This is a genomic window from Legionella massiliensis (assembly GCF_000756815.1).
Lineage (GTDB): Bacteria > Pseudomonadota > Gammaproteobacteria > Legionellales > Legionellaceae > Tatlockia > Tatlockia massiliensis.
The window spans coordinates 173,015-230,685 of record NZ_CCVW01000001.1; the positions used below are offsets into that span (position 1 = coordinate 173,015).

Below are 57,671 nucleotides of genomic sequence, written 5' to 3' on the forward strand. Positions count from 1 at the left end.
TTGTTTTGCCATAGGTCCCATAGATTTTTTTCACTAGCCACAACTCCGATCGTAATTGATTAACAAATTTAAGCGATGGGGAATCAGGCTCGCTTTTTTGGAGGTCACTCTTCAATTTTTTAAGATCGTCTAAGGGGAGATTAGCTTGCCTTAGTAAGGTAAAAAGTTGAATCTTTTGTTGCTTTAGAGGCAAATCGGCACTTCTTATTTTATCTGCAGCAGCCTCAAACTGCTTTAGTGTTGTGATTTCTTGCGGATTTATATAAGCCCTTTTTGCTTCGCGAAGTTCTGCCAAATTTTCTGTATAGTCCTCTTCATTGCCTGATTTTTTGATCAGATCGATTGCAACACAGGCGGCAGCATAGCTTCGTGCATCAACAGGTTCTTTGTGCTGCTTAAAATGATCAAGGGCGCTTCCAACATCATCAGGGCTTGGTTTATTTCTCGATGAGAAATTGTAGTTACCTAACAAAATTGATTGTTGTATTGCAGATATTTGTTGATCTTCAGTGGGTAAGTGTTTATCCCTAGCACAGAAAAGCATTACGTTAAAATTATCGTCCAATTCTGCTAGCAATGACTCTTGTTCTGCTGGAGTTAGACCAGCAGCTTGAACATAACCTTTGATCTCTTCTCTTATCTCAGCGAATGCTTTATTGCCATGCTCAGCGAGGTAAACTCTGAATTGTTCAGATTCTAATAATTTGTTTTTAAGCGCACCCAAACGAGTCCACATTGAATTTCTGATCATGCTAGATTTATCGATTTCACTCTCATCTAGATGTCTAGTTAGCGATTTTTCAATCAGATCAACAGGCATAACAGCCGACTTTAAAAAGTACTTCCATTTAGCATTCCTAAAGGCTAGATCATTTTTTAAATTGGCAAAAGCCTCTACTTCTGATGCGCTATTGTAAGCCTTATCGCCAGTGGCAATAAATCGTTTCTGAGTAGGCCAATAGTGATTACCGGAATCCTGCAAATCAGGGAAATCATCTAAATCACGCGTACTAATCTTAAAAGAGTCTTTGTCATAAAATATGTTGGCAATTCGCATATCTTTTTGGGACATAATGCTGTCAATAAACATTAAGTCATGGTCAATTTTGAAAAAATTAAATTTCTTTTTTTCATTACCAGCCTCATCTATAACCTTAGTAACATAGAATCCAATATTGCCTTTATGCAAATCATCTTCTTCTAATACATAGGATGCCGTAAGGATTGAAGCAAGCGACTCCATATCCACAACAACCTCACCCTTGTTATGCTTTTTCATCAAATCAGCAAAAAAGCCTTGCGGCTTGTCACTTAAAAAATTAATAGCCTTCTTTGTTTCTTCCAGCTGGAGTCTGGCTGTAATTGCGCCATCGGATACTTGGTCCGGATCAACTCTTCCTGCTAATTCTTGACGTTGCCTATTAATGGCTTCCTGATCGGGCGCTGCAACTCGGGGCACCTCCGTATAGGTCCAATTAGAGGCATCAAATGAGTAACAGGTTTCGCCCTGATCCATTTGCCTTTTGATTTGCACATTAAAGTTTTCGGAAGCAACCCCAGCGACGACTTCTTGATTATCAACAACAATCTCGGCTGGAGGAGTTAAACCTGGTTTTATAAACAATAAGGCGGCTTCACTAAAAGCGACCTCTAGCACAGAGGCCTCTTGACCCTTTACTCCTTTGTGCTTATTTAATTTGGTAATCCAAGGTGTATAAGCATCGCCATCATGAGTAAAGGTTCCAAAATCCACCTCATGCCCCGTAGTTTTAGGGTCAAGAGCTGCCTTCATATGAAGGTTTTCTTTCTTAATGGCTCGCGGTCTAGGCATTAAAGCAACACAGCAAATATTGGGCTACATGGTGAAATTATAGACTATTCTGATTTGAATAATTTGGCTTTTTGAATGATGCAAGGTGGTTTGTTAGACCACCTATGATGGGATCAGTTCGGGATAAGAATTCAATTGTCTTTAAAGCGAATAGCTTCTTCCGAGCCCTTCGTTGCATTTCCTGCGATATAAGAATGAGCCCCAGTTCCTGCCAATTTCCCTTTATCAACAATAAGATAAACATCACGAATAGGCCGTTTCTCAAGCCAACACTCAAGAATTTCCCTTGTTCCAGCGGCATAACGAGCCTGGGCTGAGAGTGAAGTTCCAGAAATATGCGGAGTCATTCCGTGGTGAGGCATTGTTCGCCAAGGATGATCTTTGGGAGCCGGTTGAGGAAACCAAACATCGCCAGCATAACCAGCTAACTGGCCTGATTCACAAGCCTTTACTATTGCTTCTCGATTACAGATTTTACCGCGTGCTGTATTTATGAGGTAAGCACCCCGCTTCATTTTGCTTATTAAATGCTCATCAAACATATTTTCCGTTTCTGGTGTCAGAGGACAATGTATAGATATGATATCGGCAACCTGAACCAGGGAATCAACTGTCTCATGAAAAACCAGGCCAAGCTCTTCTTCGACTTGTTTTGGCAAACGATGGCGATCCGTATAATGCAATTTGACATCAAAGGGCTTTAAACGTTTCAACACAGCCAAGGCAATCCGCCCGCCAGCTACAGTACCAACATTCATTCCCTCAATATCGTAGGAACGAGTTACACAATCCGCGATATTCCACCCCTTATCAATAACCCATTGATAAGAGGGGAGATAGTTACGTACCAAAGATAAGACCATCATCACCACATGCTCAGCAACACTGATGGAGTTGGAATAAGTAACTTCAGCGACAGTAATGTTTTTATCGATTGCCGCTTGCAAATCAACGTGATCAGAACCTATTCCGGCAGTAATCACCAACTTTAAATTTTTTGCCTTGGCAAGACGCTCAGCGGTTAAATAAGCGGGCCAGAAAGGCTGAGAAATGACAACATCTGCATCAACAAGCTCTTTTTCAAAACGTGAATCAGATCCATCTTTATCGGAGGTCACAATAAGCTGATGGCCCTGAGCTTCAAGAAACTTACGTAAGCCAAGTTCGCCTGACACACTACCCAACAATGCCCCTGGTATAAAATCAATGTGTTTAGGGGTTGGGAGAGTTTGTCCGTCAGGGTAGTGTTCAATCTTGGGTAGGTCATCACGCGCATAGGATTGTGGATAGCCATCCACTGGGTCATCGTAAAGAACACAAAGTATTTTAGCCATAATCATCCTTAAAAAATTAAATCCTTGAAATAAAGTAACGCCTTAATAAATCTCTGTAGTTCTATCTTAGCGCACTAATAGGCCACCCCCGTCACCCTAGCATAGCCCGTCATCCTGAGCGCAGCGAAGGATCTCCTGAATGAAGCACCGTGCTAATCCCGGAGATCCTTCGCTGCGCTCAGGATGACGGAATGTAGGAGTAGCCAAACCTATTACTATTTTTCTGCACAACTCTTCTCTATCTGGCAAGGCTTGAGACACTGAACATGGCGACAGGACCAACCCCCGCCCAAAGCTTTAATTAATTGCACGCTTGCAAGTTGGCGTCGTGTTCTAATATCAACCAGCGTTAGTTCTGATTGTAATGCTGTATTTTCATTAACTACAACATCGAGATAATTGACAATACCACCTACATAGCGATTTTTTGACTGCTGTAATGCACGTAGCGCTGCCGCTGTTGCGGCAGTTTGACTGCGATTCTCCTGATCAAGCCAACGTAATGCCGCCAAACTATCTTCCACTTCTTGGAAAGCAGTTAGTACTGTTTGCCGATAAGTTGCAACCGTCTCATGGTAGCTGGCTTTTGCTGCATTTAATAAACCTCTTAATCGTCCCCCGTCAAAGATCACTAGATTGGCTAAGGGTTGGGTAAGGCTTAAGGCATTGATTTGCCCCAATGACCAAAAATTACTAGGCGCACTAATCAAATTAGCTAGCTTCTGACTTTCAAACCCAGATACTGAGACTAAATCAATACTAGGGAAAAATGCTGCACAGGCAACCCCTATTTCGGCGTTTGCTGCTTTTACCCTTTCCTCTGCAGCAATAATATCGGGTCGCCGCTCTAAAAGTGTTGACGGTAATTGCGGGGCGAGGGCGACTAGTTTCAACTTTGCCCTGGTTTTGGGCATTATAAAGTTTGCTGGGATTTCTCCAACCAAGACCGCAATAGCATGCTCAAGTTGTGCTCGCTGCAGGCGCATGTCAGCTGCTAATGAACGAGCATTCTCCAGTTGTGTCTCTGCCTGATCAACATCAGCTATTGGGGCAGCGCCTCCTTTATAGCGTTGCCTTGTCAAATCAAGAGCCTTCTTATAAGCACTCACAGTACTATCGAGTACACGCTGTGCTTCCTCGTCACCGCGTAAGGCAAAATAGTCGGTTGCAAGCTCAGCATGTAAACTGAGGGCGACCGCGGCAAGATCTGCGGCACTGGCATTGGCAGAACTCTCACTTGAGGCAACGGAATTACGTATACGCCCCCAAAGATCAACCTGATAGACTAGATTATCACCAATAAGATAATCGCTATACCTTGTCTTTGTACTCACATTAGCAGTATGTCTTGAGACCTGTTGCCTATTGGCATTAGCAATACCAAGCAAGGTTGGATAATAAGCCGAGCGCTCCACCTGCACTGCAGCACGAGCCTCCTGATAGCGCGCATAGGCAACCTTTAAATTTTGGTTGGCAACAGTCACTCTCTGCTCAAGCTCATCGAGCACAGGGTCGTTATAAAGCTGCCACCAGAAATCAACCTTGTTCAACAGGCCTGCTGACTGCGCAGGTTTCCACTGATCTGTCTCTTTATAGTGTATCGGTAAGGGCATAAGTGGGCGTTGATATTTAGGCGCAAAGGAACAGGCCGCTAATAAACTACTTAATAAAAAACATAATCCGACCCGCTTCACTACAACCTTCCTCATTTTTGTGCAGATTCCTGCTGCTCTGTCTCTTTTTGCAAGCGTACTTTCTCACCATTAGCAAGAGAGTCTGGGGGGTTTAAGACAATTCGCTCCCCAGCAACCAGTCCAGTGTTCACTTCTACCTCATTACCAAAATCACGGCTGATAGTGATTTTCTTTAGGGACACTTTATTATCACTGTCTATGACACCAACTTGCAGACCTTCTGAGCGGAATAACAGGGTATTAACTGGGATCCGAACTAATTTATCTGAAAGGGGCATTTTAAAATGAACTTCCGTATAGCCTCCTGCCAAAAGCTCACCCTTGGGATTTGCTGCCGTAAACTGAGCTAGCAAAGTGAGACTTTTGGGGTCAATTGCATTGGCTGTTTGATATAATTTTGCAGGATAAGTTTTGCCGGGATGTTCGGTAAAATGCAAACTGACTTCCATTTCTGGGGTCAGTCTCGTAGCATAGGTTTGCGGGATCTGAACATAAACACGAATTGGGTCAGACTGCACTATGTGAAAGAGCGGTACATCCGAAGTACCGCTTCCCGCATTAATCAGTGAGCCGATATCTGTTGTACGCGAAGAAATAACACCGTCAAAGGGAGCGATAACCTTCTCAAAACTAACTAACTCCTTCAACCTGTCGCGATTTGCCTTAGCTGCATTGACTGTTGCAATCATTGCCTTTGCTGTACTTACCTTTTCATCAGTTTCTTGTTTTGACACAGAATCCGTTTTTAATAATCCTACCCAGCGTATTGCTGTAGATTTTGCCAAACCCTCATTAGCAATAGCTGTTCTTAAATCAGCCTCAGCCTGGTGCAATTGAGCATCTACTTCTGGTGATTCAATGTCTGCGAGCAAATCACCGGTTTTCACCTTAGATCCAATATCAACATACCATTTTCTAATATAACCGTTTGTTCGCGCGTAAATCGTTGCCTCATGCCAAGCCTGTACATTACCCGGTAGAATGATTTCTTCTGTTGCAGGTCCTGGCTTAACGATAAGACTAGCAACAACTGGGACTGCTTCTTTCAAGGTTTCTGCGCTTAATTTATTTTCAGCGCGAATACGCAGATAAACCAAAGCTAAAAAAACAACAAAGAGAAAGCAGAAGAACTGGATGGCCCGCCTCCATATATCTGATTTTATTCGCCGTTGACTATCCTCAGGCATGTTCATTCTCCTGGTTTGCCTTTCGTCTACGCCCGTGGAGCATGCAAAAAACGGTAGGTACAAAAAATAGGGTTGCAACAGTGGCAAAAGACAAGCCCCCTATCACAGCACGCCCTAAAGGTGCATTCTGCTCACCCCCATCACCTAGACCAAGCGCCATAGGGCACATACCAATGATCATCGCTAAAGCAGTCATCAATACCGGCCGCATACGGGTTTTCCCTGCTTCAAGTGCGGAGGTAAAGGGATCATGCCCTTCTTTCATATGCTGACGTGCGAAACTCACAACAAGAATACCGTTAGCCGTTGCTACCCCCATACACATAATTGCCCCAGTCAATGCAGGAACACTCAAGGTGGTATGAGTTACAAAAAGCATCCATATAATACCCGCCAAGGCAGCAGGTAAAGCTGTAATGATGATAAAAGGATCCAACCAGGATTGGAAGTTAATAACGATTAATAAATAAACCAATAAAATGGAGAAAATAAGTCCAGCATATAATCCACTAAAGGCCTGCTGCTGTGTCTGGATTTGACCTCTTACAGCAACAGAAGAGCCTTTAGGAACATCCTTCTTAGTATCATCAATAAGCTGGTTAATGTCCTTAGCAATAGCCCCAAGATCGCGCCCATAGATAGAAGCAAAAATATCAATGACCGGTTGGACGTTATAATGAGATTCATCAGCATCTACCACAGTCCGATTAACATCTGCTACAGCTCCCAAAATTTGTAAGGGAGCCTGTCCAGTGAGCTGGACAATCGGTATGTTGCGCAAAGCTTGTAAGGAATCAAGAACATACTGTGGCGTTTGGGTTACTAGGGGATAAGATACTCCATTTACAGGACTTAACCAGAAGGTTGGTGCGGTTTGGAAGCTTCCTGACAGTGAAATTAACAGGTTAGAAGCAACATCATACTGACTGAAACCCAATTCCCGTGCACGGCTTCGATTCACATCAACAGCCAAAGTGGGGTAATCAAACGCTTGTTTAATGCGCGCATCAGCAATCCCTGGTATTTTCTTCAAGCGCTCCAAAAACATATTGGCATAGCGCTTATTTTCAATTTTCTTTAAACCAATAATTTGAATATCGATCGGTGAAGGTAGGCCAAAATTAAGGATTTGGTTTACGATATCCGCTGGTAGAAAAGCAAAAACCACCCCAGGGAAGGCGTCCTGTAATACCTTTCTTAATTTATGAATATACTCTTCTGTAGGCCGATGCCCTTCTTTCAGTGAGATAAGCGTATCGGAATCGCCCGGGCCAATAGGGGCTGAGTTGGTATAAGATAAATTAATACCGCTCGTTGGCAAACCAATATTATCGACAATACTATCTATCTCATTCGCAGGAATAACTTTACGTATTACAGTATCGACATTATCAGCAAGACGGGCTGTTTCCTCAATCCTTGTCCCTGTAGGCGCTCGCAGATGCAACTTAATCTGGCCGGCATCAACAGTTGGAAAGAAGTTTGAACCTAACCAAGGCCAGAGCAACAGAATTGACAGAACAATAAATGCGAGGAAGCTAGTTACAAAAATCGTCTTATTCTCTAAAGCCTTCTTTAATAGATTCAAATAATTTTGGCGAAAAAGCTCAAATTTCCTTTCAAAGGCACTATGGAAACGGACAAAAGGATTAGTTGATTCTTCTCGCTCATGTTCCGGCACATGCTTCTTCAATAAATACTTTGCCAGCGTAGCGACTAGGGTTCGCGATAGAATATAAGACGCCAACATAGCAAAGATAACGGCCTCTGCTAAGGGAGCAAACAAATATTGGGCAACCCCGCCCAAGAAAAACATTGGCACAAAAACGATACAAATACATAGGGTTGAAACAAGGGCAGGTATTGCAATTTGCTGTGCGCCATCAAGGATGGCCTTCTCAACTTCTTTACCCTGTTCTAAGTTCCAGTTGATATTTTCGATAGCAACCGTCGCATCATCCACCAGAATACCAACTGCGAGTGCCAAGCCACCCAAGGTCATGATATTAATAGTTTCACCAAGAGCTGACAGAATAGCCAATGATGCCAAAATCGATAGAGGAATTGACAAAGTAATAATAAAAGTACTGCGCCAACTACCAAGGACAATCAAAATCATCAAGCCCGTTAAGAGCGCAGCAATCACCCCTTCTTTGATCACTCCCTTGATTGCAGCTAATACGAAAACTGACTGATCACTAAAGGTCGATATATTAAGTGCCGGAGGCATCATCTCTTTGATTTTAGGCATTATCGCCTTGATTTTAGAGACAATATCCAAAGTTGATGCTTCTCCTGTTTTTTGTACAGACATCATTACCGCACGTTTACCATTAACGCGGACAATGTTTGTTTGCGGGGCAAAACCATCCCGGACATGAGCAACATCGCGGATATAAAGTACACCTCCATCAGGCAGCGCCTTAACAGGCATATCATTTAACTCTTCGACTTTTAGAGGACTCGCATTAAGTTTGATTTGATATTCATACATACCGATCTTTTCGGTACCAGCAGGAATAATAAGATTTTGGACGCCTATTGTTGCATTAATATCCTGGGGAGATACATGGTAGGTTTGCATCGCCTTAGGATGTAAATCAACCATAATTTGCCGAAGTTTTCCTCCATAGGGAAAGGGCAAGGCAGCGCCCTGAACCGTAGCAAGCTGTGTACGTATAAAGTTATTACCGAGATCGTTTAGAGCCTGCTCTGGTAAGGTCGAACTTGATAAAACCAGCTGAATAACCGGAATTGTTGAGGCATTGTAACTAAGAACTAGGGGAGGCGTCGTACCGGGCGGTAACTGTTTTAACATCGTTTGCGCAATAGCAGTCACCTGACTTAAGGCAACATCAATATTAACCCCTTGATGGAAAAACAATTTGGTAACGCTGACACCCAGCAAGGATTCAGACTCAATATGCTCAATGTCATTAACTGTAGTGGTAACTGCCCGCTCAAAAATACTAGTAATCCGATCCGCCATCTCTTCGGGAGGCAAATTGGTATAACTCCAAACAACAGAAACAACAGGAATGTTGATATTAGGAAAAATATCTGTAGGTGTCCGCAGAATTGCTAGGGGACCAATGATCAATAAAACCAGCGCCAATACGATAAAAGTGTAAGGTCTTGATAAAGCAACCCATACTAACCACATAGGAGTCCATGCCCAAAATACGAGTTTAGCAGTATACCTAGAGATACCTAAGTTGCAAACCCTTTGTGGTAGGGTGTTCTATGACTCTTGCTTTCTATTTATGACGGTCGAATCCCCGCGGCATCGACCCATAGGGGGGCTACACAAGTGTCTGTGATAGATGAGCCCTGTCCCCCCTAAGCCACGTCATCCAGAGCGCAGCGAAGGATCTCCTGAATGTGGCACCGTGCTAATCCCGGAGATCCTTCGCTGCGCTCTGGATGACGTAGTGTTGAAACAAGGAGGGACGTGACCTTATTACAGGCACTTGTGTAGATACCTATGGGCATCGACCGCGGGGTCTAACAACAGTAGATCCCGTGGTCAAGCCACGGGAATTCGGGATTTCCTTCGAGAGGAGAGCAACTACCATCCTTTCAAGGCAGATGCTACAAAAACATTGGTAAATTCTGTTCATGACGCCAGGGATGGCGCTTCAGATAATCTGCGGCCTGCATTTCCTGCAAACGACTCAGTGTCCGTTTAAATTCATTAACCATTTCGCCTTCCAAGTAAAGCTGCTCCAGAGGGACGGCTGCAGAAATAATTAATTTGATACCCCGGTCATAAAGCACATCTACTAAATGGACAAGCATAATCGCAAAAATGGTATCCTTCGAACTAAGGGCTGGTATGTTAGAGATAAACACTGTGTCAAATCGGTCAGCAATTTCCAGATAGTCCAATTGGCTACGCGGTAAATTACAAATCACTTTGAAGTCAAACCAAACCACCTGCTCACCGCATTTGATAAAGGGAATCTCGCGATTCTGCACCAATAAAGTCCCCTGCTCATATACCTCCTGAGTTAGGCTAGCAAACTGCCCAGCCAGGGTTTTATCAGTCTTTTCATCCAAAGGGTATAAATAGGTCTGTATTAAAAGCTCACGCCCAAGTCGATAATCCTTTTGATGAGTTAGATTAATCACTTCACAGCGCGTATTGATGAGATTAATAACTGGTAAAAATCGTTTGCGATGAACACCGTTAAGGTATAAATCATCCGGACGTGTATTTGACGTTGCCACCAAAACGATGCCATTCGCAAATAAAGCTTGCAACAATTCAGAAAGAATCATGGCATAAGCCACATCATGAACTAAAAACTCATCAAAACAGAGTAAGCGAATACTTTTACCCAAATCTGTAGCAATCTTGCGCAAGGGGTCCTTCTGCCCCTGGCGTTGGCGCAGTTGGGCATCGATTTGTTGCATGAAATGATGGAAATGGAAGCGTGCTTTTTTGGGTTCATCGGCGTGCTGATAAAATAAATCCATCAAATAGGTTTTACCAACGCCGACAGGCCCGTACAGGTAAATGCCTGTCACCTGAGGTTTGCGTAGCCAGGACAGCCAGGAGGACTGGGGCTGCTTTAACTCACTCATCAACCTGTGCATAGAGGTCAGCACGTTTCGTTGCGTACTGTCGTCACGAATATCCCCCTTCGCGATGGCATCCTCATAGGCTTCAACAAGTGTCATAGTGTAGAAACCTGGCTTTTTACAGCATCGACTAGTCCAGCTTTAAGCTCAAGCAATTTGCCATGGAAAAAATGACCTGTATCTGCAAAGCGGATCAAGGGCAAAACAGGAGAAAAACCTTCTGCGAACTGATGAACCAGCTCTAAGGGGGACACATCATCCTCATCACCTTGGAAAATTATCCAAGGCTTTGGTGGAGTGAACTCAAGATAGTCGTAATGATGTACCGGTGGAGCAATAGTAATTAGCAAAGCAGGCTCCCGTTGAGCAGCAGCTCTATAGGCAACATAAGAACCAAAAGAGAAACCGGCAAAAATGAAACTGACGGCAGGAATTTCTTGCTGGCAAAGATGCATCAACGCCAACATATCCTCACTTTCGCCAATGCCCGCATCATAACTGCCTTCTGATTGACCTACACCACGAAAATTAAAGCGAATACTAGGAATGGCTAATTCTTTAAAGGCGCGTGCCATAGTCGTCACGACCTTGTTGTTCATTGTGCCTCCCTGCAACGAGTGAGGATGGCCTAATAATGCAATAAAACGCTTATTCGCCTCAGGCGGTACTGTTAATACAGCTTCTAGTTGCCCAGCAAGTCCAGCAAAAAAGAAAAAATGCTCACCTACTGTTGCCAATTTATCGCTTGGAAACATAGAGAACCTATTGAGTAAAAATGCCGATCATAACTCATATTGCATTTTCATGCGCGTCATTTATGATATCCCCGTGGTCGTTACTTTTATACGTAACAAAAATGTGTAATCCCAGAAAAAGTTCGAATAAGAGGATTCCTATTTTTTGTCCCGTACAAAGGGTCGCTACAAAAATCAGCACCGACTTAGCTTCAAGTTAAGCGGTGACCCTTAAATTTGTTGTTATTTTGGAGGACTTGATCCATGAGACAGGTACCTGAGTTGTGTTGTTGCTTTTCATCTGTCAGCGCTAATGAAAGGAGGACAGCATGAAAATTTATGATTTTAAACGAAAAAAAGAGCTGCAATCGAAAATAAGCATGCTCACCTGCTACGACTACCCCTCTGCACGTATTATCGCTGATTCAAATATCGACTGTGTATTGGTTGGTGATTCTGTTGCAATGGCAGTGCATGGCTATGATACAACTATCATGGCAACCATAGAGATGATGGTCATGCATACCCAAGCAGTCGCTCGCGGTCTAAAACAGCAATTCCTGATCGCAGACCTTCCCTTTTTATGCCACCGCGTCTCTTTAGCTGATACTGTCACTAATGTCAGGCAGCTGCTCCAGGCTGGTGCTCAAGCAGTAAAAATTGAAGGCGCGGGGGCTGATACTTGTAAAACAATTGCCTACTTGGTTGCCTCAGGCGTTCCAGTAATTGGGCACATTGGACTTACCCCCCAATCAGTCCATCAACTTGGTGGTTTCAAGGTACAAGGCAGGGAACAGGAGCAAGCTGCGCAGTTGATGCAGCAGGCAGCGGAGCTCGAAGCTGCAGGTTGTTTTGCCCTAGTCATTGAATGCGTCCCCCAACTCTTGGCTAAAGCAATTACTCAAGCCCTGACTATCCCCACGATAGGTATAGGTGCTGGTGTTGATACTGACGGTCAGGTTCTTGTTTGGCATGATCTGTTAGGTCTGCAAACTGACTTTAAACCTAAATTCTTAAAACAATATGCCCAAAGCAAAGAAATGATGCTCGCAGCTGTGAATGCTTATGCTCAACAGGTGAAAAAAGCAGAGTTTCCTAGCGAGGAACATGCGTTTTAAGTGAGTAAAGGTGTATCGAATCGTTGTCGTTCCCGCGAAGGCGGGAACCTATTTCTAATCGGTTTAACGCCAATTTAGGAATAGATTCGTCGGATTCGCAGGAATGACAAAAAAGAGAATCCAATATCTTGGAGTTATTTTATGCAGATTTTTCATGATTTGAACGATTGGCTAAGCGTTCGAAATAAACTGGCCCCAGAACTATCACTCGGATTTGTGCCAACAATGGGTAATCTACATGCGGGTCATGTCTCCTTATATAACAAAGCTAAAGAGGAAAATGACTGTATTATTGCCAGTATCTTTGTTAACCCAACTCAATTTAATCGTGCTGACGATTTCAGCAATTATCCTCGCACACTTGCAACCGATCTCAACTTACTTGAGCAAGCAGGTGTTGATTATTGTTTACTTCCAACTGAGCAAGCAATTTATGCCGATGGATACCGCTATCAGCTCCTGGAAACCGAGCTTTGCCAATTAATGGAAGGCAAACACAGGCCAGGGCATTTTACGGGCGTACTCACTATTGTGATGAAATTACTTAATCTTGTCAGAGCACAGCGCGCCTATTTTGGTGAAAAGGATTACCAGCAATACCTGCTTATCCGTGACATGGCCACGGCGTTTTTTATGAATGTGGAAATTAAAGCCTGCCCAACCATTCGCGAGACAAGTGGCTTAGCCTATAGCTCACGTAATAACCGTCTGAGTGCTAGTCAGCGTCTGGAAGCTGAAAAATTCGCTCGAATCTTTCATCAGGATAAAACCTGTGAACAATTGATCAAAGAGCTAGAACACCAGGGAATCACTGTCGAATACATTGAAGAATTTGCCAAACGGCGTTTTGCCGCTGTAATGATCGGTGATATTCGTTTAATCGATAATTATGCTTTAGATCTTTAGCTATACTTAATTGAGGGAATAGGCCAACAGATATTTTCCGCCAGGAGGCTGGTATTTTAATGGAACTAAATAGTCTGAAACACTCAGCCATCCTAAGTCGGGAGCATATCGATAAAGCCCCCCTTCGCAGCAAGATATTTGATGAATTGGTTGATATGATTTATCGACACAATTTGTTCGCCATTACCACTCAATTAGTTGCTTCGCTAGGCCTGGTTATTGGTTTATGGCAAATTAATTCTCATCAGCTAATTATTACCTGGTTCATTTATATGTTAGCTGTCTATAGCTCCTGGTGTGCTATCACGCTTTATTATCGCCGCCAAAGTACCGCTTTCAGACAACATAACTGGCTAATATTATTGTCAATTTTTATTTTCCTTGCGGGAACTGGTTGGGGGTTTGCAGGCTCTGTTTTAATCCCCATAAATAATCTTATCCATCAAACCTTTGTAATAATTCTTATCGTTGCAATAACCTCGGGTTCTATTGCCTTTTTTTCACCAATGATTTTTATTTATGCACTATTCCTTTTTCCAGCCTTAATCCCCTTTGATATTTGGCTCTTTGCGCAGGGTGATATCTATATTCTTTTAGGCATATGCGGCCTGATTTATATGTTGATTATTTTCTCAAGCTGCTACTATCTAAATCGATTTTTGGTAGATACGCTAAAGCTACGCTATAAGAATATGAGTCTTGATACACTCAACCAATTATTAGAAACAAGAATAAATAATCGCACTGATGAATTAGAAAAATCGCTCGCACTGACCAAATCAACGCTGGAATCTACTGCCGATGGAATTCTAGTCCTGGATCTCAACGGAAATGTCGAATATTACAATCAGAAATTTTTAGATATGTGGCAGGTATCAGACTTATTCATCACCAGTCCTACGCTACAAACACTCATCGATGAACTCGTCATTAAAATTAAACAACCTGAAGAGTTTCGCGCAACCCTGGAAGAAATTAACAATAATCCTGCCCATGAGAACTTTAATGAGATTGTTGTCAGCGATAATAAGGTTTTTGAATGGTATTCCAAACCTCATTGGGTACGAAACTTAATTGCAGGACATGCCTGGAGTTTTCGTGATATCACTATCAGAAAACAGATGGAGCGCCAATTAGTCTATCAGGCTAATCATGACCTTTTGACTGGGCTACCTAATCGAACCTTACTCTACGATCGTATTAACTACAGTATCGCCTATGCAAGACGCTACCAGACCCAGCTCTTTCTCTTATTTCTCGACCTTGATAATTTTAAGTTAATTAACGACAACCTGGGCCATAATGTCGGGGATGTCCTATTGCAGGAAATTGCTCATCGCTTAAAAGATAACACCCGCGAATCAGATACCGTTTCACGCTTTGGTGGCGATGAATTTATTGTCCTGCTGATCACCAATCGATACGGAGATATCACCAAACTCTCACAAAAAATACTCGATGCAATTGCCAAACCCATACAACTTCATGACCAAGAATTCATAGTAACCGCAAGCATGGGTGTCTGCGTTTATCCTAATGATGGTGAAAACGCTGAAACCTTATTGAAGAATGCAGATATGGCGATGTATCTCGCTAAAAATCAAGGACGCAATAACTTTAAGCTTTATGATGAAACAATGAAAAAGCGCACAGAAAAAAGCCTGGAAATTCAAATAGAATTGCGCAATGCCTTAGCAAGAAATGAATTCTTTCTCCTCTATCAGCCAACTATAAACCTGAAAACAGGAGAAATCACCGGCGCCGAAGCACTTGTCCGTTGGAAACATCCACAGAAAGGAGTAATCCAACCGCTGCATTTTATCCCTGCCGCAGAAGAGTCGAGAATTATTGTCCTATTAGGTGAATGGGTCTTACGTAACGCTTGTTTGCAAAACAAAATATGGCAAAACATGGGATATAAGCCGATTAAACTCGCCATCAACGTCTCAGGCATACAACTAATGCGTGATAACTTTGCTGATTTTGTCAGACTCGCTTTGAATGATTCTCAACTGAATCCGGAATATATCGAACTTGAGTTAACAGAAAGTATTATTATGAATGACAAAAAACAAAACCTGCGCACACTGGAGAGACTTAAAGATATGGGGGTTTATTTAACCATCGATGACTTTGGTACTGGATACTCTAGCCTAAATTATTTACGTGAATTTCCGGTTAATAAACTTAAAATTGATCAATCCTTTGTCCGCGACTGTTACACGAGCAGCAATGACGCATCTATCATCACTGCAATAATAGCGATGGGGCATGGGCTCAAATTACGGGTGCTAGCAGAAGGCATCGAGACCATTGACCAATTAAATTTCCTGAAGCAAACAGGCTGTGATGAAGGCCAAGGGTTCTTTTTTGATCAACCAATGAGTGCAAAGGCCTTCACCAAACTCCTAGAGTCTGACTTTAATTACAACAAAACGAACAAAAATTAGTGATTTTCGATATTGTTTTCTAATCAGTTTGTGCTTAGAATTTGCATGGCTTGATTATTATTAAGGTATATAAATGAAAAAAATTAGCTCTAGCATAATCATGGTTTCAGTTTTACTTGGTGGTTGCGCGTCAATTAAGTTAGACCCTCAAGCAGCAAGAGTTATTGCCTCCCCCAATCCAGCACCTAAGGCTTGCAAATATGTCGGCCAGGTTGTGGGCAATCAAGGTAACTTCTTTACAGGTGACTGGACATCAAATGCCCATCTTGAAGAAGGCGCAATGAACGATTTGAAGAATAAAGCCAGTAGAATGGGCGCTAACTATATTCAAATGATCAACAGCCGTGCAGGAAACACAGGCTCCGCAAGTGGCTATAATGGCAGCTTTAGCGGCCATATGTCGCAAACCAATGTGACTAACATCGGCAATGCTTATATTTGCCCACCTAAGACCATTGGTCTTTAAACGCTTAAGCGCCTAGGCGCTAGCTAAGGTTTCCTTAGCCAAAGTCAGGCGCTTTTCCACCGCACCTAGCTCTGCTTGTAATTGCAAAACAGCTTGCGCATCACCACGAACTTTGAGTTGTGCTAGAGTTTTCTCTAGCGCCTCTCGTTGAGAATTTAAAAGGTTGATGTCTTTTTCTAAGGCTTGTATCCACTGCTGGCGAGTACTGATCTTATCTAAACCAAAGCCTTTCTTTTCTTCTGTCTTCGGTTTATTCGCCTGTAGGTGACAAAGAGCGACTAAAACTGAAATTTTCTGCTTAATACGTTCGGCAAGATACTGGGCTGAACGCTGATTTTTTTGTGCTGCCAACTGTTGTATATCTGCCTTAATTTCAGCAATGCAGCTTGCAGCATTCATATCAAGCGAAGTATGGAATAATCCTTTGGGTAAGGCACTTATCGGCAAAGCACAGCCCAAAGAACTGATTTTCCATTCTAATTCTGGCAAACGAGCTGCCAATTCTTGCAATAAGATCTTAGCATTCATTGGGTTAGGCACTTAATCCAAGCAAGGCTCTGCATCTGCTTGCAGCAGGGATAGACGATAACGATTTTGGCGCCAGGTTGCTATAAAAGGGGGTGAACACATGACCAGAAGCCCAATAATCAAGGTCATTTCATAACGAAATATATTACCGACATTAATACCATCAGGCGGCATAAAGCTAACAACCAAAGTAGTTGACGCACCAATAATGCCTATACTAGCAACTAGCAGCATACCAAATAAACCACCGGGAATACGGAAAGCCCTTGGGTGGTCAGGGGCGCTAATACGCAATTTAATTGCAGCGGCAAACATTAATAAATACATCAGCATATAGAGTTGCGCAGCTAAGGCGGTTAACAACCAATAAGAGCCATTAACAGAAGGCATAAACAGAAATAAGGTAGAAAGGATGGTTACGATAACAGCCTGAGTCAACAGCATGACGACCGGCGCTCCTTGACTATTAGCTCTTAAAAAGAACCTTGGTAGATTACCGTCTTCACCCGCAACCAATAATCCCTTTGTTGGAGCAATAATCCAGTTACTAACACCACCAAGACCACCCATAACCAGCATCAAAGCGATAATTGGCATAAACCAGACAAGGTGGTATTGGGCAAAAAAGGCGTCAAAGGCTTGCATAATACCAGCAACCAGGTTGATATCTTTTTGTGGTAAAACGACTGCGATAGCCAGAGAACCTAAGATCAGGGTACTCAAAATAATCAATACGGAATAAGTCAAAGCCCTTGGAAAAGCGCGTTGGGGATTATTCACATCATTAGCATGAACGGTCGCAATTTCAATCCCACAGAAGGACATCATAATTGCAGTTAATGAGACCCAAAGTGATTGGTCATGCCAGTGTGGGCTAATGCTTTGCGTATCAAACTTTACCTGCAAAGGATTGCCGCCAACAATCCAGGCCGCACCTAGACCAATAATTAAAGCCATTGGCAATAATAAGCCGGAAAGTGCACAAATATTACTAAACAAAGCAGAGGAACGCATACCACGCATGTTGACTAATGTCGCGCCCCAAAAGGCACAAACGATCACCAGCCATAGAAAATAAGGGTTTGAGGCCATTGCAGGGTTGATCAGATAACCAATCGTGCCCGCAACAAAGGAGAGAATTGTCGGATACCAGATTACATTTTCAATCCACTGTAGCCAGATCGCTAAGAAACCAACCTGCTTACCGAATGCTTCTTTTACCCAAATATAAATACCACCTTGTTTTGGCCATCCAGAAGCCAATTCAGCGGAGACTAACGCTGTTGGGATTAAAAAAAACAAGGCGCCCATGATAAAAAAAGAAATTAACTGACTGCCAAACAAAGCGGTTGCTGGCAAATTGCGAATACTATCAACTGAACCTACGGTAATCATGGTCAGGCTAAATATGGTCAACGCATGCTTATTTGAGCTCATTGCATTCCTTCTCTTGCTGTTGCAACTATTTGTCAGATCTTGTGCCATTGCTGGATCCTGCAGCCAGGCTGCGGGAAGTCGGGATAAAACTGGATTTCTCTTTTGTCCCAGACAAACAAAGTATCTTCTCTTTTGTAGGGGACAATCTTCTTAACCATTCCGAATTCCCGCAGCTTGACCGCGGGATCTATGCACTTAACAGCACCGCCAGATCCCGCAGTCAAGCTGCGGGAATTCGAGATAATTAGAATTCGTCCCGTACAAAGGTACCTTCTATTGTATCGAGATTAGCTTAAGATAATCTTAATAATCGTGTAAAAAATAATCAAAACCACCTTACTCTACTCGAGTCTAATCTATTTGTAAATTCCCTGACATTGTATTATAGGTATACTTTTTGCATTTATAGGAAAATGCCAAGCGCTTATGAATACCAATTTTCTTTTCAATATCTTTATCTTTCTGGCAGCAGCATGCATTATTGTGCCACTCGCCAGCCGATTCAAGCTCGGTTCAATATTGGGTTATCTAATCATTGGTATCCTTATAGGGCCTTTTGGCTTTCGCCTGATTGGCAACGCTGAAGAAATTATGCATTTTGCCGAGTTTGGCGTAATCATGATGCTCTTCCTTATCGGTATGGAGCTTGAACCAGAAACCTTGTGGCGACTACGCAAGGCGATTATTGGCCTGGGTAGTTTGCAGGTTCTTCTTACCACCCTGCTCCTTAGTTTTGCGGGCATTAGTCTGGGCTACGACTGGCGAATTAGCCTGGCAGTTTCCATGTCCTTGTCCTTATCGTCAACAGCACTTGTTTTGCAAATGCTGCATGAAAAAAACATGATGAACACCCCTTCTGGTGAAACATCGTTTGCTGTCCTGCTCTTTCAAGATATTGCTGTTATTCCCATCCTAATTATCATGCCCTTGTTAGTTGCTCCAGGTATTACTCCTGTACACTCTACCGGCTTACTCGATGCTCTTCCCGGTTGGGCGCAGGCAGGAATTATTGCAGCGGTTATTGGAACAGTAATTGTTGCCGGCCATTATCTATCGCATTATTTTTTCTTCATCATTGCCCAAACCAATCTACGTGAGGTCTTTACTGCAACCTCTTTGGCACTCATTGTGGGTATCACCTTATTAATGCAAGCGATCGGTGTTTCACCCGGGCTGGGAGCCTTTGTTGCTGGTGTTGTACTTGCCAGCTCAGAATATAAACGAACCTTGGAAACCGATATCGAACCGTTTAAAGGCTTATTGCTGGGATTATTTTTCATCTCTGTTGGGATGAGGATGGATTTTTCAATCCTGGCGCAACAACCGCTTAATATCCTTAGTACTGTGATGTTTTTCATTGCCATTAAAGCCTTAGTCCTCATAGTTCTTGGCCGTTTTTTTGGACTCACTCGCTTACAAACTATCGGCTTTGCCCTTGCTCTCTCCCAGGGGAGTGAGTTCGCCTTTGTTCTATTTCAGTTTGCCAGTACATCCAAAGTAATCTCTGAGAACTTAGCCAGCTTCTTTATTCTTGCAATTGCCCTGTCTATGGCTGCTACCCCCTTACTCATGATGCTTTATTCACGCCTGGTAGTACCTCGTTTTATGAGCGCTATTCCCCAGCGATATGACACAATCAATGAGCAATCAGCTATTATCCTTGCTGGTTACGGACGTTTTGGTCAGGTTATTGGCCGTTTCCTGGCTGCACAGGGAGTTAAACTGACTATATTGGAAAAGGATCCAGAGCAAATTGAATTGCTGCGTAAATTTGGTTTTAAGGGTTATTTTGGTGATGCCTCAAGACTTGACCTACTGAAAAATGCTGGAGCTGATAAAGCAAAACTTATGATTGTTGCCGTAGACGACCCAGATACCTGCCTGGAAATAGCTAGACTCGCGAAACACGAATTTCCCCAACTCAAAATTTACTCCAGGGCACGCAATCGCCGACATGCCTATGAACTGGATAAAGCCGGTGTAGATTATTTTAAGCGCGAAACCTTTGATTCAGCCTTATCAATGGCACAAGATATCATGAAGTTTCTTGGCTATAGTCCCGAAAGTATGCGAAGAAAAGCGCGAACCTTTGCTCAACACGATGAGGCCTCTTTATTAAAGTCCTTTGAGTTTTTTGAGAAAGAGCCTGAGCTAATTAACTTTGCCCGACAGGCCTCAGGGGAGCTTGAAAGAATATTGCAAGACGATCAATCTACTTCTGGACAGTCTAAAAAGAACAAGGAATAGATACTCCTCTCGTCATCCAGAGCGCAGTGAAGGATCTCCGGAATTAACACTGTGCCACATTCAGGAGATCCTTTGCTGCGATCTGGATGACGGGTCAGGCTGCATTAGGATGACAGATTGCTAATTAGCCTCGTTAATTAATTCGCAGGGAAATTCTTTTATCAGCTTAGCTACACTATTAAAGGCAGCTCGTTGATACGCAGGCGAAATATCCTGAGTTAGATGGCAACCCATTTCATTGATGACCTGCTTAATTGGTAGCTTGTTATAACATTTTTGCAACACACCGAAAATCACGCCGGTATCATGCTCACCAACAAGGCAATGCACCAGAACATTGCCCTCACTATTCGCTATGGTTTTGGCAATTTGGGCTATTTGCTTGTTTAAAGCGGGAATTTGCGAGGGCTCTACATGCGTTGTGAAAAAATCCTGAATTTGTATGTATTCTTTACCGCCCACATCATTAAACACAGCCTTCTCCAGGGCAACTAATTCGCGATTATATCCACGCTTACCTGAATAAAGATTAACAATGGTATGCACCTGACGCTGCTCAACCAAACTTTTCATACACAAAGGCGCGCCTGCTAAATTTGCTGAACGATAAACAATTTTGTGCTTATTCCCAGGCAAATTAAGCACCGTTGCACCAAGATTCTGATCATGAAATAAGGCATTCACCAATTGTATATTTAAATCGTTGGTTTTCTTTATTGTTGCCGGAGTTTCCTTGCATTCGTTAATTGATTTAACTTGCAGGGTTGCAGGGAAATTTCGTTCGCAGGAAAAATTTGTCTGTGCATAGCTATTGGTAGAACAAAGGCTTGCAATGCACAACAGCCCTAAGAAACTTGTTTTTGTAGACACAGTCTTGCGCTCAAATTAATTATTTGTTTTAAGCATGACACAACTAATTGTAATAGCAACCCTCCCCTCTTTGGACACTGCCATTAAGTTAAGGACCATTCCCTAGCCTACGTCCCGCGACTTGTTCGCGGGACGTAGGGATTTTTTTAACTTAATGGCGGGCCCCCTTTGGGGCAGGGAAAAAAGGGCTTAGCGCTTGTGTGCCTCATAGCGGGCAACACTGCTTACAATTTCCTCTTTTGCAGCCTCAGGTCCTTCCCAGCCACTTAGCTTGACCCATTTACCTTCTTCTAAATCTTTATAATGTTGGAAGAAATGCTCTAAGGTCATTATTTGATGACGTGGTAAATCTTCGTAGGTTTTTACTGTGTCATATAATTTGCTTAATTTGGCAGTAGGAACAGCCAGCAGTTTGGCATCAATACCTGACTCGTCGGTCATCTTAAGCATACCGACTACGCGGCAAGGGATAACTGCACCACTAATCAAAGGGATTGGCGTGATAACCAAAACATCGACCGGATCACCATCCTCAGACAAAGTATGAGGAATGTAGCCGTAGTTTGCGGGATAAAACATTGCCGTTGATACAAAACGATCAACGAATAACGCACCGCTTTCCTTGTCTACCTCATATTTAACAGGAGCTCCATTCATGGGAATCTCGATAATGACGTTTATTTCATTGGGTACGTCGCGACCACTTTTGACATCCATCAGGCTCATTCTTATATACTCGCTCACTGAAATAAAGACGCGCTATTATGCGCAAATTAGCTGTAAAAGGCAAAATTCATTGATGAATTTTATCTAAATTAAATGGCATCCGTTCAGGGAGCATGTTTGAATCTTGGTGAAAATCTGTATTTGGCGTGAACGGTTATATCAAATAAAAACAGGATTTGTCGTCAATCCCTCAGTCAGGGTATAATCCCCCGTTTCGTCGCTAACTGGGATAATCATGGACTGTTTATTTTGTAAAATTGTAAGCGGAGAAATTCCTGCAAAAGTGGCCTTTGAAGATCCGGAAATTATTGTTATCCACGATATTAGACCGCAGGCACCAACTCATATGTTAGTACTGCCTAAACAGCATATTGCTACCATTAATGATGCAGATAGCAAAGATGAGCAGCTTCTAGGCCGCATGGTGCTTACTGCAAAAAAAATGGCGAGAGCTGAAAAGATAAGTGAAGTTGGATACCGTCTGGTTTTCAATGTTAATTCCGGTGGCGGGCAGGAAGTTTACCACATTCATTTACATGTATTGGGTGGCCGTCAGATGACATGGCCTCCAGGCTAGGACAGATATAATGCGTGAACTATACAAAAAGATTTTAGAAGAATTAGGCGAAGACGTTAATCGTGAAGGTCTTCGTGATACTCCCGAACGTGCGGCAAATGCTATTCGTTATCTTACAAAAGGTTATAATGAAAACCTTTCTGACATCATAAACGATGCTTTATTTGCGTCGGATATGGATGAAATGGTTATCGTGAAAGACATTGAATTATATTCCTTGTGCGAACACCATCTATTGCCCTTTATCGGTAAATGTCATGTCGGTTACTTGCCAAATGGCAAGGTGATTGGCCTATCCAAAATCGCGAGAATCGTTGATTACTATGCTCGTCGTTTACAAATTCAAGAGCGTTTAACCTCAGAAATCGCAACATGCATTGAATCAATTACTGGTGCTCGCGGAGTTGCTGTTGTGATAGAAGCCAAGCATCTCTGCATGATGATGCGTGGCGTGGAAAAGCAACACTCTATAATGACAACCTCTATCATGTTAGGTGAAATGCGCAGTCAGCAATCAAGCCGCAGTGAGTTCTTGCTTTTGGCAAAGGGTCAATGATCCATCGAATCTCTCTTCTCTTGATTGCGAGACGTGCCGTTTCGTGTCTATTCAAGCGAAGGTGCAGGCTGGGCTGGCCGGCCTCCTTTTATTAGTAGATGCAACAGCAAAAAGGGCTTTGTCGCGACAAAGCCCTATCTGAACTTATCTCCCCATAGCAAAAGAACTCGATTCTGCCTGCTCATCAGTATTCTTTTGTTCATTAGTCACTGGACCAAAGCGTTGTTCCTTGCGCCCACTCATTATTCTAAGAAGGGTTTGGTGTTGTTCCGCAAAATAGGTTTTCTCTGTACAGCTATCCACACGACTATCCAAATCAAGCCTTTCCTCATTCTCTGGGGCAGAGGCCAGGGTAATAGAATTATTAGATTGATTCGCAAGATATTCATCATAACCCTTTATATGATGAAAAATTTCTTCGTTATCGTGATAAATCGTATCAAAATTATTGGGACTTACTGTGTTATCAACAAAACTTTTAGCCTCTTCTTTGTCAATTCTGAGCATATCAAATGCAGTTTGCCCTTTTCCATTCTTTAAGTTTAGATCGGCTCCATGCTCAACCAGAAAATTAATAAATTCTATATCTCTTCTGGCACAGGCAAGATGCAAGGCAGTGCTTTTGTTAATAGACTTGAAAATTTCTTCATTGTAATCATTAGGATCAAGTTGCATTTTAATATTAATGTCTGCACCTAATGCAATCATTTCCTTTAACAAGGCAAGATTAGAAACTCCCAACTTTTCCTTATCAGATCTAATATCTCTGTACCCTTTACCAACAACTAAATGAATAGCAGATGTTCCCTTTAAGGAAATGGCATCAAGCATCTCTTTACAATAAGGTTTAGCTTTTACCACCTCTAAAAGCGCTAAAGCAGAGTCATTACAGGCATTAGCAACTAACCACATTAAAATGGTGTTGTCAAAAAATGTGAAATCTCGAGTATTTAAATCAATATTTAATTCATAAAAACCACGCATGAGAGACGAGGGTAAAGAGGGGCCAACTAAAAGAAAAGCGATAGGTTTTCTCCTATCCGTGAATGGGTGTACAGAAAACTCCTTGAGTTCACGTGTTTTATATGCCTTCAAATAATCATGCGTTATGGTGCTAAGAAGTATCTCTATTTCTGTTACTTCATTATTAGAGCTCAGAATATGAGAAAAAATCGTATCGGCAATAATCATCCATTCTTCGAGTTCCGGATACTCATCTCTATCAATTTTATTCAGGCATTTTTGTAAAAGACTTGTCCAATTATTACTAGGTTTCTTTATTAAGGGGTTATTTGTATTGATATGGTTTTTTAAGCGTATTATTTCTTCAACTGTAAGTGATGTGGTTTTTCTTGGTTCAAATTTTTGTTGCATGCAAACCTCTCCTGGGAACTAAAAATAAATAACCATTAGCGAGAAGCAAGAATGAAGGTCACGTGATTTGGAATGTCTTTGAAATCAAGTGATTGATGGGTGGTTTACCCATTCAAACATTGCTTCTAAGACAAACCTGTTTATTGATTAAAACTAGGAAAGTTCCAGTCCTCTATGTACAATCCGTTGTGAGAAGATAAGTCTTTATCTGGCAGGAATTTTATCTTTACGGTCAAATTATGTCCAGTTTGTTTTTTGATAATTTAACTAGCGAGGCCTAATCAAGCCTAGAATACCTTTGCTTTACCTCGGCAAACTGCTGGTCTGTATTCTTGTTGGGTTGTAGTTTTTTCCTGATTTGAATGGGACTGATACCTAAGTGAACGCCTATTTTTGAAGGCATATAATTCTTTGATTTGCTTCCATAACACATCAGGGCGCTAACCTTAAATCTCACAATAAGTACCAATCGATATTGCTTTATTATTAGGCAACTTAAAGAAATCAACATCCAGCTCTGAATTACGTAATAAGAATGAGAATAACCTCTTTTGCCACAAATAAAGCCGCTTTCTTTTCTTGCTAAGTGATAGATTGATTGCCTCGACAAAATAAATTGATTGTTCAATTTCAAATTCAAAGGGAAATAGTTCAACTCGATGGGCTGATTGTAAAACACGTGGGATGCAAATTGTCTGCATAAAGCCATAATGCAAAGTCAGGGTATAAATATTTTTACCTAATTTCTTCAACTCATAGCGCTCACTATCATGAATATAAGGATAATCCTCAATCGTTGTACTAATAATCACGACTTGTTCCGGCATAATACGATTCAATTTCAGATAATGGAGAAAACTTCCTCCGCTTTTGTCATAGGGATCTGTAATAAATATCGCCGTAACATTATCCAGATAATTTAATTTGGCAGGTTTTAAATCGGCAAGCAAATCAATTAGGTTCCCTTTATTCATATAATAGGAAGAGCGCAGTAGATTCATACCCTTTTCCCAGGTAATCATGATAATACTTGCTAGTGCTGCAAAAACCAGGGGAATCCAGGCGCCCTCCTCAATCTTATGAAGGTTAGCCCCCAGAAAGACTAAATCAATCACGCTAAACACAGCGAAAACTCGGATTACTTTGCCAATCGACCATTTCCAGTTCAAGTGGGCTACACACATAACAAGAAAAGCCACAATGATCATCACCAAATTTACAGACATTCCAAAAGCAGCAGCCAGTGCATCTGAACTTTGAAAAATAACAACTAATATAAGAGTCCCTACAGCCAAGATAAAATTGATTTGTGGCATATAAATCTGTCCTTTTTCCTGGACAGAAGTATGAATTATTGACAAGCGGGGGCAAATATTTAATAAAATCGCCTGCCTTGCTAAGGAGAAACTAGCTGAAATCACTGCCTGGGAAGCAATAATAGTTGCCAGGGTAGCAAGAATTAGCAGGGGATAGGCAAACCAAGATGGAGCAAGCGCATAGAAAGAATGAGAAATTGCTGCCGGTGACTGCAGTAAATTCGCGCCTTGGCCAAAATAATTCAAAAGCAACGCGGGTAAGGCAACTGCAAACCATCCTATACGTATGGGCAATCGGCCAAAATGCCCTAAATCGGCATACATTGCCTCTGCCCCGGTAATCACTAGAAATATACCACTTAATAATACATAGGCATGCCATCCGCCTTCACGAAAGAAGGCATAAGCATAATAAGGATTTATAGCTCGTAAGACCTCTGGGTTCTTGATGATTGCCCTTAGCCCTAAAACGGCGATAGTAATAAACCAGCAGAGAATAATAGGGCCAAAAGAGAACCCTATTTTGGCTGTACCAAAGCGCTGACAATAAAATAGAACAAGCAAGATTGTGAAAGAAATAGGCACGACCAGATAAGAAAATCCCGGTGAAATTACCCGTAAACCCTCGACAGCACTAATCACCGAAATAGCAGGAGTGAGCATGCCATCACCGATAAGAAGGCCAGCCCCTACCACGCCAATTAAGAAAAAGATGCGCGGGAATTTCTTTCCTTGCCGCCTTAGCAAAGAAACTAAGGCAAGAATGCCACCTTCCCCCTCATTATCTGCACTGAGGAACACGGTGACATAACGTGTTGAGATAACGAGTATCAATGACCAAAAAACGAGGGATAACACACCTAAGATATTGCCCGTATTCAAGGCAAGATGCGGCAAAGTTTGTTGCAGAGCATAGATAGGGCTGGTTCCAAGATCACCGTATACAATTCCTAAAGCAGCAAGTGAAAGGGACATAGCCTTTTTATTGTCTTGAACCGGCATCAAGGGGCACCATTAAAATTCCATTTAATAGAGTATAGCAATTACCCGTAGCGCGGGCTTCTATTAACGTCAGCTCGGGATAAGAGTCATTTAAAATCGAGAGAAATCAAAGTAATCGAGGCAAAAGCCCAAAAAACGCAGGACTAGCAGGGCTAATTCGAGCATTTTTGGGCGCTTTTAACGGTAAGTACTTTGATTTATTGAAGAGTTTAAATGATTCTTATCCCGAACTGACGTTATTATCCTCCTGAAAAACCTGGAGCCTTAATAGCATGATAATGATCTATAGCAACAATATTTTTTTCTTTTCTAAAAAACATCTGGTTACCAGGCAGAGCTGTGTTGTATAAGTTACTTTGCTTTTTTTCCATGAATTGGAGATAACTAGCTTCCCCTTTGGCTAAATCAGCTGCTCCACCTTGGTAATCTCCTAGCTGACGTTTAATACTGCCTCGAGAGTAAAAAGCCATGCCATCGTCTGGGTTTAACCTAATTGCTTCGTTTAAATCGTCTACCGCACTCCCCAAAATACCTAGCCTGAACTTCACCCTCCCGCGAGTGCAATATGCTGTACTATCGTTTGGGTTAAGCCGAATCGCGACAGTCAAATCGTCTACTGCCCCATCCAAAATACCTTGTCTGAGTTTTATCTTCCCTCGGATGCAATAAGCTGTGCTATTGTTTGAGTTGAGTCTAATCGCTTCGGTTAAGTCTTCTAAGGCACTATCTAAAAGACCTAATCTAAATTTCACTTGGCCTCGAGTGCTTAAGGCTATGTTATCGTTTGGGTTAAGTCTAAGCGACGCATCTAAGTCTGCTAATGCACTATCTAAAAGATCTAATTTGAATTTCAGCAGGCCTCGGGTGCCTAAAGCCACACTATTGTTTGGGTTATACCTAATTGACTGAGTTAGGTCGACTAATGCATCATCGAAAAGACCTTGTTTGACTTTCACCAAGCCTCGAGTACATAAAGCAGAACCATCGCTTGGATTAAGCCTAATCGCTTCGCTTGAGTCAGCTAACGCCCCATCCCAAAGACCTAGTTTTAATTTTGCCCAGCCTCTAGTACTGAATGCTAAGCTAGAGTTTGGGTTAAGCCTAATTGCTTCGGTTGCCTCAGCTATGGCTCCCTTGAGATTGCCCTGCATGATTTTCATATTGCATTGACTGACATAATTAAAACTATTAAAGGTTAAATCTAAGTCTCTTAAGAAAGCATCGTTTAAGTTAATTAGCTTATCTTCTAATTCACTTTGAAGGCTTAAAGTACTCCAAATTTGGGGGTTAGCTTTAATTTTTTTATTTAATTGATCTATCGACTCATTATCCCGGGGTTGAGAAATTTCGGAAATTTTACGTTTCATAATTGATCTGCATTTATTAAAACTGAGCAGGGAGTTTAATACTTAAAGTTATTAGACAAGTACCGTATAAAATACGATATACATGTCTGACGGGCCACCTAGATAATTGAAGATAAGAACACAGTACTATTATCCAGCAACTCTTGCTAAGCAGGACCTGAACAGGCTTTGTTGCGTGGGTTGAATGTAGGGACAAGGAGAAGCGTAGACTGGGTATTAGAAATAAATTAATCCTAAAAACCATTCGGGCGAGGGAGACATAAAAGCCTCCTTCGCCCAAATAGAAACTTGAGAGAGATAAGGCTTATTCTTCCTCAGAAGAATGTCCTTTAACTTCCTCTGCAGGCTCAACTTCGCCCACTTCCTCTATTGCTTCAGCCGCTGGTGCAGCTTCTTTAGGCGCTTCAGTCTGGGGCTTGTCTTTCCATTCCAGTTTTACGCGACCCTGCTTATCAACACCGGCAACAAACACCTCAATCTCTTGGCCTTCGCTTAATACTGATTCGACTTTTTGCGAGCGATCAGAGCAAATTTGAGAAATATGCAAGAGACCATCTTTACCCGGCAATAGATTGATGAAAGCACCAAAATCAACGATTTTGCTAACCTTCCCTTTATAAGTCTGACCAACTTCAATCTCAGCAATCAATGCTTTAATTTGTCGCTCTGCTTCTTCAAGAGCATCTGCGTCAGGAGAAAACAGTTGAACGACTCCAGTGTCATCAATATCAATCGAAACACCTGTACTTTCAATCAACCCTTTGATAGTCGCGCCACCCTTACCAATAATGGTACGGATTTTATCTTCAGCTACTTTCATAGTGGTGATTCTTGGGGCATGCTTCGATAACTCTTCACGATGCTCAGATAATGAATTATTCATTACACCGAGAATATGGGTTCGACCCGCTAAAGCTTGTTCCAGTGCCTGTTCCATAATCTCTTTGGTGATTCCAGTGATCTTGATATCCATTTGCAGAGCAGTAACCCCTTTTTCAGTTCCTGCTACTTTGAAGTCCATGTCACCAAGATGATCTTCATCACCTAAGATATCTGTTAACACAGCAAAACGGTCACCTTCTTTAATGAGTCCCATTGCAACACCAGCAACAGGTGCTTTTAGAGGAACACCGGCATCCATTAGAGCCAAACTGGTACCACAAACTGTTGCCATTGAGCTTGAACCGTTTGATTCAGTAATTTCTGAAACAATTCGCAACACATAGGGGAATTCACTTGCTGTTGGTAGCACAGCCATTAAACTTCGTTTCGCTAAACGACCATGGCCAATCTCGCGACGCTTTGGACTGCCAACCATGCCTGTTTCGCCAACTGAGTAGGGAGGGAAATTGTAGTGCAGCATGAAGCGGTCTCTTGACTCACCACTTAAACCATCCAGCATCTGAGCATCTCGCTCATTGCCTAGGGTTGCTACAACAATAGCTTGTGTCTCACCCCGAGTAAACAAAGCGGAACCGTGGGTTCTTTCTAAGAATTTGGTCCGGATTGCAATAGGACGAACTGTTTTGGGATCACGACCATCAATACGTGGCTCACCATCGAGAATACGGTTACGAACTATTGTCTTCTCCAAGTTACCTAAAACTTCTGCGATTGCTTCTGCTTTAAGCTCTTCACGCTCAGCAGCAATCGTCTCAACAATTTGCTGTCTAATTTCATCAAGTCGTTGATAGCGTTGTTGTTTGTCTTTGAGCAGGTAGGCTTCGGTTACCTGATTTGTACCTAGCTCAGCAACTCTAGTGTCCAATGCAGTATCAACCGGCGCAGGAGACCAATTCCAAGTTGTACGACCTACTTCTTTGGCTAATTCTCTAATAGTCTGAATAACACCTTTCATCATTTCATGACCGAATAGAACCGCACCTAACATGACTTCTTCGCTCAATTCAGAGGCTTCTGATTCAACCATCAGAATTGCTTCATCAGTTCCAGCAACAACCAAATCTAGGTCTGACTCTGCAATCGCTTTATGCCCTGGGTTTAACTGGTAAACACCATCCTTATAACCTACTCGCGCAGCACCAATTGGTCCTAAGAAAGGAATTCCAGAGATTGCTAATGCAGCGGAGGCACCAATCATGGATACGATATCAGCTGGAACCTCGGGACTATGTGACATAACTGTTGCGATGATTTGTATTTCATTGCGGAAACCATCTGGGAACAGAGGACGAAGAGGTCTATCCATTAAGCGTGAAGTTAAGGTTTCATTTTCGCTAGGGCGTCCTTCACGTTTATTAAAACCACCAGGAATTTTACCTGCGGCGTATGCTTTTTCCTGATAATTCACTGTTAATGGGAAAAAGTTATTGTTTTCGGCCCCTTCTTTTCGGCCAACGACCGTGACCAAAACCTGAGTACCTGCCATAGACGCAAAGATTGCGCCATCGGCTTGCCTTGCAACTTCTCCTGTTTCAAGCACAAGCGTATGTTCACCGAATCTTACTTCTTTAGTGATTTTAGCCACGTTCACCTCTTTAAATTGTAATCTTAAAAACCGTAGTGAGATTCACTACGAGCTGCTACTACAAGCCTCTAACCCTTGGAATACAGCTGCCAAGTACTGATCGACTTAGCGTATTGAATCTACAAACTTATTTTGTCATTTTCTACGCGGCTAAACGTCATTATTCTACAACAAAATAAGTTTGTATCCTCAATACATTAAACGGATTTACCAGCTTTGCAACCGTCTTATTCAGATTAGGGCTTCAACCTTAAATTCGTAACTGTTCACGCCTATTCACAGAAAGTCTGTATTTGGCGTAGGTTACAGTTTCAACTACTTTTCTAGGTTAAATCTTATAACAAAAAAGGCGCATAAAACTGCGCCTTTCATTTTGATTAGAAAATTGAGCAAGTCAGTTTCACTGAACATCGCTCGATAAATCAATAAGAATCTCTCAAGCCCAAACTTTGGATTAGAGTTTGATAACGAGCTTGATCATTCCTTTTCAAATATTTCAGCAACTTGCGGCGCTTGTTTACTAACTCTTGCAAGCCTCTGCGTGAATGAAAATCTTTCTTGTTATCTTTAAAATGTTCTGTTAAGTACTTGATACGACCAGTCATCAAAGAAACCTGGACTTCAGGCGAACCAGTATCTTTGTCTGCTCGCTTGTATTCATTAACAATTTCTGCTTTTTGTGCGCTCGTTAGCGACATCGTTCACTCCTGGAGATAAGCTATGTGTTCTTTCAAAGGGGAGCATTCTACCAAGGCCTAAAGTCATACACAAGTATTAGATGATAATTTGTGCAATATTTTATTAAACCTGTTGCCCCGCTTCACTCTTGCGTACTATTAACTAAAAGCTAATAGCCGCTTGACCGACAAATTGCTAGCTGAATCCACTTCTCCTAAACCAACAAAGACTGCTCCTTCAATATAGAGCCGAACACAGCCTTCTAATTCAGTTGTAACAATCCTGTCTAATACCTTCCCCTGACGCAGAGCTAAAAGTTCATCAGCCTTGAGCTCAAGTTTAGGTAAATAATTCACTGCCCGCTCCATTGGCAGTAAACAATTCATTAGTTCTGACGGGGACTTATTTTGCAATTCAGCAAGTGTATACATTTCTTCGTCAGCAAAACCAGCTGTATGCGTACGATGCAATCGCGTTACATGCGCACCTACGCCAAGCTGCTCGCCAATATCCTCAACCAAATTACGAATATAAGTTCCTTTTGAGCAAGTAACATCGATATCAAACTGTGTCCCATCAAAGCTTTGCAAATCTAGCTTATAGATTTTAATATCTCTTGCCTCACGCTCTATTGCGATTCCCTCACGGGCATATTTATAAAGTGGGGTTCCTTTGTGTTTCAAGGCGGAGTACATAGATGGTACTTGCTTAATCGAACCTTTGAACTGATTTAAGGCCTTCTCCAATTCATCCTTTGTGATATCGAAAGAAGATAGGCTTGCAATAGTTTCCCCTAAGGCATCACCCGTCGTTGTTTTAATACCCAGTAAACCCGTCGCCTCATAAGATTTATCAGCATCAAGCAAGTATTGGCAAAACTTAGTTGCCTCGCCGAAACAGATAGGCAACATTCCAGTTGCTAATGGATCCAAGCTGCCGGTATGCCCAGCTTTCTTTGCATTAAACAAGCGTTTAACCTGTTGTAATAGGGCATTGGATGACAGTCCTTGCGGCTTATTAACCAGTAAAATTCCATTCACGGCTTGTTTGGGTTCAGCTTTGCTCATCATCTTCATTAGCTGGATTTACATCATCGATTAAACGGCTTAGTCGCCTGCCGTATTCGATAGACTCATCATAGATAAAATGCAGTTGCGGAACAGTACGAAGCTTCACACTGCGGGCAAGTGCCGTTCTTAGATAGCTTGCTGCTGAATTGAGGATCGCTGTTGTTTGCTTAATGTTTTCATCAAGGACAGTAAAATATACTTTCGCATGACTCAAATCCGCCGCCACTTTTACAGACGAAATAGTTACAAAAGCAGGTAAACGTGGATCTTTAATTTCCTGCTGGATTAGTTGCGACAGCTTGCGTTGCATCATTTCTGCAACGCGATCTGTGCGTTTAAACTCATTACTCATAAATCACGCTTTATTTCAATTGTTTCGAACACTTCGATAAGATCGCCGGCCTTAACATCATTATAGTTCTTCACACCGATACCGCATTCAAATCCCTGACGAACTTCAATGACATCGTCCTTGAAACGGCGTAATGATTCTAAGGTTCCCTCATAAATCACGACATTATTTCTGAGTACCCGAATTGGATTATTACGTTTAATGGTACCTTCTACAACCATACATCCCGCAATCGCGCCTATTTTTGGTGAACGGAAAACATCACGGACTTCAGCTATACCGATAATCTCTTCTTTAAATTGCGGTGCTAGCATACCGGTTAGGGCACCTTTTACCTGATCAACAATGTCGTAAATAACGCTGAAATAGTGTAAAGAGACTGCTTCTTGTTCTGCTAAACGTTTAGCACCACCATCAGCACGTACGTTGAAACCGATTAAAATCGCATTGGATGCAATAGCTAGATGTACATCTGACTCAGTGATTCCACCCACACCACTAGCAATAATTTCAACCTTCACTTCATCTGTTGAAAGCTTGACTAGGGCATCGGCAATAGCTTCGACAGAACCCTGCACGTCTGCTTTTAGGACAACATTCAAAACTTTCACTTCGGCTGTTGTCATATTCTCGAAAATACCTTCCAGCGAGGTTTTTTGGCGTCTGGCCAATTTAACATCTCGGAATTTTCCTTGACGGAACAAGGCTACTTCACGTGCACGTTTCTCATCGGGAACAACAACTGCTTCATCACCAGCATGAGGAATTGCTGAAAGGCCAAGCACTTCGACCGGAGTTGAAGGGCCGGCACTATCAACTAAACTACCGTTATCACTCACTAGCGCACGAACACGGCCATATTGCAGACCAGCCAGGATGATATCGCCTCTATGTAAGGTTCCACTTTGGACAAGAATAGTTGCTACAGGACCACGCCCCTTATCCAAACGGGATTCAATAACGACTCCTTTCGCAGCACCATCAGTATTAGCTCTAAGCTCCAGTACCTCTGCTTGCAATAAGATAGCATCTAATAATTCATCGATGCCAAGTCCGGATTTTGCAGAGATCTGCGCAAACATCGTATCGCCGCCCCAAGACTCAGGAATAACATCATAGCCAGACAGCTCATTCATCACTCGCTCTGGATCAGCACCAGGCTTATCCATTTTGTTTATCGCCACAATAATGGGCACATTAGCGGCTTTAGCATGTTGCACAGCTTCTATAGTTTGTGGTTTTACCCCGTCATCGGCAGCAACAATTAGAATAACGATATCTGTTGCTTGCGCTCCACGAGCACGCATTGCAGTAAATGCCGCGTGGCCCGGTGTATCCAGGAAAGTAATATCACCTTTCGGGGTACTGACATGATAAGCACCAATATGCTGAGTAATCCCGCCCGCTTCGCCGGCTGCAACCTTTGTTCTTCTGATATAGTCAAGCAAAGAGGTTTTACCATGGTCTACGTGTCCCATAATCGTTACCACTGGTGCACGTGCTGCTAATTGACTACCTTTTGTTAATGCATCGCCCAAATTATCTTCAATAGCGTCTTCTTTTAATAAATGTGGTATATGACCCATTTCTTCAACAACGATAACCGCTGTATCTTGATCAATAACCTGGTTGATTGTTGCCATGGCACCCAGGCCTATCATCACTTTGATAACCTCAGCAGCCTTAACAGACATACGTTTGGCAAGCTCAGCAACGGTAATTGTCTCTGGTATTGCTACATCACGGACTACAGGAGTTGTAGGCATAGCAAAACCATGAGTTAATGCTTCTTCAGCTTCACGATATTTCTCAGATTTCTCATTACCTTTACGCTTCTTAACTTTTGAACGCTTGTGACGGACCTGCATGCCTCGATCATCATCATCACGCTCAGCCATTTGATATTTGCCGCCTTTTTTCTTGCCTTTCTTAAAGTCACTATCGGATTCTACCTCAGACTTATCGATGTGCTTTTTCTTAACTTTCTCGACCTTCACTTCTTCGGCAAGTTGAACTACAGGCTCATTAGTAATATCTGCGGATTGGCCAAGAAGATCTTCAGCTAAGTTTCCAGGCTCTGTCTGCTCGCCCTCGGAAGGAGTTGCTGCTTGTGCTGTTTCTTCAAGTTGTTCAATTGGTTGGCTATTTTCCGTAATCTCACTCTGTGCTTCCTGCACTACATTTGCTTCAGCCTCAGTTGCTAGGATTGAGATGTCGTCCACAGCTGCGTCTTCATGAGCTGATAAATGCTCATCAGCCATCTCTGCTTCATGCTCATGTTGCGACTCAACTAATGAACTACGTTTCACATAGGTTCGCTTCTTACGTACCTCAATATTTACAGTCTTGCCGCTATGTACATCATGACCAAGTTTTACCTGAGTCAAACTCTTACGCTTCAACGTAATACGCTCTGGGGTCGTTCGTGTATCTCGGTTAGTACTGCTCTTTAAATGAGTGAGTAAAATTCGTTTTTGTTCCTCATTGACCGTCTGGTTATCATCAGTAAATGATAATCCTGCTTCCTGTAACTGGGTCAATAGGCGTTCAACAGGGATACCAACGACCTGCGCCAATTGTTTAACCGTCACATCAGCCATAAATTTAACCCCCCTTCGGCAACCTCTTATGATAGAGGATTGCTCTGATAATGATTCTAATGCTGCAAACTCAGCGTAAAAATTATAATTGCTAAAGCTAAATCGGTTTTGCTAAAAACCTAGTTTCTTACAGCTTATTTAAACCATGGTTCACGCGCTTTCATAATTAGCTCGCCAGCTTTCGCTTCAGTCATGCCTTGAATATCAAGTAACTCATCAACTGAATGTTCTGCAAGCTCATCCATCGTTGTAATACCTTTTGCAGCAAGGCTTACAGCCAACTCTTCGGTCATTCCTTCCATTGTAAGTAATGAGTCTGAAGGGCTACCTGCAAGACCTTGGCCTGAAGTAAGTGCTTGTGTCAATAAGGTATCATTTGCGCGATTACGCAGTTCTTCAACAATATCTTCATCGAACTCTTCAATAGCCATTAACTCTTCTTTAGGTACATAAGCTATTTCTTCAAGAGAAGAGAAACCGTGCGCAACTAAAAGACTGGCAATTTCTTCATCGATTTCCAGAGCAGAAGTAAACAGGTTAACTATTTTGCTGGATTCTTCCTGGCTCTTAGAATTAAATTCTTCAACTGTCATAACATTCAAGGTCCAGCCGGTCATCTGACTAGCCAATCTAACATTTTGACCATTTCGGCCAATTGCTTGTGACAATTGATCTTTTTGTACTGCTAAATCCATTGTATGGCTATCTTCATCAACAACAATCGATGTAATTTCTGCAGGAGCCATTGCATTAATAACTAACTGGGCAGGATTATCGTCCCACAGGATGATATCTACACGCTCACCGCCTAATTCACTAGAAACTGCTTGAACCCGCGCACCCCGCATACCTACACAAGCGCCAACTGGATCTATACGGCCATCATTTGTTTTAACAGCAATTTTGGCGCGGTTTCCTGGCTCACGTGCTGCGGCCTTGACTTCAATAACGTTCTCACCAATTTCAGGCACTTCTATGCGAAACAACTCCACAAGCATTTCGTTGCGAATACGGCTTACAAACAACTGAGGGCCTCGTGATTGCGGGGTGATATCATATAGATAAGCACGAACTCGATCATTCGGTCTAAACATCTCATTAGGCAGCATTTCATTACGTGGTAAAAAGGCTTCAGCCTTACCGCCCAAGTCAATGATAATGTTATCGCGGGTAACTTTTTTGACAGTACCGTAAATAAGCTGGCCAAATTTATTTTTGAACTGATCAACGACCTGTTGTCTTTCTGCTTCACGCACCTTTTGCATGATAACCTGACGTGCAGTCTGTGCTGCAATGCGACCAAATTCTATTGAGGACATTGGCTCTTCAATACGACCGCCCATTTCAATTGTGGGTATACGCTCTCGAGCTTGTTCTAAGGTTAATTCTCTTTCAGGGAACTCTAAAGCGTCTATTTCGACGACATCCCAGTATCGGAATGTTTCATATTCCCCTGTTCGGGGGTCAAGTTTTACACGTACACCAATATCTTTATCTGTAAGTTTACGAGTGGCCGATTCAAGGGCTGCTTGGATTGCTTGCAAGACTACTTCTTTGCTCACACCCTTCTCGTTAGATAATGCCTCAGCAACTAATAACAATTCTTTGCTCATCGTTCGCCCCTCACTCACCAATCAAATTTGCTTTTACTATATGGGCAAATGGCAGCTCTAACTGCTCTTCACCAACTTTTAGTATCAATGTGTCGCCATTCATACCAACAATGGTTCCTACATATTTTCGACTTCCATTAATTGGTTTAAATAATTTAATTTTAATCTCACACCCTATAAAACGCTGATATTGTTCTTTGTAGAACAAAGGGCGCGGTACTCCAGGAGAAGAAATTTCCAGACTGTAATTGCCAGGAATTGGATCTTCCACATCAAGCATTGCGCTTATTTGCTTGCTGACACGCTCACAGTCTTCAATGCCTATACCATCTTCTTTATCGATATAAACCCGCAAGAGCGAATGCTTACCTTGTGAAAGGTGCTCACATCCCCATAACTCATACCCCAGATCAGCAACCAGAGGTTTTAACAACTCTTCAATTTCGTTTTGTATCATATGCTTCTCATTCGCCTGCTTTATCTAACACTAGACTTTAGCTCAGCTATTATGTCGAAATGATTTACTTGATTGATCGGACAGTAAGTAAGACTGCATTAGTCATTCATCCATCTGCTGCCTGGTATTTACAGTAGGTTGGAAGAACTTATTTCACTATGTCACAGCCTCGTGTTACCGGGTAGTACATAATAAAAAACCCCATAAATGGGGTTCTTAATAGTGGTAGCGGGGGCAGGATTTGAACCTACGACCTTCGGGTTATGAGCCCGACGAGCTACCAGGCTGCTCCACCCCGCATCAACTGAGGGCAAGTATACTCACCCTTCCCTAACATAGCAAGTCTTTTTTCCGCCTGTTTCTTCCAGATCGGTAAATGACTGAGCTTTACATACTTTGAGCATGCTTTTGCTTGCTTTATTAAGCAATGCTCATGATTCTAATAACTAGCCAGTAAACGCATTAATACAAGCGGAAATTAGTCCTGAGGGAAATATCCCTAAATACAATAACGAAAGACAGTGTATGGAGAAAACTAAGTTTGTTGATACAGAAAACTTAACGGGCGAACTATCTTCTGCATCATCAAAATACATCACTTTAACAATGCGCAGGTAGTAATATGCACCAACTACTGCAAAAAGAAGTCCTAGCACAGCAACCCAAGTCAAATGCACGTCAACTAGCGCTTTCAACACTAACAACTTAGCAAAAAAACCAACTGTTGGTGGAACGCCAGCCATTGAAAACATGATTAGCAACATCATAAAGGCTATCCATGGGTTACGCTTATTCAACCCCTTCAGATCATCAACATTCTCAATTTCGATACCCTTGTTAGACATAAGAACAATCAAACCAAAGGCACCAGCAGTCATCACTGAATATATAAGTACATAGAACAAAGCAGCTGCATAGCCCGCAGCATTCGCAGCTAGAAGACCAAATAATGCGTAGCCAATATGGGAAATCGCAGAATAGGCTAATAAGCGCTTAATATTGTTTTGAACTATTGCAAACAAATTTCCTAGCCCCGTTGATAACAAAGCCATGACGATAAACAGTTGCTGCCATTGTAAAGCTAGATCCGGCAAACCCAAGGCTACTGTAAATAAACGCAAGGCCATACCTATAGCTGCGATTTTGGGTGCGGCACTTAAAAATAAGGTTACTGAACTTGGCGCACCTTGATACACATCTGGAGCCCACATATGGAATGGCATCGATGCTAATTTGAAACCAACACCAGCAATAATAAACACAAGTGCAAATGACAAGAGAGGGCTTTGCTGTTCAACCCAGTTAGCTGCAATAACATTAGCAATATCCGTGAGGTCCAATTTACCAGTGGCACCATAAACCAGAGATAAGCCATATAACAACATACCTGAAGCAATAGCACCCATGACAAAATACTTCATTGCAGCTTCAGCAGCATTAGAATCCGTGCGGCGAATAGCAGTCATTGCGTAAAGGGGTAGGGATAGCAACTCCAATCCGAGATAGATTGTGAGTAAGGAATGTGCAGAAACTAGAATCATCATTCCCAAGGTTGAGAACAAACCTAAGATATAGTAGTCCCCTGAAGGCATTTGTCGTTCTTCAATATAGTGTCTGGAATAAAAGAAACTTAGGAAGACTGTAATATAGATGAAAATCTTCATTAGTTGGGCAATATCATCACTAACAAATAATCCACCAAAAAGCGTAGTCTTAAAACTGCCTACAAATAAAATGCTGACGAACGTTGCCAAGGCCAATCCAATCGAAGCGCATAGAAATGCAATAGAGGAAAAACGATGGCGTAGAAATAAATCGCTTAGTAACGCAACGCAGGCCGTAATCAATATAATCATCTCAGGCAATGCGAGGTGTATATTTTCAAGTAATGCTGTCGTCATATCTGCTTAACCTTATTAGTTAAAATCTGTTGCCTGGAGATAATTTCGTAGTCAATCGGCCTCAATTTTCGCTACAAATTATCTCAAGACAACAGATTCTAGTTTTATAGTTTTGATTTATCTGCCAGAGCCAGTGTATGACTCACAGATTGGTGTACATATTCAAGCATTGGTTTTGGATATACACCAAGCGCGATTATCATTAGAGCAAGTAAGGCATATGCACTTATCTCAAAATTAGATAGATCTTGTAACTTTGCCACTTTCTCATTAGCAACGGGGCCAAATATTACTCTTTTGTACATCCAGAGAGTATAGGCAGCCCCTGTAATTAACGTTGTTGCTGCCCAGAACGCCATCCAGAAATTCGCTTTCAAGCTACCCAAAATAACCATAAACTCGCCGACAAAGCCCGAGGTTCCTGGCAATCCGGCATTTGCCATTGCAAAGAGCATAAAAAAGGTAGAGAAAATTGGCATTGTGTGTACTAATCCACCAAAATCCTTAATCTGGCGTGTATGCATCCTGTCATAGATGTATCCAACCCCAGCAAAGAGTCCACTTGAAACAAAGGCATGCGAAATAATAATCACAATTGCCCCTTCCATAATCAAACCTGCATTAGCGAGACTTGAAGTATGAGCAATATTAAAAATTGCGAAGCAGCCTAGTGTTACGAATCCCATATGTGAAATAGAGGAATAAGCAATCAGCTTTTTCATGTCTTGCTGAATGATTGCAATAAGACCAATATAGACTACAGCAATTAGTGATAAGACAATCATAAGCATTGCATATTTACTACAGGCATCGGGAACTATAGGTAGTGCAAAGCGTATAAAACCGTAGGCCCCGAGCTTCAGAAGTACTGCCGCAAGAACAATAGAGCCACCTGCAGGTGCTTCTGTATGGGCATCTGGCAACCAGGTATGCACCGGGAACATGGGGATCTTGACGGCAAAGCCAAAGAAAAAGCCAATAAAAATAAGCGTTTGCGCTGTCATTCCTAGTTTAAGCGCATAGAAAGTTTCAATTTTAAAGGTTCCTACCTGGTAGCCCATATATAAGAATGCCGCAAGCATCAGGACTGAACCCAAAAAGGTATAGAGGAAAAATTTGATTGCTGCATAAACGCGGTTAGACGAACCCCAAACACCAATAATCAGATACATAGGTATTAGTGTTGCTTCCCAGAAGATATAGAAAACAATAGCATCCGTTGCAGCAAATACACCAACTAGCAAGCCCTGCATGATAAGAAAAGCAGCCATATACTGACCAACACGCTTTTTGATACTATCCCAGGTTGCAAGGATAACAATAAGGTTAGTAAAAACACTCAAGACTATAAGCAATAATGAAAGACCATCGATACCTAAGGTGTAATTAATCCCTAGGGCAGGCATCCAGGTCATATCATCAACAAATTGCATATTTGAATTGTTCAGATCAAAACCTGTTACTAAGGGTATACACATGATCAGTGTCAGTATCACAGTAAATAATGATAAATAACGCGATACACTGGGATTTTTATCATCTCCTGTAAGGAATACGAATACTCCTCCAAGGATGGGCAACCAGATCAATAAATTGAGCAAATGATGCATACTATCACCTTAATAATCAGCCAAGTAACAACCAGCATAGGAAAACAAAAAGACCTAATATCATAAATGTCGCATAATGATATAGATATCCACTCTGTATAGTGCGGCCCTTTTGTGCAAACCATCTTAGGGTTCGGCCAGTCCCATTCACGACAGCACCATCAATTAGTCGTTGATCACCTGCTTGATAGCAAAGTCTGCCCAGAGCTTTTGCGCCGCGTACAAAAACATGCTCATTAAAGGCGTCAAACCCATATTTGTTAAGAAGCAACTTGTAAATCCAGGAAAAGCGTTGCGCAAGTTTCTCTGGTATCGCTGGTACTGCGATATAACATACCCAAGCAATTGCTACGCCAGCCAAAGTTAACCAGAAGACAGGAGATAGCGGCGCATGTAGTGCAGCTTCAATTGGCGAATGAACTTCTCGCGCCATTTCTGCTAATACATTATGTTCTGCTAAAACAAACAGTGAACTACCAAAAAAGCCTGGAGTATTATAAAGCATTGGCATATAGAGAATGTAACCAATAATTACCGATGGAATTGCCAGTATTACTAGCGGCAACCAAACAACCCATGGCGATTCGTGTAAATGGGACAAGGTATGCTCGTCCATTCTTGGTTTTCCATGGAAAGTCATAAATAAGGAACGGAAGGTATAAATGGCAGTAACCATTGCGCCTATAGCCACACAATAATAAGCATAGGCACTACCAGGAATTTCACTAAGTTTGGCAGCCTCAATAATTGTATCTTTTGAATAAAAGCCTGCAAAAGGCGGTATCGCACAAAGCGCCAAACTACCGATTACAAAGGTGACATAGGTAATTGGCATTTTAGACCATAAGCCACCCATCTTACGCATATCTTGTTCATGATGCATACCAATAATCACAGAACCGGCACCAAGGAAGAGCAAAGCCTTAAAGCAGGCATGAGTTAATAAATGGAATATCCCGGCACTGAACGCTGAAGAGCCCATTGCCACCATCATATAACCAAGTTGTGATAGTGTTGAGTAGGCAACTACGCGCTTAATGTCATTCATAACCAAAGCAAGTATGCCGGTAAATAGTGCGCCTGTTGCGCCAATAACAAGAATTACACTCAAAGCCACAGTGGATAACTCGACCATTGGCGATATACGCGCAATCATAAACACACCAGCTGTTACCATTGTTGCCGCATGGATTAATGCTGAAATGGGGGTAGGACCTTCCATCGACTCTGGTAACCACACATGTAAAGGAACCTGTGCTGATTTACCCATTGCTCCAACGTACAGTAATAAGCAGGTTACCGTAATCACTGACCAGGGATGGCCAGCAAATAACTCTATGCTTTGCCCTGCCATACTATTAGCACTGCGAAATACTGTTTCATAATCGAGGCTGCCTGTATAAGCCAGTACCATCGCTATACCTAGGACGAAACCAAAGTCACCAACGCGGTTAACTAGAAATGCCTTCAGACCACCTTGAATTGCTGACTCTCTGTCATACCAGAAGCTGATCAGCAGATAGGAAACCAAGCCTACACCTTCCCAACCAAAGAAAAGCTGTAAGAAATTATTAGCGGTAACTAACATCAACATCATAAAGGTAAATAGGGAGATATAGCTGAAAAACCGCTGGTAGCCATCGTCATCATCCATATAGCCAATACTGTAGATATGCACTAAAAATGATACAAAATTAACGACGACGAGCATTACCACAGTAAGTTGATCAATCAGAAACCCGATATTAAAGGTGTATGGAAAGATCTCTCCACCACTTGCCCAAGTATAAATATTGACATTCACTGGGTCATGCTTGCCACATAAAATAATGCAGGCGACATAAAGCGAGAGCAGAAGTGATAAGCCTACACCTGCAATCGTGACCGAATGCGCACCAACACGGCCAATTTGATTACGGAAGAAACCCGCTATCGCCGAGCCAAACAGCGGAGCCAATACAATTATTAGACAGAGGTGTTGAATACTCACGTTGTTAACCTTTTAAATGATTCATCTTATCGACATCGATATTGCCCCGATTACGGTATAGCAACACCACTATGGCCAAGCCTATTGCTGCTTCGGCAGCGGCAACGGTTAAAATAAAAAAGACAAATACCTGGCCCGCTACTCCTCCATAATAATGAGAGAAAGCAATAAAATTGGTATTTACTGCAAGTAGCATCAGCTCAATGCACACTAAGAGCAGTATGATATTTTTGCGATTAAGCATAATACCTATAAGGCCTAAACCAAATAGAATCGCGGCTAATATCAGATAATGGTTTACTGGTATCATCGATGTTCCCTAGTTTTTATTTCTCTGACTTCATTTTAATAAGTTCAACTCTATCATTCCGACGAGTCATGATTTGTTTCAGGATATCTTGTCGTTTAGAACGAATTACTCCACGATGGGCCAGAGTAATTGCCGATATAATCGCAACAAGAAGTAAGGCAGCTGCTATTTCAAATGCAAATACGTAATCGGTATAGAGTGCCATTCCAATTTCTTCTGTATTTGATGGCTTCGTTGTTGGCTCCAAAGCATTTGTGCTGTTCGCCAAAGAAACGCCTGCTACTTCGCTTGTAGCCGCTTTCTCAACGCCTGATTTAAAGCTACCTTCTGGCACAGCGACGAGTAATAAACCGGTTAACAGGGCGACAAGGATTAGTCCAAAGGGCAAATATCTTGCCATGTGGGCTTTCATCGATTCTGTATCAATATTCAGCATCATGACGACGAAGAGGAATAAAGTCATCACTGCACCTACATATACCAAAACAAGGATCAGTGCTAAAAACTCAGCTTGCGCTAGTATCCAAAGCACGGAACTCGCAAAAAAGGTTAGCACTAGAAATAATACGCAACGTACAGGGTTATTTTGAGTAATAACCATTAGCGCCGAAACTATTGCCAAACCTGCAAAAACATAAAAAACCGTCTGTATTAAATAGTCATGCATTTCGAACCCCATTAGCGCCATTCTTTATCGGCATCTCTATCGGCTGCCAGTCTCTTTTCCATCAAATCACCTACAGCCAACAACTTTTCTTTTGTCATAATATTCTGACCACGTTGGCTAATGTGATAATGGTGAATTGGTGTAACTACAATTGAATCTACAGGGCATGATTCTTCACATAAACCGCAGTTAATGCACTTAAACATGTCGATATCATAACGAGTTGTTCGCCTTGAACCATCTTCACGTGGTTCAGATTCAATTGTAATGGCCAGAGCAGGGCATACCGCTTCACAGAGTTTGCAAGCGATGCATCGTTCTTCGCCATTCGGGTAGCGGCGCAAAGCCAATAACCCACGAAAACGAGGAGATAGTGGCGTACTTTCCTCCGGAAATTGTACTGTAACTTTTTTCTTAAAAAAGTATTTTCCAGTAACTTTCAGCCCAGCTAATAACTCTAAAAGCAGATAGCTGCGAAGATAATGTCTGATGTATCGATATACTTGTTTCATTAGTCTACTCAGTTGACTGGTTAAAACCACGGTTTAAGGTGTGTCATGACCATTAGTGCTGTTACAACAATCCAGACAATAGTCACCGGAATTAAGACTTTCCATCCCAAACGCATCAATTGGTCATAACGGTATCGAGGGAAAGTCGCACGTACCCACAAATAAACAAAGAGGAAGAATGAAACCTTAATTAATAGCCAGACAAATCCTGGGACAATGTAGAAAATTTCTTCTAATACAGGCATCCCTTCAAAGGGAGAGAGCCAGCCACCCAAGAAGAGAAGTGACATAATAGCAGAAATTAAAATCATGCTCGCATATTCAGACAGGAAGAATATGGCAAAACCAATTCCTGAATATTCAACATGAAAACCGGCTACAATTTCAGACTCACCTTCTGCCAAATCAAAGGGAGCACGATTGGTTTCTGCAACCCCTGCAATCCAAAAAACTAAAAACAGAGGCAATAAAGGTAAAAACCACCAATGCAAAATACCGCCACGCTGAGACAGTACGATATCAGTCAGATTTAAGCTGCCTGCAGCGATCAATACACCAACAATTGCGAAACCCATTGCAATTTCATAGGAAACAGTCTGTGCTGCTGAGCGTAAAGCACCAAACATGGCGTATTTTGAGTTTGAAGCCCAGCCTGCTATAAGGACACCATACACGCCAAGCGAACTCATCGCAAACACATAGAGAAGACCAGCATTTATGTCCGCAAGCGCTACACCTTGTGAAAAGGGAATTACAGCCCAGCCAGCAAGTGACGGAGCCAAGGCAAATAAAGGAGCTATGACAAAGAGGTACTTATTCGATTTTGTCGGAACAATAATCTCTTTCGTAATCAGTTTAAACAGATCGGCAAAAGGCTGTAGAAGGCCTTTTACACCAACGCGGTTAGGACCTATCCGAACTTGAATATAACCAATAACCTTGCGTTCAGCATAGGTTAAATAAGCAACCCCTATAAGTAGGGGAAGTACGATAGCCAGGATTTTAAGAATCACCCACAGCAAAATGCCAATATCTTGTAGCATAGTTCTACCTGTTTAGCGCTTGATAGTTATTGCAGCAAAAGAATGCCCGAGGTCTGCTGTTTCTGGCATTGCGTTTGCTACCCATACGACATCTGGTGCCATGCGCTCGTCGCGTTTAAGCGGCAATGTTATCTCAATATCTCCCTGAGATACAGTGGCAACCTCATCTAATTTCAATCTGTCCGCAGTGCTTGGATGAATTCTTATACATGCAGTTTCTGAGGCTGCACAATTCTGTAGCGCTTGAGCATGGCGGACAATTGTATCGCAACGATATAAAGGCCATTCGCCGACTCTCACCAGTGACATATTAGATAGGGGCAGTGATTCGGGGTAGTATGGCTCATACTTATTTTCGGCACTCATTGCAGCGGCAGATTTTACTTCGTTTAACACCTCTTCGCTGGAAACATAATCAAAACCCTTGCAATGCAAAAGATTCGCAAGAACTCTCAAGACTTTCCAAGCGGGTCTGGCTTCTGCATGGGGGGCCTGGGCACCCTTTACTGACTGCCATACCTTGTCTATGTTGATATAGGTACCTGATGTCTCGGCATAAGGAGCTATTGGTAAAATCACATTGGCATAATCTTGCATGGATTCATTTTCAAAAGCTGAAAGCATTATTACAAACTCAGCCCCTAACATAGACTGTCTTGCGCCATGAGGATTTGCAAAATCCAATCCTGGCTCCACTGCGAGCAGGAAATATCCTTTCAACTTTGCATCCAGAGACTTTTGCAGATCCATTCCCGGAGCCGCTACTGATTTAGCAGCAACAGTCCTATGCGGCAACATGCCAGCCAGAGAAGCTCCGGCACTATTTGCACCTGCTGTTAATCTTAAAACCTTAACAGAAGAATTCTCTTCAATTAAATGCACTAAGGTTCTTAGTAATGAAGCATGAGGATGGTTCTCGCAGAGTTCTCCAGTAATAATTGCAGAATTTGTTTGTTTTAGTGCCTCAGCAATTTGCTTAGTCGTTTTATCTATTTCAAGTCCGACCAATAAGCGCTGAGCTTCTTCAGGTAAAGACAATACATCATCAGTCATGGCTAACAAAAGCTTAGCTAGCTGCATTGCCATTTCTTGAGGCGATACAATAATTTTCTCTGATAAGTCAAAACGATATTCATAGTCGACTGGGTTAATCGCAAAAAGCTTAGCGCCATTCCTAAATGCTTTGCGAGCTCGAATGCCAGCAAGGGGTACCTCTCTATCAATATTCGAACCCAAGATAAGGATTGCTTGCTGATTTTCCAACTCACTAAACTTTAATGAACTGCTTGGTATAGTTCCCTGGGTGTCCTGATCGCTAAAATCAACCTGGTGAATACGATGGTCTAGGTTATCAACCCCAAGTGCTCGCATCAGTTTTTGCAGAAGATAGTGTTCTTCTAAAGTTGAAGAAGGGGAAGCAAAAGCTGCAAACTGCTCAGCTCCATGTTGTTTAATAACCCGACTTAGACCTTCTGCTGCGAATGCCAGAGCCGTTTGCCAATCAACCGTTTCCCATTGACCATTTTTCTTAATCTTTGGCTGGCTTGCCCTGGTTTCGCTATTTAATGCCAAGTAACTAAACCTGTCTCGGTCTGATAACCAGGTTTCGTTAATTGCTTCGTTCTCTTTAGGCACAGCACGCATCAGCGTATTACGACGAACATGTAGATAGACATTTGAACCAAGACAATCATGGGGGGCGATACTGTCATGCTGCGTCATTTCCCATGCTCTAGCTGTAAAGCGGTAGGGCTTGGACGTTAGGGCTCCAACTGGGCACAAATCAATAACGTTACCTGATACTTCAGACTTAATACTGTGCTGAATATAGGTTCCGATTTGCATCTCCTCACCACGCCCGGTTGCCCCTAGCTCGCGTAAGCCTGCAATTTCCTCACCAAAGCGAACACAACGTGTACAGTGAATACAACGTGTCATTTCTGTGGCAATTAAGGGACCCAAATTATCATCATTCACAGAGCGCTTTGACTCTTTGTATTCGGATGCGTCATGGCCAAAGCCCATAGAGATGTCTTGTAACTCACATTCACCACCCTGGTCGCATATTGGACAATCCAGTGGGTGATTAATAAGCAAGAATTCCATCACAGCCTGCTGTGATCGAATGGCTTCTTCCGATTTAGTGAATACTTTCATGCCATTGGTTATAGGTGTTGCACAGGCAGGAACTGGCTTACGGCCGTTCTCAACCTCAACTAGGCACATACGGCAGTTAGCTGCGACGGATAACTTCTTGTGGTAGCAAAAGCGGGGAATATAGATTCCCGCATCATCCGCAACCTCAATAATCATCTTGCCGTTTTCTACTTCAAATGTTTTACCGTCGATTTCAATGGTAGCCATTGTTCAAACCTTCTCAATTATGCTGCGACGACCGAGCGTTTATGCTTAATGAAATAATCAAATTCATGGTAAAAATGCTTAACAAAGCTCTGCACAGGCCATGCGGCGGCTTCACCCAAAGCGCAAATTGTACGACCTTCAATTTTGTCAGCGACATTTACTAGTTTCTCAATATCTCCTGGTGCTCCATGTCCTTCTTTTATACGATGGATTAAGCGCACTAACCAACCTGTACCTTCGCGACAGGGTGTACATTGCCCGCAAGATTCATCCATATAGAATTCAGAAATTCGATATAAGGCATCTACCATACAGGTTGTTTCATCCATAATAATTACAGCACCAGAACCTAAACCGGAACCAGCCTTTTGTATGCTGTCATAGTCCATGTCAAGATTCATCATAATCTCACCCGGCAAGACTGGCATAGAGGTACCACCTGGAATTACCGCCTTGATTTTTCTGCCGCCTCGGACGCCGCCAGCCAACTCCAAAAGTGTTTTGAATGGGGTTCCCAGAGGAATTTCAAAATTAGCAGGGTTATTGACGTGGCCACTGACACTGAAACATTTGGCCCCACCATTGTTAGGCTTGCCAAGTTTAAGAAACCATTCAGCGCCTTTTTCCATAATGACAGGGACAGAAGCAAAGGTCTCTGTATTATTAATCGTGGTCGGTTTTCCATACAAGCCATAGTTAGCTGGGAATGGTGGTTTAAACCTAGGTTGACCTTTTTTACCTTCAAGCGAATTGAGTAGGGCTGTTTCTTCGCCACAGATATAGGCGCCAGCTCCCAAGTGATTATAGAGATCGAAATCAACACCACTACCTAATATATTTTTACCAAGTAACCCTGCAGCATACGCTTCTTTCAACGCTGATTCCGTTCTTTCAAAAGGCAGCCAAAACTCTCCACGAATATAGTTATATCCGACCGTAGCCCCCATAACATATCCTGCGATTGCCATACCTTCGATCAACTGATGCGGGTTTAGGCTTAATATTTCACGATCTTTACAGGTTCCTGGCTCACCCTCGTCAGAATTACAAACAACGTATTTTTGTATAGGGGAATTCCGATTCATGAAACTCCACTTAAGACCAGTAGGGAAGCCTGCTCCACCACGACCTCTTAGCGCTGAAGTTTTCAATTCTTCGATAATTTGTTGAGGAGGTGTCTGCTCTTTTAATATTCGACGCCATGCACTGTAGCCACCAACACTCGTATAAGCCTTAAGAGTCCAAGGTTCCTCTAAATGAAATGTTCGGTAACAGACTTGATTTTGTTCAACCATGACAACCACCTCTATCGTTCATCGTACTGTTCCAACACTTTATCAATTTTTTCGTTGGTCAGATTCTCATGATAATCTTTGTCGATCTGCATCATTGGTGCATTTACACAAGCACCCAGGCATTCGACAGCACGCAGGGTATATTTACCATCTGCCGTTGTTTCTCCTAATTTAACTCCTAGCTTTTTCTGTAAATGCTTAACAATCTCAGCTGAGCCACAAAGCTTGCATGAGATGTTTGTACAAACATTGACCAGATGGCGTCCAATTGGCTTGTGTTCATACATAGTATAAAAAGAAGCTACTTCATAGACTGCTATTGGCGGCATGTACAGATATTCGGCAATCGCATCCATTATTTCAGGAGTTAGATAGCCAATTTCTTCCTGCGCTATGCGCAAAGCTGCCATTACAGCTGACTGACGTTCTTCAGCTGGGTACTTACTAATCCAGTGGTCAATATCATCCATTGCAGCGGATGATACATACTGACGAAGTAACTTAGTTGAATTATCGGACATTCTTGTTAACCTTTAATACGTTTCAATTTAAACGAAAAATATCTCGTTTAATTTATCGGTCAATTTCACCAAACACAATGTCTTGGCTTGCCAGAATTGCAACACCGTCTGCAAGCATATGGCCGCGAACCATTTCATCGTAGCTGGATAAATGAGCAAAACCTGGCGCACGAATTTTCATGCGATAGGGTTTATTTGCTCCATCGGATACTAAATAAATACCAAACTCCCCTTTGGGCGCCTCTACTGCAGAATAAACTTCTCCTGCCGGTAAACAAAAACCTTCTGTGAAAAGCTTGAAATGATGGATAAGGGCTTCCATATCATGTTTCATCACTTCACGTTTGGGAGGTGTAACTTTGTAATCGTCAACTCTTATAGGGCCAGGGTTGTTACGTAACCATTCGATACATTGTCTGATAATTCGATTTGATTGACGTAACTCCTCAACACGAACAAGATACCGATCATAGCAATCACCTGTCTTTCCAATTGGAATATCGAACTCCACCCGATCGTAAGCTGCATAAGGCTGCTTTTTACGTAAATCCCATGCAACACCTGAGCCCCTGAGCATTGGGCCAGTAAACCCCCATTGCAGTGCTGCTTCAGGAGAAACTACGCCAATATCAACTGTACGTTGCTTCCAAATACGATTATCTGTAAGCAAGGTTTCATATTCATCGACACATTTTGGAAACCGCTCAGTAAATGCCCATAGAAAGTCAAGCAATGAACCATGCCGATGCTCGTTCATTTTCTCCACTTTACGCTCGTTGTGCCAGCGAGAGGGTTCATACTGGGGCATTGTATTGGGTAAGTCGCGAGCTACTCCACCAGGTCGGTAATAGGTGGCATGCATACGTGCGCCAGAAACTGCTTCATAGCAATCAAACAAATCTTCACGCTCACGGAAACAATAAAGGAATACTGTCATTGCACCAATATCTAAGGCAACGGCGCCTAACCAGAGTAGGTGATTAAGTAATCTTGTTACCTCATCAAACATTGTACGAATGTACTTTGCTCGTAGGGGAATTTCGATACCAAGTAATTTTTCCAGAGCATTCACGTAGGCATGTTCGTTACACATCATGGAGACATAATCCAGTCTATCCATGTAGCCAATGCTTTGAATGTAAGGCTTTGTTTCCACAAGCTTTTCTGTTGCGCGATGTAACAATCCAATATGAGGATCAGCACGGACTATTGTTTCACCTTCCAGTTCTAATACTAGACGCAAGACTCCGTGTGCTGCCGGGTGTTGCGGACCGAAGTTGAGAGTGTAATTTTTTAGCTCAATCATTTCTCACTCCCACCATCAATATAACGATTATCATTACGAATTACTTTGGGCACCAGGATCCTTGGTTCAATATCAACAGGCTCATAGATAACTTTTTGCAAACTGGCATCGTAACGCATTTCCACATGCCCACTCACGGGAAAATCTTTGCGGAAAGGATGACCGATAAAACCATAATCAGTTAAGATCCGCCTCAGGTCAGGATGGCCTTCAAACAAAACACCATATAAATCATAGGCTTCACGCTCAAACCAATTTGCGCCTTTCCATATATCATGTACAGAAGGGATAATTAGATGTGATTCATCCAGAAACGTTTTAACCCGTACTCGATGATTTAGCTTCGTGGATAAAAGATGATAAACCACTGCAAATCGTGGCTTATCCAAAACGTAGACTCTTGCTTCTTGGCGTTCAACACCTCGAGAGAATCCACTTTCAGTTGCCGATTCAGTTTCCCAGTCATATTCACCATAAAGCAAATAGTCTACAGCACAAAGATCGATGAGTTGATCAAATGCAAATGAATCATGTTTATGTAACCGACCGAGGGTTTCTTTGATATGCGCAACCTCGCACTCCACTGTAATCTCTTCATTTGCTATTGAAACTGAAGTGACTAGGGCGCCTAATTCTGTGTTTAATTGTTCAGCCAAGTTTTCTAATTTTGTCATCTGATTTTACCTGTGCTGGTCTCAAGCCTCTATAATTTGCTTACGCCTGATTTTATTCTGTAATTGAATAATGCCATAAAGCAGTGCTTCTGCTGTTGGTGGGCAGCCTGGAACATATACGTCAACAGGAACGATACGATCACAGCCGCGTACCACTGAATATGAATAATGGTAATAGCCACCACCATTAGCACAAGAACCCATGGAAATAACCCACCTTGGTTCAGGCATCTGATCATAGACCCGCCGCAAAGCTGGAGCCATTTTGTTGCATAGGGTTCCTGCAACAATCATCACATCAGACTGCCGAGGACTTGGCCGAAAGATAATTCCGAATCGGTCTAAATCGTAACGTGCGGCACCAACATGCATCATTTCGACAGCACAACAGGCTAAACCAAAAGTCATAGGCCACATAGAACCACTACGTGCCCAACCAAGCAGTTTATCGACTGACGTTGTAACAAAGCCACTTTTTTGCAATTCTGCAACTGCCATAGCAAGCCTCTAAAAAATTCGGGGTTTAACAATAACAAAGTTTTAACTGATTTTCGATCTAAACAGTTTACGCTCATTCACTGAAAAGTTGCATTTCACACAATCTGCGCACAAATCAAACTTTTCACCAAAATTCAAGCATGCCTCCTTGAGCGGCCACTTTTCGATAGAAACAACAGAACACTACTCCCACTCAAGGGCGCCTCGTTTCCATTCGAAGATAAAACCAATTACCAAAAGGCCAAGAAAGATCATCATGGCAGTAAAGCCAAACCAACCTATCTTACGTAAAACTACAGCCCAGGGAACAAAAAAGGCTGTTTCTAAATCGAATATGATGAATAAGATAGCAACTAAGTAGAATCTCACATCAAAGGGCATATGTGAGTTTTCAAAGGCTGCGAAACCACATTCATAAGGGGAATTTTTAGCTGCATCTGGGCTATGCTTGCTCAATAGCGAACCGGCTCCCAGCATTGCTAAGCCAATCACAAGAGCAATCAAGATAAAAACTAGTATAGGTAAATATTGTGAAAGCATCATATCGTTTCGCTCGGATTATATATGGTGCCGAAGGCCGGACTCGAACCGGCACGGCTTACGCCACCGCCCCCTCAAGACGGCGTGTCTACCAATTCCACCACTTCGGCATATTCTAGTTATTGTTTTCCGCTCTCACTACTATTAACCGGCACTGGAATCTTAGATTCCGGCGTGATGGTTTGTTGAGGGATGGCTTGTTGTTCAGTCCTATGGTATTGCGCAGATACCAAATAAGACAGAGTCAAACTAGTAACAAAAAAAGTCAAAGCCAAACCACCGGTTAATTTGAACAAGAAACTTCCTGTCCCCTGGCTTCCAAACACAGTGTTTGATGCACCAGAACCAAAAGCCGCTCCTATATCAGCGCCTTTACCATGTTGAATTAGCACTAAGCCAATTAAGACTATGGCAACCAACACATGAACCATTAAAATCAATTGATACATTTCACGATTTCCACAAATTGTTGTGCATTAAGAGATGCACCACCAATTAAGCCTCCGTCTACATCTGGCATAGCAAATAAGGCAGCGGCATTCTTTTCATTCACACTACCACCATATAATATCGGCAGTCGTTCTGCATCGTCCTTATTGAACTCTGCAACTAAAGCCCTGATTGATGCATGCACATTTTGTACTTGCTCAGGAGTGGCTGTTTGCCCTGTCCCGATTGCCCACACAGGCTCGTAAGCTATTACGCAGTTTTTGAAGCACTGCTCTCTTTCACCTGTTACAGCTAATAACTGTTTTGCAAGAATCTGCTCTGTCAGTCCTTGCTCGCGTTCTTCTTGAGTTTCACCAACACAAAGAACCGGTATCATACCATGATCTTTTACATGGTGGAATTTATCTGCGACAAATTTTTCATCTTCAGAAAAAAGTCGTCTTCTCTCTGAATGTCCGACCAATACATATCGGCAATCATAGTCTTGAAGCATGGGAGCTGAAATCTCGCCTGTAAATGCACCTGCTTCTCGTGGGTAAACATTTTGTGCCCCCCACTTTATAGTTGTTTCACTCAAATATTCTTTGATTAGAGGAAGGTATATTGACGGTGGTAATACTACGCACTGTGCTTTGTTTTGCTTATCAATCAGGTTAACTAATTGTTGCAATAAGGACTTAATCTGGTCGATCTGACCATTCATCTTCCAATTCCCTGCTACAATTTTAATCCTCATGACAGACCTCCTGCGTTCAGGGGCGGACTATACATGAAAGTTTTCTTAAATCCTAGCATTCGAATTCTTTTTTGTTTAATTTGATTTTGTGTTGGTTGTTTTTATAACAAATTGAGCCGAATTGGTTGATTTTTAGGTTGATCCTTGGTCTAGGGGTAAAGATCAACTAGAGGCTCCTTATCTACTCTCTTGCACCTTCGCCCCATGCTTGAGACGAAGGAATTAAGAAAGGTACCAAACACAGGTCTTGAAGAGCTACTCTGCAAAGCTTTGTAGTAGTGTCCTTAGCTGTCTTTTCTCAAAGGAGATATGTAGAAAGCTTTTCTCAATTATTGCTCACGCTGCTGAGATTGATGTGCAAACTGCTTCGCAAAGTGAATAATCTCATCACTGAGGCGTTGAGCATGGATTTTAACCTGCTGCTGATCGACTCCTTCAACCATCACTCTTAGCAGCGGCTCTGTACCTGAGGGACGTAACAACACTCGTCCTTCACCTTGTAGTTGGTTTGAAAGATTGTTAACCATTCCCTGAACTTTTGAATGCGCTGCTAGTAACTCAGCATTTTCCGTTTTAATATTAATCAATGTCTGTGGTAAAAGTTGAATATCCTGCACGAGCTGCGCTAATGTTTTTTCTTGTTTGACCATACAGGCCAAAACTTGCAAAGCAGCAATAATACCGTCCCCGGTTGTTGTTTTATCCAGGCAAACAATGTGACCTGATGATTCCCCACCTATTTTCCAATCTTGCTCTTTTAGGGTTTCTAAAACGTAGCGGTCGCCAACTTTAGTGCGTATAAAGGGGACATTTAGTGCATTTATAGCTTTTTCCAGCCCATAGTTACTCATTAAAGTTCCTACAACACCCCCATGTAATTGCCCTCGTTGGTGTCGATCTTTAGCAATGATGTAAATAATCTGATCACCATTGATTATATTGCCGTCATGATCAACTAAAATTAGTCTGTCACCATCACCGTCAAGTGCTACACCGAGATCAGCACCTGATGCTAGAACTAATTTTCTCAGAGCCTCTGGCGCTGTTGAACCACAATCAAGGTTAATGTTAAAACCATCTGGTTTATCACCCATTGTGATTACTTCCGCACCCAACTCACTAAATACGTTAGGGGCAATGTGATAGGTCGCTCCATTTGCACAATCCACCGCAATTTTTAATCCTGACAAGCGAGTTAGTGAGGGAATTGAAGATTTGCAAAACTCAATATAACGGCCGGGAGCATCTTTTATTCGAGTTGTTTTACCTAATTTTGCCGAAACTACTGTTTGTAATGGCTTCTCAATTTCAGCTTCGATTGCCAGTTCCATTGCATCTGGCAGTTTTGTCCCATCTGCTGAAAAGAATTTTATGCCATTATCTTCAAAAAGGTTATGAGAGGCGCTGATAACAATACCGGCATTAGCGCGAAGAGTTTGCGTAAGATAAGCAATTGCTGGTGTTGGCATGGGGCCAAGCAAGGCAACATCCACGCCGGCTGCTGATAATCCGGCTTCCAATGCTGACTCCAACATGTAACCTGAAACACGAGTATCCTTACCAATAATTACTTTTTTGCGCTGGCCATTTACCAGAACACGGCCTACTGCCCAACCTAACTTCAATACAAATTCAGGGTTAATATTAGATAAACCAACCTGCCCACGAATTCCATCAGTACCGAAATATTTTTGTTGATTCATCATTGTTCCCCCGCTTTTTCATTCTTTCCTGCTTCATTTATGGCCTGAACCATTAGAAGCGCTTGATTCGTTTCTGCAACATCATGTGTTCTTATGATTGAAACACCTTGCAAAGATGCGTACACAGCAAGAGCCAATCCCCCGGCCAATCTTTTATCTACAGGGGCGTTTAATATCGCACCCAAAGTGCTTTTGCGTGAAACGCCTAGCATTATGGGTCGATTATGCCGTTTAAACTTGGCAAGTTGTTTTACTATACGCATATTGTGTTCCACCGTTTTACCGAAACCAAACCCTGGATCTATTATCAGGTTTTTAGCTTTAATGCCTGCTGCAACACAGGTTGCTATCTTTTGTTCAAAATACAGGTTGAGCTCTTCTTCAACATCAAGCTGATAATTAGGTGCATCTTGCATAGTTAATGGTTCACCTTGCATATGCATCAAACAGAGCGGCACATCTAGTTGGGCTGCCATCGCTAATGATTCCCTGGATCTAAAACCAGCTATATCATTAATTATAGATGCGCCTTCACTAATAGCTGCATGCATTACTTGTGCCTTAGTGGTATCAATTGAGATACAAATATCAGTTTCTGTACGTAATTGCCTGATAACAGGAATCACTCTGTCTAACTCCTCTTCCCAGCTTACAGGTCTTGCCCCTGGTTTTGATGATTCACCGCCGATATCAATCAGATCCGCACCATCTATAATCATTTGGCGAGCATGCTCTAGAGCTGGCTGCAATTGGTAATACTTACCTCCATCAGAAAAGGAATCGGGAGTAACGTTAAGTACTCCCATAATCAGTGGCTTTTGGTGAGAACCAATTGAAAATGCCTGGTCATATGATTCGCACCATATCTTAAATTCTTCAATATTCACGGAAACTCTCGGTAATAAAAATACCATCAAGTGCTTTTATCACTTGATGGTAGATGAAGGAGTATGCGCTGTATTTAGGCGCGCTCTAATTAGTGCTCACCGGCAGGGTGATCTACCGGCTTACCATTGATTGACTTGGATGTAGTATCCTCACCCTTTTTGTCCTGCTCTAGCTTTTTAGCCCCATCCCAGTCTTCAGGAGGAGAGGGTTCTTGTCCTTGCATAATTTCCGCTATTTGCTTAGCATCTATCGTTTCATATTTAATCAAACCATCTGCCATCGAATGCAGCTTATCCATATTTGCAAGCAGAATTTCTTTGGCGCGCTGATAATTTCTATCGATAATTTGTCTAACTTCATCATCGATTTGTTGTGCAGTTTTATCCGACATTTCTTTATGTTGACTAACAGACCGACCAAGGAATACTTCTCCTTCTTCCTCACCAAAAGTAAGTGGGCCAAGATTTGACAAGCCCCAGGTTGTAACCATTTTGCGTGCAATTTCTGTAGCGCGCATAATGTCATTTGAGGCCCCCGTTGTTACGCTTTCTGCGCCAAAAATAAGTTCTTCTGCAATACGCCCACCAAACAAGCTGGACAGCTGGCTTTCAAGACGGCGTTTGGAATGACTGTAACGATCTTGTTCAGGTAAAAACATGGTGACACCCAAAGCACGGCCACGTGGAATAATAGTTACCTTATAAACGGGATCATGTTCAGGCACTAATAGGCCAACAATAGCATGCCCAGCTTCATGATAGGCAGTCAGTTTTTTCTCATTTTCGTCCATCACCATAGAACGTCGCTCAGCACCCATCATGATCTTGTCTTTTGCTTTATCGAGCTCGACCATTCCTACCTTGCGTTTATTTGCACGCGCTGCAAATAATGCTGCCTCATTGACGAGATTTGCTAAATCAGCTCCAGAGAATCCAGGAGTTCCACGAGCAATAGGAAGCACTTCAACCTGTTTATCAATTGGAACCTTCTGTAAATGAACCCTCAGAATTTGCTCACGACCGCGAATATCGGGTAAGGGAACAACGACCTGACGGTCAAAGCGACCTGGTCGAAGTAAAGCGGGGTCAAGAACATCGGGGC

At 42.3% G+C, this 57,671-nt stretch carries 46 protein-coding genes, 2 tRNA genes and 2 pseudogenes (2 of these 50 running past the window's edge); 7 read left to right on the forward strand and 43 right to left on the reverse strand.

What is annotated here, in order from left to right:
• From BN1094_RS00790 to BN1094_RS00820, 7 genes are all read right to left on the reverse strand, one after another.
• Nucleotides 1–1,831, reverse strand: the 5' portion of a protein-coding gene (locus BN1094_RS00790; protein ID WP_141650398.1) for a hypothetical protein. 173 nt of this gene lie to the left of the window's left edge; only the first 1,831 of its 2,004 coding nucleotides appear in the window; its start codon is at nucleotides 1,829–1,831; its stop codon lies beyond the left edge, outside the window.
• Between the two features lie 131 nt (nucleotides 1,832–1,962).
• On the reverse strand, nucleotides 1,963–3,165 hold the full coding sequence (locus BN1094_RS00795) for an NAD-dependent formate dehydrogenase (RefSeq protein ID WP_043872534.1): 1,203 nt from the start codon (nucleotides 3,163–3,165) through the stop codon (nucleotides 1,963–1,965).
• A gap of 215 nt (nucleotides 3,166–3,380) precedes the next feature.
• A complete protein-coding gene (locus BN1094_RS00800) occupies nucleotides 3,381–4,874 on the reverse strand; it encodes an efflux transporter outer membrane subunit (RefSeq protein ID WP_043872535.1) in 1,494 nt (497 codons plus the stop codon).
• Nucleotides 4,871–6,046 carry an efflux RND transporter periplasmic adaptor subunit gene (locus tag BN1094_RS00805; protein ID WP_052403059.1) on the reverse strand — a complete coding sequence of 392 codons (1,176 nt, stop codon included), beginning with the start codon at nucleotides 6,044–6,046 and terminating at the stop codon, nucleotides 4,871–4,873. Before BN1094_RS00805 ends, BN1094_RS00800 begins: the two co-directional genes overlap by 4 nt.
• Nucleotides 6,039–9,209: an efflux RND transporter permease subunit gene (locus tag BN1094_RS00810; RefSeq protein WP_043872536.1), complete on the reverse strand. Its 3,171-nt coding sequence runs from the start codon at nucleotides 9,207–9,209 to the stop codon at nucleotides 6,039–6,041. Before BN1094_RS00810 ends, BN1094_RS00805 begins: the two co-directional genes overlap by 8 nt.
• A gap of 428 nt (nucleotides 9,210–9,637) precedes the next feature.
• A complete protein-coding gene (zapE, locus tag BN1094_RS00815) occupies nucleotides 9,638–10,729 on the reverse strand; it encodes a cell division protein ZapE (RefSeq protein ID WP_043872537.1) in 1,092 nt (363 codons plus the stop codon).
• Nucleotides 10,726–11,385 carry an alpha/beta hydrolase gene (locus BN1094_RS00820; RefSeq protein WP_043872538.1) on the reverse strand — a complete coding sequence of 220 codons (660 nt, stop codon included), beginning with the start codon at nucleotides 11,383–11,385 and terminating at the stop codon, nucleotides 10,726–10,728. Before BN1094_RS00820 ends, zapE begins: the two co-directional genes overlap by 4 nt.
• 308 nt (nucleotides 11,386–11,693) lie before the next feature.
• On the opposite strand from BN1094_RS00820, the gene panB reads away from it, so the two are divergent.
• The 4 genes from panB to BN1094_RS00840 all read left to right on the forward strand — a co-directional run bounded on the left by panB (nucleotide 11,694) and on the right by BN1094_RS00840 (nucleotide 16,304).
• On the forward strand, nucleotides 11,694–12,482 hold the full coding sequence (gene panB / locus BN1094_RS00825; RefSeq protein WP_043872539.1) for a 3-methyl-2-oxobutanoate hydroxymethyltransferase: 789 nt from the start codon (nucleotides 11,694–11,696) through the stop codon (nucleotides 12,480–12,482).
• Between the two features lie 141 nt (nucleotides 12,483–12,623).
• Complete coding sequence (gene panC / locus BN1094_RS00830) at nucleotides 12,624–13,388, forward strand: pantoate--beta-alanine ligase (protein ID WP_043872540.1); 765 nt, start codon at nucleotides 12,624–12,626, stop codon at nucleotides 13,386–13,388.
• Between the two features lie 59 nt (nucleotides 13,389–13,447).
• Nucleotides 13,448–15,838, forward strand: coding sequence for a putative bifunctional diguanylate cyclase/phosphodiesterase (locus BN1094_RS00835; RefSeq protein ID WP_043872541.1), 2,391 nt, complete (start codon nucleotides 13,448–13,450; stop codon nucleotides 15,836–15,838).
• A 73-nt stretch (nucleotides 15,839–15,911) separates the two neighbouring features.
• A complete protein-coding gene (locus BN1094_RS00840; RefSeq protein ID WP_043872542.1) occupies nucleotides 15,912–16,304 on the forward strand; it encodes a DUF4156 domain-containing protein in 393 nt (130 codons plus the stop codon).
• 12 nt (nucleotides 16,305–16,316) lie between these two features.
• Here BN1094_RS00840 and priC read toward each other — a convergent pair whose 3' ends face one another.
• Nucleotides 16,317–16,832 carry a primosomal replication protein PriC gene (priC, locus tag BN1094_RS00845; protein ID WP_043873625.1) on the reverse strand — a complete coding sequence of 172 codons (516 nt, stop codon included), beginning with the start codon at nucleotides 16,830–16,832 and terminating at the stop codon, nucleotides 16,317–16,319.
• A 12-nt stretch (nucleotides 16,833–16,844) separates the two neighbouring features.
• A complete protein-coding gene (locus BN1094_RS00850) occupies nucleotides 16,845–18,269 on the reverse strand; it encodes an APC family permease (RefSeq protein WP_043872543.1) in 1,425 nt (474 codons plus the stop codon).
• A 426-nt stretch (nucleotides 18,270–18,695) separates the two neighbouring features.
• On the opposite strand from BN1094_RS00850, the gene BN1094_RS00855 reads away from it, so the two are divergent.
• A complete protein-coding gene (locus BN1094_RS00855) occupies nucleotides 18,696–20,516 on the forward strand; it encodes a monovalent cation:proton antiporter-2 (CPA2) family protein (RefSeq protein WP_043872544.1) in 1,821 nt (606 codons plus the stop codon).
• 120 nt (nucleotides 20,517–20,636) lie between these two features.
• On the opposite strand, the gene BN1094_RS00860 is transcribed toward BN1094_RS00855, so the two are convergent.
• Nucleotides 20,637–21,386: a protein-tyrosine phosphatase family protein gene (locus BN1094_RS00860; RefSeq protein WP_043872545.1), complete on the reverse strand. Its 750-nt coding sequence runs from the start codon at nucleotides 21,384–21,386 to the stop codon at nucleotides 20,637–20,639.
• Nucleotides 21,387–21,575: 189 nt separating this feature from the next.
• Entirely contained in the window at nucleotides 21,576–22,112 is a 537-nt protein-coding gene (gene ppa / locus BN1094_RS00865; protein ID WP_043872546.1) for an inorganic diphosphatase, read from the reverse strand.
• Nucleotides 22,113–22,347: 235 nt separating this feature from the next.
• On the opposite strand from ppa, the gene BN1094_RS00870 reads away from it, so the two are divergent.
• Entirely contained in the window at nucleotides 22,348–22,689 is a 342-nt protein-coding gene (locus BN1094_RS00870; protein WP_043872547.1) for a histidine triad nucleotide-binding protein, read from the forward strand.
• Between the two features lie 10 nt (nucleotides 22,690–22,699).
• Nucleotides 22,700–23,245, forward strand: coding sequence for a GTP cyclohydrolase I FolE (gene folE / locus BN1094_RS00875; RefSeq protein WP_043872548.1), 546 nt, complete (start codon nucleotides 22,700–22,702; stop codon nucleotides 23,243–23,245).
• Nucleotides 23,246–23,389: 144 nt separating this feature from the next.
• Here folE and BN1094_RS00880 read toward each other — a convergent pair whose 3' ends face one another.
• The 32 genes and pseudogenes from BN1094_RS00880 to ftsH all read right to left on the reverse strand — a co-directional run.
• The gene (locus BN1094_RS00880) at nucleotides 23,390–24,619 is read right to left on the reverse strand and encodes an ankyrin repeat domain-containing protein (protein WP_043872549.1); all 1,230 of its coding nucleotides are present in this window, start codon (nucleotides 24,617–24,619) and stop codon (nucleotides 23,390–23,392) included.
• Between the two features lie 446 nt (nucleotides 24,620–25,065).
• Nucleotides 25,066–26,937 (reverse strand): potassium transporter Kup, encoded by a 1,872-nt coding sequence (locus BN1094_RS00885; protein WP_043872550.1) that lies wholly within the window; start codon nucleotides 26,935–26,937, stop codon nucleotides 25,066–25,068.
• Between the two features lie 239 nt (nucleotides 26,938–27,176).
• On the reverse strand, nucleotides 27,177–28,304 hold the full coding sequence (locus BN1094_RS00890) for a tetratricopeptide repeat protein (RefSeq protein WP_043872551.1): 1,128 nt from the start codon (nucleotides 28,302–28,304) through the stop codon (nucleotides 27,177–27,179).
• Between the two features lie 304 nt (nucleotides 28,305–28,608).
• Nucleotides 28,609–30,792, reverse strand: coding sequence for a polyribonucleotide nucleotidyltransferase (pnp, locus tag BN1094_RS00895; protein WP_043872552.1), 2,184 nt, complete (start codon nucleotides 30,790–30,792; stop codon nucleotides 28,609–28,611).
• A 422-nt stretch (nucleotides 30,793–31,214) separates the two neighbouring features.
• The gene (rpsO, locus tag BN1094_RS00900; RefSeq protein WP_043872553.1) at nucleotides 31,215–31,490 is read right to left on the reverse strand and encodes a 30S ribosomal protein S15; all 276 of its coding nucleotides are present in this window, start codon (nucleotides 31,488–31,490) and stop codon (nucleotides 31,215–31,217) included.
• Nucleotides 31,491–31,628: 138 nt separating this feature from the next.
• On the reverse strand, nucleotides 31,629–32,537 hold the full coding sequence (truB, locus tag BN1094_RS00905) for a tRNA pseudouridine(55) synthase TruB (protein ID WP_043872554.1): 909 nt from the start codon (nucleotides 32,535–32,537) through the stop codon (nucleotides 31,629–31,631).
• Nucleotides 32,524–32,892, reverse strand: a complete 369-nt coding sequence (gene rbfA, locus BN1094_RS00910) for a 30S ribosome-binding factor RbfA (protein ID WP_043872555.1) — start codon at nucleotides 32,890–32,892, stop codon at nucleotides 32,524–32,526. Before rbfA ends, truB begins: the two co-directional genes overlap by 14 nt.
• Nucleotides 32,889–34,901, reverse strand: a pseudogene (gene infB, locus BN1094_RS00915) (translation initiation factor IF-2); the annotation flags it as partial. The gene rbfA and the pseudogene infB, both read right to left, overlap by 4 nt.
• Nucleotides 34,902–35,182: 281 nt before the next feature.
• Nucleotides 35,183–35,492, reverse strand: a pseudogene (locus BN1094_RS20240) (translation initiation factor IF-2 associated domain-containing protein); the annotation flags it as partial.
• 134 nt (nucleotides 35,493–35,626) lie between these two features.
• Nucleotides 35,627–37,105: a transcription termination factor NusA gene (nusA, locus tag BN1094_RS00920; RefSeq protein WP_043872557.1), complete on the reverse strand. Its 1,479-nt coding sequence runs from the start codon at nucleotides 37,103–37,105 to the stop codon at nucleotides 35,627–35,629.
• Nucleotides 37,106–37,115: 10 nt separating this feature from the next.
• Entirely contained in the window at nucleotides 37,116–37,562 is a 447-nt protein-coding gene (gene rimP, locus BN1094_RS00925) for a ribosome maturation factor RimP (RefSeq protein ID WP_043872558.1), read from the reverse strand.
• A gap of 223 nt (nucleotides 37,563–37,785) precedes the next feature.
• Nucleotides 37,786–37,862: transfer RNA gene (locus BN1094_RS00930), tRNA-Met, on the reverse strand.
• A 146-nt stretch (nucleotides 37,863–38,008) separates the two neighbouring features.
• Entirely contained in the window at nucleotides 38,009–39,463 is a 1,455-nt protein-coding gene (nuoN, locus tag BN1094_RS00935) for an NADH-quinone oxidoreductase subunit NuoN (protein WP_043872559.1), read from the reverse strand.
• Nucleotides 39,464–39,567: 104 nt separating this feature from the next.
• The gene (locus BN1094_RS00940; protein WP_043872560.1) at nucleotides 39,568–41,073 is read right to left on the reverse strand and encodes a complex I subunit 4 family protein; all 1,506 of its coding nucleotides are present in this window, start codon (nucleotides 41,071–41,073) and stop codon (nucleotides 39,568–39,570) included.
• Between the two features lie 16 nt (nucleotides 41,074–41,089).
• Nucleotides 41,090–43,063 carry an NADH-quinone oxidoreductase subunit L gene (gene nuoL / locus BN1094_RS00945; protein WP_043872561.1) on the reverse strand — a complete coding sequence of 658 codons (1,974 nt, stop codon included), beginning with the start codon at nucleotides 43,061–43,063 and terminating at the stop codon, nucleotides 41,090–41,092.
• Between the two features lie 4 nt (nucleotides 43,064–43,067).
• Nucleotides 43,068–43,373 carry an NADH-quinone oxidoreductase subunit NuoK gene (nuoK, locus tag BN1094_RS00950; protein WP_043872562.1) on the reverse strand — a complete coding sequence of 102 codons (306 nt, stop codon included), beginning with the start codon at nucleotides 43,371–43,373 and terminating at the stop codon, nucleotides 43,068–43,070.
• Nucleotides 43,374–43,389: 16 nt separating this feature from the next.
• Complete coding sequence (locus tag BN1094_RS00955; RefSeq protein WP_043873626.1) at nucleotides 43,390–44,040, reverse strand: NADH-quinone oxidoreductase subunit J; 651 nt, start codon at nucleotides 44,038–44,040, stop codon at nucleotides 43,390–43,392.
• Nucleotides 44,041–44,051: 11 nt separating this feature from the next.
• The gene (nuoI, locus tag BN1094_RS00960) at nucleotides 44,052–44,552 is read right to left on the reverse strand and encodes an NADH-quinone oxidoreductase subunit NuoI (RefSeq protein WP_043872563.1); all 501 of its coding nucleotides are present in this window, start codon (nucleotides 44,550–44,552) and stop codon (nucleotides 44,052–44,054) included.
• Between the two features lie 20 nt (nucleotides 44,553–44,572).
• The gene (gene nuoH, locus BN1094_RS00965) at nucleotides 44,573–45,595 is read right to left on the reverse strand and encodes an NADH-quinone oxidoreductase subunit NuoH (RefSeq protein WP_043872564.1); all 1,023 of its coding nucleotides are present in this window, start codon (nucleotides 45,593–45,595) and stop codon (nucleotides 44,573–44,575) included.
• Nucleotides 45,596–45,607: 12 nt separating this feature from the next.
• The gene (gene nuoG, locus BN1094_RS00970; protein WP_043872565.1) at nucleotides 45,608–47,959 is read right to left on the reverse strand and encodes an NADH-quinone oxidoreductase subunit NuoG; all 2,352 of its coding nucleotides are present in this window, start codon (nucleotides 47,957–47,959) and stop codon (nucleotides 45,608–45,610) included.
• A 17-nt stretch (nucleotides 47,960–47,976) separates the two neighbouring features.
• Nucleotides 47,977–49,254, reverse strand: coding sequence for an NADH-quinone oxidoreductase subunit NuoF (gene nuoF, locus BN1094_RS00975; RefSeq protein ID WP_043872566.1), 1,278 nt, complete (start codon nucleotides 49,252–49,254; stop codon nucleotides 47,977–47,979).
• A gap of 11 nt (nucleotides 49,255–49,265) precedes the next feature.
• The gene (gene nuoE / locus BN1094_RS00980) at nucleotides 49,266–49,775 is read right to left on the reverse strand and encodes an NADH-quinone oxidoreductase subunit NuoE (RefSeq protein WP_043872567.1); all 510 of its coding nucleotides are present in this window, start codon (nucleotides 49,773–49,775) and stop codon (nucleotides 49,266–49,268) included.
• Between the two features lie 52 nt (nucleotides 49,776–49,827).
• A complete protein-coding gene (locus BN1094_RS00985; protein ID WP_043872568.1) occupies nucleotides 49,828–51,081 on the reverse strand; it encodes an NADH-quinone oxidoreductase subunit D in 1,254 nt (417 codons plus the stop codon).
• Nucleotides 51,078–51,755 (reverse strand): NADH-quinone oxidoreductase subunit C, encoded by a 678-nt coding sequence (locus BN1094_RS00990; protein WP_043872569.1) that lies wholly within the window; start codon nucleotides 51,753–51,755, stop codon nucleotides 51,078–51,080. Before BN1094_RS00990 ends, BN1094_RS00985 begins: the two co-directional genes overlap by 4 nt.
• Nucleotides 51,756–51,776: 21 nt before the next feature.
• On the reverse strand, nucleotides 51,777–52,253 hold the full coding sequence (locus BN1094_RS00995; protein ID WP_043872570.1) for a NuoB/complex I 20 kDa subunit family protein: 477 nt from the start codon (nucleotides 52,251–52,253) through the stop codon (nucleotides 51,777–51,779).
• Nucleotides 52,254–52,436: 183 nt separating this feature from the next.
• Nucleotides 52,437–52,793, reverse strand: coding sequence for an NADH-quinone oxidoreductase subunit A (locus tag BN1094_RS01000; RefSeq protein ID WP_043873627.1), 357 nt, complete (start codon nucleotides 52,791–52,793; stop codon nucleotides 52,437–52,439).
• Nucleotides 52,794–52,818: 25 nt separating this feature from the next.
• Nucleotides 52,819–52,903 (reverse strand) — tRNA-Leu (locus tag BN1094_RS01005).
• 9 nt (nucleotides 52,904–52,912) lie between these two features.
• Nucleotides 52,913–53,242 (reverse strand): preprotein translocase subunit SecG, encoded by a 330-nt coding sequence (secG, locus tag BN1094_RS01010; protein WP_043872571.1) that lies wholly within the window; start codon nucleotides 53,240–53,242, stop codon nucleotides 52,913–52,915.
• Nucleotides 53,230–53,979: a triose-phosphate isomerase gene (tpiA, locus tag BN1094_RS01015; RefSeq protein WP_043872572.1), complete on the reverse strand. Its 750-nt coding sequence runs from the start codon at nucleotides 53,977–53,979 to the stop codon at nucleotides 53,230–53,232. Before tpiA ends, secG begins: the two co-directional genes overlap by 13 nt.
• Nucleotides 53,980–54,308: 329 nt before the next feature.
• Entirely contained in the window at nucleotides 54,309–55,682 is a 1,374-nt protein-coding gene (gene glmM / locus BN1094_RS01020; RefSeq protein WP_043872573.1) for a phosphoglucosamine mutase, read from the reverse strand.
• Nucleotides 55,682–56,569 carry a dihydropteroate synthase gene (gene folP / locus BN1094_RS01025; protein ID WP_052403060.1) on the reverse strand — a complete coding sequence of 296 codons (888 nt, stop codon included), beginning with the start codon at nucleotides 56,567–56,569 and terminating at the stop codon, nucleotides 55,682–55,684. The genes glmM and folP overlap by 1 nt, the downstream gene beginning before the upstream one ends.
• A gap of 89 nt (nucleotides 56,570–56,658) precedes the next feature.
• On the reverse strand, nucleotides 56,659–57,671 hold the 3' portion of the coding sequence (ftsH, locus tag BN1094_RS01030; protein WP_043872574.1) for an ATP-dependent zinc metalloprotease FtsH. Its footprint extends 898 nt past the window's final position; only the last 1,013 of its 1,911 coding nucleotides appear in the window; the start codon falls outside the window, past its right edge; the stop codon is at nucleotides 56,659–56,661.

Coding starts and splice junctions, on each gene's coding strand:
- BN1094_RS00795 (WP_043872534.1), bottom strand. CDS start 3,165: ATGGCTAAAATACTTTGTGTTCTTTACGATGACCCAGTGGATGGCTAT.
- BN1094_RS00800 (WP_043872535.1), bottom strand. CDS start 4,874: ATGAGGAAGGTTGTAGTGAAGCGGGTCGGATTATGTTTTTTATTAAGT.
- BN1094_RS00805 (WP_052403059.1), bottom strand. CDS start 6,046: ATGCCTGAGGATAGTCAACGGCGAATAAAATCAGATATATGGAGGCGG.
- BN1094_RS00810 (WP_043872536.1), bottom strand. CDS start 9,209: ATGTGGTTAGTATGGGTTGCTTTATCAAGACCTTACACTTTTATCGTA.
- zapE (WP_043872537.1), bottom strand. CDS start 10,729: ATGACACTTGTTGAAGCCTATGAGGATGCCATCGCGAAGGGGGATATT.
- BN1094_RS00820 (WP_043872538.1), bottom strand. CDS start 11,385: ATGTTTCCAAGCGATAAATTGGCAACAGTAGGTGAGCATTTTTTCTTT.
- panB (WP_043872539.1), top strand. CDS start 11,694: ATGAAAATTTATGATTTTAAACGAAAAAAAGAGCTGCAATCGAAAATA.
- panC (WP_043872540.1), top strand. CDS start 12,624: ATGCAGATTTTTCATGATTTGAACGATTGGCTAAGCGTTCGAAATAAA.
- BN1094_RS00835 (WP_043872541.1), top strand. CDS start 13,448: ATGGAACTAAATAGTCTGAAACACTCAGCCATCCTAAGTCGGGAGCAT.
- BN1094_RS00840 (WP_043872542.1), top strand. CDS start 15,912: ATGAAAAAAATTAGCTCTAGCATAATCATGGTTTCAGTTTTACTTGGT.
- priC (WP_043873625.1), bottom strand. CDS start 16,832: ATGAATGCTAAGATCTTATTGCAAGAATTGGCAGCTCGTTTGCCAGAA.
- BN1094_RS00850 (WP_043872543.1), bottom strand. CDS start 18,269: ATGAGCTCAAATAAGCATGCGTTGACCATATTTAGCCTGACCATGATT.
- BN1094_RS00855 (WP_043872544.1), top strand. CDS start 18,696: ATGAATACCAATTTTCTTTTCAATATCTTTATCTTTCTGGCAGCAGCA.
- ppa (WP_043872546.1), bottom strand. CDS start 22,112: ATGAGCCTGATGGATGTCAAAAGTGGTCGCGACGTACCCAATGAAATA.
- BN1094_RS00870 (WP_043872547.1), top strand. CDS start 22,348: ATGGACTGTTTATTTTGTAAAATTGTAAGCGGAGAAATTCCTGCAAAA.
- folE (WP_043872548.1), top strand. CDS start 22,700: ATGCGTGAACTATACAAAAAGATTTTAGAAGAATTAGGCGAAGACGTT.
- BN1094_RS00880 (WP_043872549.1), bottom strand. CDS start 24,619: ATGCAACAAAAATTTGAACCAAGAAAAACCACATCACTTACAGTTGAA.
- BN1094_RS00885 (WP_043872550.1), bottom strand. CDS start 26,937: ATGCCGGTTCAAGACAATAAAAAGGCTATGTCCCTTTCACTTGCTGCT.
- BN1094_RS00890 (WP_043872551.1), bottom strand. CDS start 28,304: ATGAAACGTAAAATTTCCGAAATTTCTCAACCCCGGGATAATGAGTCG.
- rpsO (WP_043872553.1), bottom strand. CDS start 31,490: ATGTCGCTAACGAGCGCACAAAAAGCAGAAATTGTTAATGAATACAAG.
- truB (WP_043872554.1), bottom strand. CDS start 32,537: ATGAGCAAAGCTGAACCCAAACAAGCCGTGAATGGAATTTTACTGGTT.
- rbfA (WP_043872555.1), bottom strand. CDS start 32,892: ATGAGTAATGAGTTTAAACGCACAGATCGCGTTGCAGAAATGATGCAA.
- nusA (WP_043872557.1), bottom strand. CDS start 37,105: ATGAGCAAAGAATTGTTATTAGTTGCTGAGGCATTATCTAACGAGAAG.
- rimP (WP_043872558.1), bottom strand. CDS start 37,562: ATGATACAAAACGAAATTGAAGAGTTGTTAAAACCTCTGGTTGCTGAT.
- nuoN (WP_043872559.1), bottom strand. CDS start 39,463: ATGACGACAGCATTACTTGAAAATATACACCTCGCATTGCCTGAGATG.
- BN1094_RS00940 (WP_043872560.1), bottom strand. CDS start 41,073: ATGCATCATTTGCTCAATTTATTGATCTGGTTGCCCATCCTTGGAGGA.
- nuoK (WP_043872562.1), bottom strand. CDS start 43,373: ATGATACCAGTAAACCATTATCTGATATTAGCCGCGATTCTATTTGGT.
- BN1094_RS00955 (WP_043873626.1), bottom strand. CDS start 44,040: ATGCATGACTATTTAATACAGACGGTTTTTTATGTTTTTGCAGGTTTG.
- nuoI (WP_043872563.1), bottom strand. CDS start 44,552: ATGAAACAAGTATATCGATACATCAGACATTATCTTCGCAGCTATCTG.
- nuoH (WP_043872564.1), bottom strand. CDS start 45,595: ATGCTACAAGATATTGGCATTTTGCTGTGGGTGATTCTTAAAATCCTG.
- nuoG (WP_043872565.1), bottom strand. CDS start 47,959: ATGGCTACCATTGAAATCGACGGTAAAACATTTGAAGTAGAAAACGGC.
- nuoF (WP_043872566.1), bottom strand. CDS start 49,254: ATGGTTGAACAAAATCAAGTCTGTTACCGAACATTTCATTTAGAGGAA.
- nuoE (WP_043872567.1), bottom strand. CDS start 49,775: ATGTCCGATAATTCAACTAAGTTACTTCGTCAGTATGTATCATCCGCT.
- BN1094_RS00985 (WP_043872568.1), bottom strand. CDS start 51,081: ATGATTGAGCTAAAAAATTACACTCTCAACTTCGGTCCGCAACACCCG.
- BN1094_RS00990 (WP_043872569.1), bottom strand. CDS start 51,755: ATGACAAAATTAGAAAACTTGGCTGAACAATTAAACACAGAATTAGGC.
- BN1094_RS00995 (WP_043872570.1), bottom strand. CDS start 52,253: ATGGCAGTTGCAGAATTGCAAAAAAGTGGCTTTGTTACAACGTCAGTC.
- BN1094_RS01000 (WP_043873627.1), bottom strand. CDS start 52,793: ATGCTTTCACAATATTTACCTATACTAGTTTTTATCTTGATTGCTCTT.
- secG (WP_043872571.1), bottom strand. CDS start 53,242: ATGTATCAATTGATTTTAATGGTTCATGTGTTGGTTGCCATAGTCTTA.
- tpiA (WP_043872572.1), bottom strand. CDS start 53,979: ATGAGGATTAAAATTGTAGCAGGGAATTGGAAGATGAATGGTCAGATC.
- glmM (WP_043872573.1), bottom strand. CDS start 55,682: ATGAATCAACAAAAATATTTCGGTACTGATGGAATTCGTGGGCAGGTT.